This is a genomic window from Natrinema sp. HArc-T2 (genome assembly GCF_041821085.1).
Taxonomy (GTDB): domain Archaea; phylum Halobacteriota; class Halobacteria; order Halobacteriales; family Natrialbaceae; genus Natrinema.
The window spans coordinates 613,871-670,575 of sequence record NZ_JBGUAZ010000001.1; the positions used below are offsets into that span (position 1 = coordinate 613,871).

General features: G+C 62.3%; 53 protein-coding genes and 1 tRNA gene (2 of these 54 running past the window's edge). 27 read left to right on the forward strand and 27 right to left on the reverse strand.

Going from position 1 to position 56,705, the window contains the following annotated elements; translation table 11 throughout:
• The 3 genes in view from ACERI1_RS03125 to ACERI1_RS03135 are tightly spaced (at most 1 nt apart) and all read left to right on the forward strand, a layout consistent with a single transcriptional unit that may run on beyond the window.
• Positions 1 to 336: the 3' portion of a transcription factor gene (locus ACERI1_RS03125; RefSeq protein ID WP_373616567.1), read on the forward strand. 189 nt of this gene lie to the left of the window's left edge; 336 of the gene's 525 nt are visible here — the last part of the coding sequence; the start codon falls outside the window, past its left edge; the stop codon is at positions 334 to 336.
• Entirely contained in the window at positions 336 to 1,013 is a 678-nt protein-coding gene (locus ACERI1_RS03130; RefSeq protein WP_373616568.1) for a DUF2110 family protein, read from the forward strand. The genes ACERI1_RS03125 and ACERI1_RS03130 overlap by 1 nt, the downstream gene beginning before the upstream one ends.
• Position 1,014: 1 nt before the next feature.
• Entirely contained in the window at positions 1,015 to 1,791 is a 777-nt protein-coding gene (locus tag ACERI1_RS03135) for a DUF5803 family protein (RefSeq protein WP_373616569.1), read from the forward strand.
• 258 nt (positions 1,792 to 2,049) lie between these two features.
• On the opposite strand, the gene ACERI1_RS03140 is transcribed toward ACERI1_RS03135, so the two are convergent.
• Entirely contained in the window at positions 2,050 to 2,508 is a 459-nt protein-coding gene (locus tag ACERI1_RS03140; protein ID WP_373616570.1) for a chemotaxis protein CheW, read from the reverse strand.
• Between the two features lie 140 nt (positions 2,509 to 2,648).
• Between ACERI1_RS03140 and ACERI1_RS03145 the strand changes: the two genes are divergently transcribed.
• From ACERI1_RS03145 to ACERI1_RS03185, 9 genes are all read left to right on the forward strand, one after another.
• Complete coding sequence (locus ACERI1_RS03145; RefSeq protein WP_373616572.1) at positions 2,649 to 3,428, forward strand: chemotaxis protein CheW; 780 nt, start codon at positions 2,649 to 2,651, stop codon at positions 3,426 to 3,428.
• Between the two features lie 194 nt (positions 3,429 to 3,622).
• Positions 3,623 to 3,985: a chemotaxis protein CheY gene (gene cheY, locus ACERI1_RS03150; RefSeq protein WP_373616573.1), complete on the forward strand. Its 363-nt coding sequence runs from the start codon at positions 3,623 to 3,625 to the stop codon at positions 3,983 to 3,985.
• Positions 3,982 to 5,199 carry a chemotaxis-specific protein-glutamate methyltransferase CheB gene (gene cheB, locus ACERI1_RS03155; protein WP_373616574.1) on the forward strand — a complete coding sequence of 406 codons (1,218 nt, stop codon included), beginning with the start codon at positions 3,982 to 3,984 and terminating at the stop codon, positions 5,197 to 5,199. The genes cheY and cheB overlap by 4 nt, the downstream gene beginning before the upstream one ends.
• Positions 5,192 to 8,482, forward strand: a complete 3,291-nt coding sequence (locus ACERI1_RS03160; protein ID WP_373616575.1) for an Hpt domain-containing protein — start codon at positions 5,192 to 5,194, stop codon at positions 8,480 to 8,482. Before cheB ends, ACERI1_RS03160 begins: the two co-directional genes overlap by 8 nt.
• A gap of 34 nt (positions 8,483 to 8,516) precedes the next feature.
• Positions 8,517 to 9,122: a chemotaxis protein CheC gene (locus ACERI1_RS03165; RefSeq protein ID WP_373616576.1), complete on the forward strand. Its 606-nt coding sequence runs from the start codon at positions 8,517 to 8,519 to the stop codon at positions 9,120 to 9,122.
• A complete protein-coding gene (locus ACERI1_RS03170; protein ID WP_373616577.1) occupies positions 9,119 to 10,387 on the forward strand; it encodes a chemotaxis protein CheC in 1,269 nt (422 codons plus the stop codon). The genes ACERI1_RS03165 and ACERI1_RS03170 overlap by 4 nt, the downstream gene beginning before the upstream one ends.
• Entirely contained in the window at positions 10,384 to 10,899 is a 516-nt protein-coding gene (locus tag ACERI1_RS03175; protein ID WP_373616578.1) for a chemotaxis protein CheD, read from the forward strand. Before ACERI1_RS03170 ends, ACERI1_RS03175 begins: the two co-directional genes overlap by 4 nt.
• A complete protein-coding gene (locus tag ACERI1_RS03180; RefSeq protein ID WP_373616579.1) occupies positions 10,896 to 11,786 on the forward strand; it encodes a protein-glutamate O-methyltransferase CheR in 891 nt (296 codons plus the stop codon). Before ACERI1_RS03175 ends, ACERI1_RS03180 begins: the two co-directional genes overlap by 4 nt.
• A 77-nt stretch (positions 11,787 to 11,863) precedes the next feature.
• Positions 11,864 to 13,042 carry a hypothetical protein gene (locus tag ACERI1_RS03185; RefSeq protein ID WP_373616580.1) on the forward strand — a complete coding sequence of 393 codons (1,179 nt, stop codon included), beginning with the start codon at positions 11,864 to 11,866 and terminating at the stop codon, positions 13,040 to 13,042.
• Positions 13,043 to 13,045: 3 nt separating this feature from the next.
• On the opposite strand, the gene ACERI1_RS03190 is transcribed toward ACERI1_RS03185, so the two are convergent.
• The 9 genes from ACERI1_RS03190 to ACERI1_RS03230 form a co-directional block, all read right to left on the reverse strand.
• Positions 13,046 to 13,777: a hypothetical protein gene (locus ACERI1_RS03190; RefSeq protein ID WP_373616581.1), complete on the reverse strand. Its 732-nt coding sequence runs from the start codon at positions 13,775 to 13,777 to the stop codon at positions 13,046 to 13,048.
• Positions 13,777 to 14,262, reverse strand: a complete 486-nt coding sequence (locus ACERI1_RS03195) for a hypothetical protein (protein ID WP_373616582.1) — start codon at positions 14,260 to 14,262, stop codon at positions 13,777 to 13,779. The genes ACERI1_RS03190 and ACERI1_RS03195 overlap by 1 nt, the downstream gene beginning before the upstream one ends.
• Positions 14,259 to 14,672: a hypothetical protein gene (locus ACERI1_RS03200; RefSeq protein ID WP_373616584.1), complete on the reverse strand. Its 414-nt coding sequence runs from the start codon at positions 14,670 to 14,672 to the stop codon at positions 14,259 to 14,261. The genes ACERI1_RS03195 and ACERI1_RS03200 overlap by 4 nt, the downstream gene beginning before the upstream one ends.
• Positions 14,666 to 15,274, reverse strand: a complete 609-nt coding sequence (locus ACERI1_RS03205; protein WP_373616585.1) for a hypothetical protein — start codon at positions 15,272 to 15,274, stop codon at positions 14,666 to 14,668. The genes ACERI1_RS03200 and ACERI1_RS03205 overlap by 7 nt, the downstream gene beginning before the upstream one ends.
• 28 nt (positions 15,275 to 15,302) lie before the next feature.
• A complete protein-coding gene (locus tag ACERI1_RS03210; protein ID WP_373616586.1) occupies positions 15,303 to 15,824 on the reverse strand; it encodes a hypothetical protein in 522 nt (173 codons plus the stop codon).
• 1 nt (position 15,825) lies between these two features.
• A complete protein-coding gene (locus ACERI1_RS03215) occupies positions 15,826 to 17,907 on the reverse strand; it encodes a type II secretion system F family protein (RefSeq protein WP_373616587.1) in 2,082 nt (693 codons plus the stop codon).
• Positions 17,904 to 21,752, reverse strand: coding sequence for an ATPase, T2SS/T4P/T4SS family (locus ACERI1_RS03220; protein WP_373616588.1), 3,849 nt, complete (start codon positions 21,750 to 21,752; stop codon positions 17,904 to 17,906). Before ACERI1_RS03220 ends, ACERI1_RS03215 begins: the two co-directional genes overlap by 4 nt.
• Positions 21,753 to 22,301: 549 nt before the next feature.
• Positions 22,302 to 22,374 (reverse strand) — tRNA-Arg (locus ACERI1_RS03225).
• 16 nt (positions 22,375 to 22,390) lie between these two features.
• Positions 22,391 to 22,690, reverse strand: a complete 300-nt coding sequence (locus ACERI1_RS03230; protein ID WP_373616589.1) for a twin-arginine translocase TatA/TatE family subunit — start codon at positions 22,688 to 22,690, stop codon at positions 22,391 to 22,393.
• A gap of 300 nt (positions 22,691 to 22,990) precedes the next feature.
• Between ACERI1_RS03230 and ACERI1_RS03235 the strand changes: the two genes are divergently transcribed.
• From ACERI1_RS03235 to ACERI1_RS03245, 3 genes are all read left to right on the forward strand, one after another.
• Positions 22,991 to 23,470 (forward strand): redoxin domain-containing protein, encoded by a 480-nt coding sequence (locus ACERI1_RS03235; RefSeq protein ID WP_373616590.1) that lies wholly within the window; start codon positions 22,991 to 22,993, stop codon positions 23,468 to 23,470.
• A 66-nt stretch (positions 23,471 to 23,536) separates the two neighbouring features.
• Positions 23,537 to 24,352: an HD domain-containing protein gene (locus tag ACERI1_RS03240; RefSeq protein ID WP_373616591.1), complete on the forward strand. Its 816-nt coding sequence runs from the start codon at positions 23,537 to 23,539 to the stop codon at positions 24,350 to 24,352.
• Positions 24,353 to 24,415: 63 nt separating this feature from the next.
• Positions 24,416 to 24,610, forward strand: coding sequence for a XapX domain-containing protein (locus ACERI1_RS03245; RefSeq protein ID WP_373616592.1), 195 nt, complete (start codon positions 24,416 to 24,418; stop codon positions 24,608 to 24,610).
• A gap of 15 nt (positions 24,611 to 24,625) precedes the next feature.
• On the opposite strand, the gene ACERI1_RS03250 is transcribed toward ACERI1_RS03245, so the two are convergent.
• From ACERI1_RS03250 to ACERI1_RS03275, 6 genes are all read right to left on the reverse strand, one after another.
• Positions 24,626 to 24,817: a hypothetical protein gene (locus ACERI1_RS03250; RefSeq protein WP_373616594.1), complete on the reverse strand. Its 192-nt coding sequence runs from the start codon at positions 24,815 to 24,817 to the stop codon at positions 24,626 to 24,628.
• Positions 24,818 to 24,901: 84 nt separating this feature from the next.
• On the reverse strand, positions 24,902 to 26,740 hold the full coding sequence (locus ACERI1_RS03255) for an FAD-binding protein (protein WP_373616595.1): 1,839 nt from the start codon (positions 26,738 to 26,740) through the stop codon (positions 24,902 to 24,904).
• Between the two features lie 2 nt (positions 26,741 to 26,742).
• Positions 26,743 to 27,615: a succinate dehydrogenase/fumarate reductase iron-sulfur subunit gene (locus ACERI1_RS03260; RefSeq protein ID WP_373616596.1), complete on the reverse strand. Its 873-nt coding sequence runs from the start codon at positions 27,613 to 27,615 to the stop codon at positions 26,743 to 26,745.
• A 1-nt stretch (position 27,616) separates the two neighbouring features.
• Entirely contained in the window at positions 27,617 to 27,982 is a 366-nt protein-coding gene (locus ACERI1_RS03265) for a succinate dehydrogenase hydrophobic membrane anchor subunit (protein WP_373616597.1), read from the reverse strand.
• The gene (gene sdhC / locus ACERI1_RS03270; RefSeq protein ID WP_373616598.1) at positions 27,982 to 28,407 is read right to left on the reverse strand and encodes a succinate dehydrogenase, cytochrome b556 subunit; all 426 of its coding nucleotides are present in this window, start codon (positions 28,405 to 28,407) and stop codon (positions 27,982 to 27,984) included. Before sdhC ends, ACERI1_RS03265 begins: the two co-directional genes overlap by 1 nt.
• A 193-nt stretch (positions 28,408 to 28,600) precedes the next feature.
• Positions 28,601 to 29,683, reverse strand: coding sequence for a succinylglutamate desuccinylase/aspartoacylase family protein (locus ACERI1_RS03275; protein WP_373616599.1), 1,083 nt, complete (start codon positions 29,681 to 29,683; stop codon positions 28,601 to 28,603).
• A gap of 207 nt (positions 29,684 to 29,890) precedes the next feature.
• On the opposite strand from ACERI1_RS03275, the gene ACERI1_RS03280 reads away from it, so the two are divergent.
• From ACERI1_RS03280 to katG, 4 genes are all read left to right on the forward strand, one after another.
• Positions 29,891 to 30,646: a GNAT family N-acetyltransferase gene (locus tag ACERI1_RS03280; protein WP_373616600.1), complete on the forward strand. Its 756-nt coding sequence runs from the start codon at positions 29,891 to 29,893 to the stop codon at positions 30,644 to 30,646.
• A gap of 326 nt (positions 30,647 to 30,972) precedes the next feature.
• Positions 30,973 to 32,442 (forward strand): flippase, encoded by a 1,470-nt coding sequence (locus ACERI1_RS03285; RefSeq protein WP_373616601.1) that lies wholly within the window; start codon positions 30,973 to 30,975, stop codon positions 32,440 to 32,442.
• 86 nt (positions 32,443 to 32,528) lie between these two features.
• Positions 32,529 to 33,872 (forward strand): RimK family alpha-L-glutamate ligase, encoded by a 1,344-nt coding sequence (locus ACERI1_RS03290; RefSeq protein WP_373616602.1) that lies wholly within the window; start codon positions 32,529 to 32,531, stop codon positions 33,870 to 33,872.
• Positions 33,873 to 34,346: 474 nt separating this feature from the next.
• Positions 34,347 to 36,488, forward strand: coding sequence for a catalase/peroxidase HPI (gene katG / locus ACERI1_RS03295; RefSeq protein ID WP_373616604.1), 2,142 nt, complete (start codon positions 34,347 to 34,349; stop codon positions 36,486 to 36,488).
• An 83-nt stretch (positions 36,489 to 36,571) separates the two neighbouring features.
• Here the strand turns inward: katG and ACERI1_RS03300 are convergent, their stop codons facing one another.
• Positions 36,572 to 37,873: a hypothetical protein gene (locus ACERI1_RS03300; protein ID WP_373616605.1), complete on the reverse strand. Its 1,302-nt coding sequence runs from the start codon at positions 37,871 to 37,873 to the stop codon at positions 36,572 to 36,574.
• A 267-nt stretch (positions 37,874 to 38,140) separates the two neighbouring features.
• Here ACERI1_RS03300 and ACERI1_RS03305 point away from each other — a divergent pair, with 267 nt between their 5' ends.
• Entirely contained in the window at positions 38,141 to 38,752 is a 612-nt protein-coding gene (locus ACERI1_RS03305) for a DNA-3-methyladenine glycosylase (protein ID WP_373616840.1), read from the forward strand.
• Positions 38,753 to 38,803: 51 nt separating this feature from the next.
• Here ACERI1_RS03305 and ACERI1_RS03310 read toward each other — a convergent pair whose 3' ends face one another.
• Complete coding sequence (locus ACERI1_RS03310) at positions 38,804 to 40,669, reverse strand: L-aspartate oxidase (RefSeq protein ID WP_373616606.1); 1,866 nt, start codon at positions 40,667 to 40,669, stop codon at positions 38,804 to 38,806.
• A 194-nt stretch (positions 40,670 to 40,863) separates the two neighbouring features.
• Complete coding sequence (locus tag ACERI1_RS03315; protein ID WP_373616607.1) at positions 40,864 to 43,428, reverse strand: heavy metal translocating P-type ATPase; 2,565 nt, start codon at positions 43,426 to 43,428, stop codon at positions 40,864 to 40,866.
• A gap of 233 nt (positions 43,429 to 43,661) precedes the next feature.
• Between ACERI1_RS03315 and ACERI1_RS03320 the strand changes: the two genes are divergently transcribed.
• Complete coding sequence (locus ACERI1_RS03320) at positions 43,662 to 43,952, forward strand: hypothetical protein (RefSeq protein ID WP_373616608.1); 291 nt, start codon at positions 43,662 to 43,664, stop codon at positions 43,950 to 43,952.
• A 103-nt stretch (positions 43,953 to 44,055) separates the two neighbouring features.
• Here ACERI1_RS03320 and ACERI1_RS03325 read toward each other — a convergent pair whose 3' ends face one another.
• Both ACERI1_RS03325 and ACERI1_RS03330 read right to left on the reverse strand, forming a co-directional pair.
• Complete coding sequence (locus ACERI1_RS03325) at positions 44,056 to 44,808, reverse strand: helix-turn-helix domain-containing protein (protein WP_373616609.1); 753 nt, start codon at positions 44,806 to 44,808, stop codon at positions 44,056 to 44,058.
• Positions 44,809 to 44,901: 93 nt separating this feature from the next.
• A complete protein-coding gene (locus ACERI1_RS03330) occupies positions 44,902 to 46,044 on the reverse strand; it encodes an acyl-CoA dehydrogenase family protein (RefSeq protein WP_373616610.1) in 1,143 nt (380 codons plus the stop codon).
• 115 nt (positions 46,045 to 46,159) lie between these two features.
• On the opposite strand from ACERI1_RS03330, the gene ACERI1_RS03335 reads away from it, so the two are divergent.
• On the forward strand, positions 46,160 to 48,148 hold the full coding sequence (locus ACERI1_RS03335; RefSeq protein ID WP_373616611.1) for a 3-hydroxyacyl-CoA dehydrogenase NAD-binding domain-containing protein: 1,989 nt from the start codon (positions 46,160 to 46,162) through the stop codon (positions 48,146 to 48,148).
• 195 nt (positions 48,149 to 48,343) lie between these two features.
• Complete coding sequence (locus tag ACERI1_RS03340; protein ID WP_373616613.1) at positions 48,344 to 48,916, forward strand: HalX domain-containing protein; 573 nt, start codon at positions 48,344 to 48,346, stop codon at positions 48,914 to 48,916.
• 143 nt (positions 48,917 to 49,059) lie between these two features.
• Here the strand turns inward: ACERI1_RS03340 and ACERI1_RS03345 are convergent, their stop codons facing one another.
• The 4 genes from ACERI1_RS03345 to ACERI1_RS03360 all read right to left on the reverse strand — a co-directional run bounded on the left by ACERI1_RS03345 (position 49,060) and on the right by ACERI1_RS03360 (position 52,081).
• The gene (locus tag ACERI1_RS03345) at positions 49,060 to 50,211 is read right to left on the reverse strand and encodes an acyl-CoA dehydrogenase family protein (protein ID WP_373616615.1); all 1,152 of its coding nucleotides are present in this window, start codon (positions 50,209 to 50,211) and stop codon (positions 49,060 to 49,062) included.
• Between the two features lie 83 nt (positions 50,212 to 50,294).
• Positions 50,295 to 50,672: a cupin domain-containing protein gene (locus ACERI1_RS03350; RefSeq protein WP_373616616.1), complete on the reverse strand. Its 378-nt coding sequence runs from the start codon at positions 50,670 to 50,672 to the stop codon at positions 50,295 to 50,297.
• 131 nt (positions 50,673 to 50,803) lie between these two features.
• Positions 50,804 to 51,229, reverse strand: coding sequence for a nickel-responsive transcriptional regulator NikR (nikR, locus tag ACERI1_RS03355; protein ID WP_373616617.1), 426 nt, complete (start codon positions 51,227 to 51,229; stop codon positions 50,804 to 50,806).
• A gap of 81 nt (positions 51,230 to 51,310) precedes the next feature.
• A complete protein-coding gene (locus ACERI1_RS03360) occupies positions 51,311 to 52,081 on the reverse strand; it encodes a creatininase family protein (RefSeq protein WP_373616618.1) in 771 nt (256 codons plus the stop codon).
• Between the two features lie 756 nt (positions 52,082 to 52,837).
• On the opposite strand from ACERI1_RS03360, the gene ACERI1_RS03365 reads away from it, so the two are divergent.
• Positions 52,838 to 53,650 carry a hypothetical protein gene (locus ACERI1_RS03365; protein ID WP_373616619.1) on the forward strand — a complete coding sequence of 271 codons (813 nt, stop codon included), beginning with the start codon at positions 52,838 to 52,840 and terminating at the stop codon, positions 53,648 to 53,650.
• 82 nt (positions 53,651 to 53,732) lie between these two features.
• On the opposite strand, the gene ACERI1_RS03370 is transcribed toward ACERI1_RS03365, so the two are convergent.
• Positions 53,733 to 54,263: a hypothetical protein gene (locus ACERI1_RS03370; protein WP_373616621.1), complete on the reverse strand. Its 531-nt coding sequence runs from the start codon at positions 54,261 to 54,263 to the stop codon at positions 53,733 to 53,735.
• A gap of 139 nt (positions 54,264 to 54,402) precedes the next feature.
• Between ACERI1_RS03370 and ACERI1_RS03375 the strand changes: the two genes are divergently transcribed.
• Positions 54,403 to 54,855, forward strand: a complete 453-nt coding sequence (locus tag ACERI1_RS03375; protein ID WP_373616622.1) for a hypothetical protein — start codon at positions 54,403 to 54,405, stop codon at positions 54,853 to 54,855.
• Between the two features lie 302 nt (positions 54,856 to 55,157).
• Positions 55,158 to 55,607: a hypothetical protein gene (locus ACERI1_RS03380; protein ID WP_373616623.1), complete on the forward strand. Its 450-nt coding sequence runs from the start codon at positions 55,158 to 55,160 to the stop codon at positions 55,605 to 55,607.
• Here the strand turns inward: ACERI1_RS03380 and ACERI1_RS03385 are convergent.
• A complete protein-coding gene (locus ACERI1_RS03385) occupies positions 55,592 to 56,260 on the reverse strand; it encodes an O-methyltransferase (RefSeq protein ID WP_373616624.1) in 669 nt (222 codons plus the stop codon). The genes ACERI1_RS03380 and ACERI1_RS03385 overlap by 16 nt on opposite strands.
• A 181-nt stretch (positions 56,261 to 56,441) precedes the next feature.
• On the opposite strand from ACERI1_RS03385, the gene ACERI1_RS03390 reads away from it, so the two are divergent.
• A protein-coding gene (locus ACERI1_RS03390) for a dCTP deaminase (protein WP_373616625.1) crosses the window boundary here: on the forward strand, positions 56,442 to 56,705 show its 5' portion. 177 nt of this gene lie beyond the right edge of the window; 264 of the gene's 441 nt are visible here — the first part of the coding sequence; its start codon is at positions 56,442 to 56,444; its stop codon lies beyond the right edge, outside the window.

The window sequence follows — 56,705 nt, forward strand, 5'->3', positions numbered from 1 at the left end:
CTCGCGACCTATCGACGGCTGCGCGACGAGGACTCGGGGTGGCTGACCTACCTCTGGACCTTCGAGTACGACAACATTCCGGAAAACCTAGAAGAGGAGATGTACCGGCTCCACGACGCCCTAGAAGAGCGCCGGGAGTACGAGCGCAACCACGAGTTCTACCTCTGTGAGATCTGTTCCATCCGCTTCGAGTTCGGCGAGGCGATGGACTTCGGCTTCGAGTGTCCCGAATGTGGCTCGCCGCTTGAATCGATGGAAAACGACCGCCTGGTCAACGCGATGGACGACCGCCTCGATTCGCTCGAGGACGAACTCAACATCGACGCGGACGCCTAATGGTCGTACTCGCAACCAAACTGTACGTCGAAGGTGACGCCCGCGAGCGCTCGCTCGATTCGTTGCGCTCGCTTGTCAACAACGAGGTCGGCGACCTCGACGTCGAATTCGATATCGGTGTGCGCCACGACGACTTCCCGTCGGTGACGATCGAGGGCGACGACGCCACCGTCGCGCGCAACGTCCTCCGCGAGGAGTTCGGCGAGATCGTCCCCGACCTCGAGGCCGGTGAGACCTACGTCGGCACGCTCGAGTCCTGGGACGACGACGGCTTCGTCCTCGATGCAGGACAGGGCGACGGCGTCCGGATTCAGACCGACGAACTCGGGCTCGGCCCGGGATCGGCGACGCAGATCCGCGACCGGTACGGGCTGGTCCAGCACATGCCGTTGCAGTTCGTCTACGGCGACGACGAACCGTCTCGGCTCGCCGAGGAGACACAGGACCGCCTCTACGAGTGGACCCGTGGCGACGGTCGCCTCAACGTCAACAGTGCCACCCGCGCGGAAGTGCGGGCCACGCTCAACCGAGCCGGTCACGCACAGGACTACGTCACCGTCGAGCGACTCGGCTTGCTCGAGCAAAGCGTCGTCTGTACCGAAGACACCGACCCGCCGGGGCTACTCGCGAGCGTCGGCGAGTATCTCCCGGCCGAACTGCGCTGTGTCGTTCCCTAGTATGAATCGCCGGCTCGTGTTCGCGACGGTCGCGGTCGCCCTGCTGTTGATGGGAGCCGGCTGTGCGGCGTTTTCCGGCGGTATCTCAGACGAGCAACTCGACCGCGAACAGAACTACAGCGACGTCCGCGGCGGCGACGCCGACGTCACGATCGCACTCGAGGACGGCGACCTCCTCGGCGGCGGTGAGTACCGAACCGTCTACGACTTAAACGGAACCGAGGAACTCTCGCTGTCCCAGTCGACGATCTACAGCCAGGAGCCGCTGGATATCTACAGCGTTCGCTACTGGTATCCAAACGGGACCGTGGTCAACGGCTCGGACCTCGAGATCGAACAGGGCGGATCGGAGACGACCGTCACCGTCCCCGACGAGAACGGCACGCTCGCGTTCTCGGGCGATGCCGGACGCAAGACGTTCCGGCAGCCAGCGTACGTCACAGGCTCCTACGAGGTGCGACTGCCCGAGAACCACCGCGCGTCGAACTTCCTGTTCGGTGAGATCTCGCCGAACGGATACGAACGCGAGGTCGTCGACGGACAGGTACGCCTCTCCTGGGACGAGATCGACGCGGATCGCGCGATCTCGCTGCGATACTACCTCGCGCGTGACATTCCGCTGTTCCTCGGCCTCGTTGGTGTGGTCGGATTCCTCGGTACCATCGGGATCGGCTACTACTACCGGCAGATCAAGCGACTTCGCGAACAGCGCGAGGAGTTCGGCATCGATCTCGACGACGATTCCGACGGCGGAGGCGGACCGCCAGGACTGCTGTAGTCGGCGTCCCGACACCGTCCGTGGTCTGGGACACCCTTACACTGCCCGGCAATGGCGATCTGAGTTACGTCTTCCCGACTGCCACCGCCTGCGAGCCCCTCGAGATCGACCGACGTGGTGAGTCTAGTCGTTTACAGCAGAGACAGGTTCCGACGCGTTGAGCGGTCAGCGATCGAATCGGCCTCATACGGACTCCCGTCAGTCAGTGGGACCGCAGAGCGGTCGCGGTCCCACGGTCGCTCGTGACTGCAGCCCGGCTCAGCCGTGCATCGTTCGCTCGTCGAGCCAGACGACTTCCCTGTCTGCGATCTCGATGCGGCCTTTGACGTATGTTGTGTTCACCTGTGGTGGCTCAACCGCGCCGAGTCGGATGTCGCTGGTCGTCCCCACGTCGTCGATGAGCCAGCCGTAATACCGTCCGTCGTCGTCAGTGGTATCGAAAGCCAGTAGTTTCGGTGCATCGATACGGGCCGTGGTGTGAAACGAGGCTCCGAACACCCGCGGGAGATCGACCACTCTGATCCGCTCGCCGGCAGCGGTGATCGCCCCCGCGTTCCACGGATCATCGGCGTCTGCGAGTGCGGAGTCGTCCGCGATCCCGAGAACTGAGGCGACCGACTCGGCGCTGACACAGTAGCGTCGGTCCTCGAGGTCGAACGTGAGGACGGTCACCTGTTCGTCGGCGGTTGCCCCATCGTGGTTCGGTGCCGGTTCCATTTGCTTTGAACACAGTCGACGGAGAAAATGAACGCTCCGAATCGTTCAACCAGCTGGTAACGACGGCGATATATAAACCAACTGAACACACACGTCGGAGTCAACGTTTTATTGGTGGGCTCTGATACACGAACAGGACGATGGCCCCGGATCTCTCAGACAAGCTTCTCGGAATCGATATCGATGGCGCCGACAGCTCCCGCGAGTCGGGCGGCGCCGACGGCGAGGACGAGGACTTCGTTCAGTTCGTCTTCGTCACCGTCGGTGAGTACCGATTCGCCCTGCCGGTCGACGTGGTCAGAACGGTCACGGAACCGCCCACGGAGGTGACTCGAGTACCACGAACGCCGCCTGCGATCGAGGGGCTGATGGACCTTCGCGGTGAGATTACGGCAGTCATCGACCCGCGGGTGCACTTCCCAACCCCCGAGGTCGAAACGGACCGTGAGCGACTGGTCGTATTCGACCGCCCGAGCGACCAGCAGTCGGCTGCGATCCGCGTCGACGACGTGCTCGGCGTCGAAGTCGTCTCCGAGAGCAACGTAATCGATGACGACAGTGTCGCCGACAGTCCCCTCTCCGGCGATGCCCTCGAGCATCCCCTAGTCGTCGCACTCGTCACGCAGGAACACGACCGATCCCAGTCTGACGAGACGACGGACGTGACGTCGGGTGGCTCCGATGACGGCGCTGGCGTCTTCGAGACTGGCATCGGTGACGCGACGGCGCTGTCGTCGGCTGATGACGCAGGTGGTGGGTTCGGCGGCTCGATTGGCGAGACGTTCGAGATCGAATCGGCAGAAGACGCCAGCGACGAACCCGATGTAAACGGGATCGATGACGGGACACAGGAGGTCGTCGTCGAGGCGACCGCACTTATTGATACTGAACGATTGCTGTTGGCGTCTGGCCAGCGGTGAGTCACTGGTACCGAACTGTATAGTCAGTGTGACACTCGGAGTAACAGATAGTAAATGCGCCGCCGCGACCGGACGCACTCGATACCGCGTTCGGAGCGGACGGTCCGGGCCGTCGACGAGGTTTATCACAACTGATAATGGGGAGACAGCATTTATGGTAGTTGTATTGCTACGAGAATTTGGTGTACTACTGAATGTCGACAGGGGTGCTCATCGTGGACGACTCTCATTTTATGCGAAACTTATTACGCCAGATTCTGGAACAAGAGTACCGCATCGTCGGAGAGGCGTCCAACGGGGCAGAAGCCGTCAAAATGTACAAAGAACGCGACCCCGACGTCGTCATGATGGACATCGTGATGCCCAAGTGCAACGGCATCAAGGCGACCGCGGCGATCAAGAAGATCGATCCGGACGCCCGTGTCATCATGTGTACGAGCGTCGGACAGCGTGAGAAGATGAAGCTCGCCGTGAAGGCTGGTGCGGACGGCTACGTGACGAAACCGTTCGAAGAACCCAGCGTCAGAAAGGCCCTCTCAGACGTCGTCGCTGCATGACGAGAGTACTCGTTGTCGACGACTCGAGGTTCATGCGGACAGTCATCGGCAACGCACTCGGCGAGGCTGGCTACGAGATCGAAACGGCAGCCAACGGCACGGAGGGCGTCGAACTCGCCGGGACGTTCGATCCAGACGTCATCACGATGGACGTCGAGATGCCCGAGTTAGGCGGCATCGACGCCGTTGAACGGATCATGACGACGAATCCGGCCCCGATTCTCATGCTCAGCGCCCACACCGAACGCGGGGCCGAGGCGACACTCGATGCCTTAGAGCGCGGTGCTGTCGACTTTCTGCACAAACCCGATGGCTCCGACTCGCGGACTATCGTCCAGCTCTCCGACGAGGTCGTCACGAAAGTCGACGAGCTCGCCGACGCGAACGTCTCGACGGTGGCGCTCGCGCGGGCGACTGCGACGGCCCACGCGACCCGCTCGAGACTCGCCGGCAATCAAGGGCAGGGCACCGCCACCGGAAACGCCGTCGCCGGCGGCAGTGCCGACGTGCAGGTACACGACGATCACGGGACGGGGACAGTCGGCCCGAACGCACGCCCCGGAATCGAGCCGTCGTCGGAGGCCGACGAGAACACAGCGTCGCTTCCCACCGAGCGGACGACCGCGCCGACGATCGTCCTCGGTGCGTCGACCGGCGGCCCGAAGATCGTCGAACGCCTGTTCGAGCAACTGCCGGTCGACCTCGAGGCGAAAGTGCTGGTCGTCCAGCATATGCCCCCCGGATTCACGGATCGCTTCGCCGATCGGCTCGACACACACAGCGCGTACGACGTCTTCGAGGCGTCCGACGGCGAGTGGCTCGAGCCCGGCGACGTCGCAGTCGCACCGGGTGACTCCCATCTCGAGGTTGCCACCGCGGTCGACGGCTGTCTGCGCTTGCGGCTCAGCGACGGCGAGCGAGTCCACGGCGTGCGACCGTCGATCGACGTGACGATGGAAAGCGCCGCCGAGGAGGTCACAAGCGGGCTCTGTGGTGTCGTGCTGACCGGGATGGGTTTCGATGGCGCGGCCGGTATCGAGGCGATCAAAGCCGCCGGGGGCGACACGATCGCACAGGATAAGGCCACGAGCCCGGTCTTTGGCATCCCCTGTCAGGCAATCAAAACCGGCTGTGTCGACACGGTCGAACCCGCAGACGGGATCGTCGATGCCATCGTCGACGCGCTCACGACGGACGGTGAGAACGATGACTGATTATCTGACAGACTTCGTGCAGGAAAGCGAAGAACGGATTACGGAACTGAACAACGCCTTGCTGACCCTTGAGCGCGATCCCGACGACGAGGATGCGATGGACAACATCTTCCGGATCGCCCACACGCTCAAGGGCAACTGCGGGGCGATGGGCCTGGAGTCGGCCAGCGACCTCGCCCACGCGATCGAGGACGTCCTCGACGCCGTCCGCGGTGACGACCTCGAGGTGTCCCCGGGGCTGATGGACGACATCTTCGACGCCGTCGACGAACTCGAGACGATGGTCGACGAGGTCGCCGCAGACGGCGAGATCGAGACCGATCCGTCAGCGACGATCGACGCGCTTCGGAGCCGCCTCGACGGCGCGGACGACGAGGCCGAGACGGGACTCACCGTCCCCTCGGACGACGAGATCGACGCGGTGTGTTCTCGGTTCGATCCGCCGGCTGACGACACCTACGATGTCTACCTCGCCCGGCTCGCGATCGCCGAGCGCGAGGGAGTCAACAACGGAACGCTAGTCGTCGAGGCGTTGATCGACGCCTTCGATCTGATCGGTACTGCTCCACCCCGGTCTCGGATCGACGCCGACGAGTACGGCGACCGCTTCGATGCCGTCTTCGCCACCGCCGTCGGCGAAGCCGCGATCGCCTCCGGGCTCGAGCCGGTCGACGAGGTCGCCGACTTCGAAATCGTCGACGTGACCGACCGGTTCGAGACCCCCGACGAGCCGGCCCAACCCGAAGCTGACGCCGGCCAGGGCGACGATATTTCCGCAGCAGAGGCCCAGGAACTCGAGGTCGACGAACTCCTCGACGAGTTCGACGAGTTCGACAATCTGGACGAACAGGTCGAGAACATCGACGACGACGACCTCGCGGCCTTCGACGACATGGGCGAAGCCGGCTCGTTCGATGACCTGCTCGACGACGAAGCCCTCACGGACGAACCGCTGGCCGACGACGGCACCGAGGCTGACGACGGTTCGGATGCCGAATCGACCGCGTCAACGGTAGACGAGGGCGATACGGAGACGGACGCCGAGGCCGACGACGTCGACGACGCCAGTGCGGTCTTCAACGAACTCAAAGACGAAGTCGAGATGGTCGGCTTCGACGAACTGCAGGACGAACTCGACGAACTTGAGTTCGACGAGTTCGACGACGAGGAAGAAGTCGGCATGGACGAACTCCTCGGCGAGGACGCCGACGACGAGTCGTTTCTCGAAGCCGAGGGTGCATCCGAGAGCGCGGTCGACGACGTGCTGGTTGATGCAGAATCCGACGACGTCGCCGACACCGATGCCGGCGGAGCCACCGACCATTTCGATGTCGATACGCTGGTCGACACCGACAGCGACGACCGTCACTCGTCGGACGAAGACGAGGCCGATCTCGAGCCGATCGACGGAGAAGACGAAGCCCCCATCGTCGACGATGGGGCGACAGCGACAGCCGACACGGACGAAGCGTCGGTCGCTGACGAGACGGCCAGCGAGGCCGCTCTCGAAGACGAGCCGTCAACCGAGACGATCGGCGACGAGGAGTCGACCGACGACGGTGACGAACCAGCGGTCGCCGATGAGGCTAATGTCGACGCAGACGACACCGGTTTCGAAGCTGCTGACGGGTTCGAGACTGCCACCGAGGCAGGCGACGATGACATCGACACCACCGACACTGGCTTCGAACCCGCCGACGGACTCGATCCCACCGAAGCAGACAATGACGGCGACGCTGTCGCCGACGAGTCGTTCGGGACGGACATCGATGACGCGTTCGAACCAGCGGATGCAGATACCGACGCGTTCGAGCCATCGACACCTGTCGATGACACGTTCGAGTCGACGAGCGACGAGTCGGATCCGTTCGAGTCGACGACTGCATCGTTCGACGACGACGACGTGTTCGCCGGGACCGAGGCGTTCGACAGCGCCGATGCTGGATTCGACGCGACGACCGACTCGGTGACGAGCGACGACTCGAGCGCGCAGTCGACGGCGTCGTTCGGTAGCGATGCGACCGATTCGAACGCCGGCGCGACCGATGACGGCGTTGTGCGGATCGTCGACGAACCCGACCTCGAGATTCCGGATATCGAGATCCCCGAGCGAGACGACGAGCAGGACGCAGACGACGAGGGAGACGAGATTCAGTCAGTTCGCGTCGACATCGAACAGATCGATACGCTCCTGACGCTCGTCGAAGGGCTGGTAACGAGCCGCGTTCGCCTCCGGCACGCCGCCGAGTCCGACAGCGATGACGGCGCGCTCAAGACGGAACTCGATGCGCTGTCTGATCTGACCGGCGACCTCCAGGAGACGGTGATGGACATCCGGCTGGTCCCCCTCGAGACGGTGACGAACCGCTTGCCACGGGTCGTCCGCGACATCGCACGCGACCAGGACAAGCAGGTCGCCTTCGAGATGACCGGCGAAGATGTCGAACTCGACCGGAGTATCCTCGATCGCATCGGCGACCCGCTGATCCATCTGGTTCGCAACGCCGTCGACCACGGGATCGAATCGCCTGACGCACGCGAGGCGGCCGGCAAACCCCCGGAAGGGGCCGTCGAGGTCCACGCCGAGCGCGAACGCGACCGCGTGACGATCACGGTCGAAGACGACGGGAGTGGCCTCGATCCCGACCGACTGCGGTCGGAAGCGGTCGACGCCGACGTGCTCACAGAAGACGAGGCAGCCGCGATGGCCGACGAGGAGGTCTACGACCTCATCTTCCATCCCGGCCTCTCGACGGCCGACGAGGTGACCGACGTCAGCGGTCGCGGCGTCGGCATGGACGTCGTCAAGCGGACGGTCGAGGACCTCGAGGGGACGGTCTCGATCGACAGCGAGGCGGATGCGGGGACGACCGTCACGATGACGCTCCCCGTGACCGTCGCGATCGACGAGATCCTGTTCGTCGAGAGCGGCGGCGAGGAGTTCGGCGTCCCGACCAAGGCCGTTCGCGACGTCGAATCCGCCAGAGCGATCGAAACCGTCGACGGCGAGGCCGTCCTCCCCGGCGAGGTCGGCGACTACCCGGTCGTCTCGCTGGCTGACGTCCTCGAGACGCCAGAGTCCGGTGTGGACGACGAGGGGATGGTCGTCCGCATCCGTGATGAGGTCCGCGAGGTCGCCTTACACTGCGACGAGATCCGCGGCCAACAGGAGGTCGTCGTCAAGCCGTTCGAAGGCTTCATGAGCGGCGTCCCGGGGATCAGCGGTGCGACGGTTCGGGGACGGGGAGAGGTAGTCAGTATTCTGGACGTGACGACACTATGAACGAACGCGAACATCCAACCCTACGGAGGAACCCATGACGATGATGGTCGACATTCGAAAGCTGAGCTTCATAAACGAGATGGCGAAAGTCGGAACGAACGGCGTCGCCGACAACATGAGTAAACTGACCGGCGAGGACGCCCAGATGGAGGTGACCAAGACGAACTTCATCGACGTTGACGACATCGAGTCCCAACTCGAGGGTGGGAAACGACTCGGCGTCCGCGTCCGACTGCTCGACGAACCGCACGGACACATCCTCATCCTCTTCCCCGAGACGAGCGCGAAGAAGATCACGGCGATCATGCTGCGTGACGTCGTCGACGATATGAACGACGTCTCCGGCAAGATGGCCAGAAGCGCCGTCGAGGAGATGGGCAACATGATGGCCAGCGGCTTCATCGACGGCTGGGCCGATGTCCTCGGTCGTGCGATCGACATCGCCGCGCCACAGCTCGTCTACGCACCCGCGGGTGACATCGTCACCCGGACAGCAAGTCTCGGCGGCGACGATCTCGCGCTGTTTTTCGATTCGGATCTGGCAGTCCCCAGCTACCAGATCGAAGCTGAGATCTACGCCTTCCCCGACTTGGAGGAATTCGTCGAAATGGTCAACGGTATCGACGTCCAAACCGCATGAAACTCGACGTCAACGCACTTGGAACGTTCTACCGGATGGCTCGAGAGGGGGCCGGCCTCGCGGCGGGGCGGCTCACACATATGCTCGGCGTCGAAACGCAGCTGGGCGTGACCAAACTCAACTTCATGCGTGGCGAAGAGATTCGCCACGATTTCGAAGACGGGTCCGAAAAGGTCGGCGTCCGGGTCAAACTGACCGGCGCGATCGAGGGGTACTCGATCGTCGTCTTCGAGCGCGAGAGCGCACTCCGGGTCGTCGAAACGCTGCTCTCGGAAGCGGGGCCGGACGCCGATGTCGACGCCGATGTCGGCGACATCGACGAGTTCGACGAGATGACCGAAAGCGCCGCGACCGAGGTCGGCCACATCATGAACAGCGGCTTCATCGACGGCTGGGCCGACGTCCTCGAGGCGGTCATCGATGTCTCGACGCCGGAGTTCGTCGAAGGGCAGACCGCCGAGCCGTTTTTCGGCGACATCGACGAGGCACCGTCCGACGACGATCTCGCCTTGCTCTTCCAGAGCCGGATCGAGACCGTCGGCACCGAGGTCGGCTTCAACCACTACCTCTTGCCGAAACGCGAGTCGATGTCGCGGCTCCTAGAGCGGCTTCGAACCAGCGACGGGATCGAATACGACAAACTCGAAGGCTTCGACCGGATGGCCGAACGAGGGGCCGAAGAGGTCGCCGAGACCGCGACGACGCTGACCGGGATCGACACTAGCGTCGAGATCCGTCGGCTCAACTTCGTCTCGCTCGAGGCGATCCCCGAGCAGGTAGCGAACGAGAAACTCGTTGGCGCTGCCTTCGAGTTCGACGGGATGCCGAGTGGCTATCTGCTCTTCTTGTTCGACGAGGAGTCGGCCCACGAGATCGTCGACGCGATGGTTCCCATGGAGGTCGACGAGGACGGCTTCGGCGAGATGGGGACCAGCGCGATCAAGGAACTGGGCAACATCATGGCCAGTGGCTTCCTCGACGGCTGGGCGAACGTCCTCGATACGACGATCGACCACTCGACGCCGGAGTTCATCCACGATATCGGCGCTGCGGCTGTCGATCCCGTCATCATCCAGCTCGGCGAAAACCAGGACTTTGCGTTCGTCTTCGACACGATCGTCGTCGCCGACGGTCGCGAGTTCGACTGTCAGGTGTACGCAATCCCCGACGAGTCGGATTTAGAACGGGCACTGAACAATCTCGAGGTCGATCGGATCGAGGAGACGCCGACGACGGCGGAGTTCCAGGAAGTCGATAACACATGAAGACCTACGGCACCGAACCAGGGGCACCGACGCCAGTCCAGGTCGGCATCTCGGAGCTGGCTATCAGCGACGGCGACGACACGCTCAAGTCCTACGGACTGGGGTCGTGTCTGGCGATCGCGCTCTACGATCCCAAATCGGGGATCGGTGGCTTGGCCCACGCCATGTTACCCGACGGCGATGCCGCGGACAACAGCGACCGCAAACCCGGCAAATACGCCGATACGGCGATCCGCGCCCTGCTTCGCCGGATGGTCGAGCAGGGTGCTCACTACACCGACGTCGAGGCGAAAATCGCTGGCGGCAGCGACATGTTCGAGTTCGAGAGCTTCGGCGAGGGCGTCGGCCAGCGAAACGTCGCCGCCGCGAAAGCCGAACTCGAGAAACTCGGCGTCCCCCTCGAGGCCGAAGATACCGGCGGTGACCACGGGCGAACCGTCGAGTTCACGCCGGGAACGGGAACGCTCATCGTCAAGACCTCGAACGGCGATAACGGAGTGACGGAGCTGTGATCGACGGCGCAGGTGATGCCAGTCTCGACGCCGACAGCACCGGCGACGACGGCGCGTTCACAGACATCCTCACGTTCGTCGAGGACGAACTGGCCTTCGCGACGAGCCACTACAACGACAGCTATCTCGACCGGCGGGTGTCTTCACGGATGCGTCGCACCCAATGTGAGACCTACGAGGCATACTTCGAGAAACTGCGAGCCAATTCCGACGAACAGAAGGCATTGCTCGAGGCACTGAGCATCAACGTCACGGGCTTCTTTCGCAACCCCGATGTCTGGTCGGGCATTCGAACGATCCTCCGGCGCCTCTCCGAGACGAACGGCACCGTTCGGGTCTGGAGTGCCGCCTGTGCCGACGGTCGGGAACCGTACTCGCTGTCGATGCTCGCCCACGACGACCCCCAGATCGACGACTCGTCGATCGCGGTTCTCGGAACCGATATTAGTGAACCGGCCCTCGAGACGGCCCGCAAGGGTGTCTACGAGGAGTCCCGGACCGTCGACCTAGACGACCAACTCTCCTTTCTCGACGACTACCATCGCTACGTCGACGTCGACGAGCGGACCTTCCGAATCAGCAACGAAATCAAACGAAACGTCCGCTTCCGCCGACACGACCTGATCAATGACGGCCCGAAGTCGGGGTTCGACCTCGTCGTCTGTCGCAACCTGTTTATCTACATCGACAACGCGTACAAAGAATCGATGCTCGAGACGATTGCGCGCTCGCTTCGACCTGATGGCTATCTCGTCATCGGGAAAGCCGAGACGATTCCACCGACGCTCAAGTCTGCGTTTACCGTCTGTGAGGCCCGCTTGCGCATTTACCAGCGGGACGGCGAGGCGACCCACGCCGGCTGGCCCGATCACCGCTCGAATTCCTGACGAACCCCACCGTTGTTTGTTCGGAAACTGGAAGCCAACCGGGCGTTACATGTCTGCTCACGGAATAGGTCCACCGAATGCCTTCCCTCGACCTTCGCTCGTTCGTTGCCCGCGCCGCGACGCTGGTCGATTCCTCGCCGCCGGCAACTAAACAGGAAACCCGCAACTGGCTCGTCGAGCCCTTCCTCGAGACGCTTGGCTGGAGCGTTCGTGCCGACTCGTGTCTGACCGACCATGTCGTCGACGACACCCCGCTCGAGTACGTCCTGACCGTCGAGTCCGTTCCTGCCCTGTTCGTCGCCGTCGAATCCGCCAGCGAGTCGCTCGATGGGTCGCGAGCGAACGCCCTCCAGTCGGCGATGGCGTGGTCCGGCGTCGACCGCGCGATCTACACGAACGGTCGCAAGTACCTCCTGCTGGCCGGCTCGAGCGAGGTCGACTACTGCGCGCTCGAACTCACCGATTTCGACGCCAACCAATCGGTGATCGAACGCTACTCACGTATGGCGCTCGGCCAGCGTCTCGGACGCCACACACGGGCTCACGTCGCCCGGCAACTCGCCGTCGAACGACCGACACTCGGCGAGTCGATCACCGACAGACTCGCCGACACCATCGACGAAAGCGACCCCTATACCGACGAACTCGAGGCGGCAGTCGACAGCCTGCTCGATCGACTCATCGTCGCGTTCGCTGGCGAGTCCCTCGAGACAACCGAGACGACGGCAGACATCTCGATACGATTCAGCGAGTCAGCGGGCACCGACGATAGTACGTCGGCTGTGACGGAGCCGGACGGTCGCGCGCCCCCCAACAAGCGAGCTGACGACGCGGCTCGAACAGGTGACAGTGACGACAGCGACGTATCCATCGCAGATGAGAGCGAATACGAAGCTGAGGCAGCGGCCGAAAACGGCGAATACGTCGCCCGGTTTTTCAACGACCGTGGCTCGATCGGGGCGATCGGTCACTCGACGTCGACGGGAGCCCTCGTCGAAGCCGCCGAGTACCTCTTCGAGCATGGCCTCTCCGGCGTCGAAGTGCCCTGGTCTCCGACGGAACTCGATGAAACAGTCTTGAATGCCGACCCCGCCCACGCTGATGGCTCTCCGATGGGCGCTCCGGCACAACTCTCGAACGGTCTCTGTCTCGAAACGGTCGGTGACATCGACGACCGTGCCGCTCGAGTGGAGGCGCTGGCCGAACGGGCGGGACTGCGAGCGATGCTGACGGGTGACTGGGACGAGAAGCAATAGCGTTCAGTAGTCGATGTCGACCGTCACGACGGTCACGGCCACCTGATCCGCATCGCACGTCCATTCACCATCGCCGTCCTCACCGATGGAGTTCCACGCTTGGTCGTACTTCGTCGTCAAGTTGTCGACATTGACCGTCACGTTGTCGACATCGTAGACCGTTCGGTTGCGTTCGGTCCGTGTTATCGTGACACCGAGCGTGCCGTCGCTCTGTATCGAACGACTCTCTGAGTTGATTTTCACGAGCGAGACGAGCGCCGTGTCCGAGTTACACGTGAGTGCCGGTTCCTCGAGAAAGACGCTGTTGCCGCTCTCAGTGGCTCGTATCAGGCCACCGCCTTCGTATGCGATTACGCCCGACTCCGTTTCATACGTGAACGTGCCGAGATCGTGCGACCCGTTGAGAGAGGTGCCATTGACCGTGATATTAACCATCGTCCCGCTATTGTCGGTCGTGATCGTCCCGCCCCGCAAAGAGAGTTCCCCGTATCGTTCCGTGACCCCATCGTATCTGAGCACGTCGTCGAAGTTCGCTGCGAGTGACTGCATCGCCCGTTGGGCGTTGTGAGACTGTTCGCCCTCTTGATACCCCTGCATCGCCATCATCCCGGTCGTCGACATCAGGATGACGGATCCGAGGATCATCGCGAAGACCAGCATGAACGCGAGTACGTCCGAGACACCACGCTCGTCGCCGTTTGGCGTCGGGTCGATACCAGCACGAGCACCCCCCATTAGTTTTCACCCGTGATCGTTATTTCAGTGCCGTCGTAACTGATCTCGATTCGTCCCCCGTGGACTGACTCCCCGCTATCGATGGCCGTCTCGTTCTTGATCGGCACGTATGCCTCCGCATCCGTCCCGTCAGCAGTCAGGTGGAGACAGGCGGTCGACCCGTCGAGCAGCGGAGCCTCCGCACACGTAGAACTGTCGAGCAGCGTCACGGTATACCTCGCGTTCCCGGCCTGCCGGGGTTGATCAGTTGTCACTGTCATCTGATCGCTCGAGGCCTCGATCGCCTGATCGACGACGCCGATGTCGTGTGCGATCCGTTCACCGATCGTCTCGAGCGAGGCCTCGGTGTTGCGATCCCGTTCCGTCTCGAGCATCGTACTGGCGCTGATCAAGAGCATGGCGACGAGGATGGTCGTGATCCCGAGCGCCAGGACGTGTGTGATACTGATCGAGACGCCGCGCTCTCGAGTTTTCGTTTCGATCATGCTGGACAGTCCTCAGTACCGTTGATCGTCAGATTTTCTTTCGTGTATGTTCCGTCGGCTGAATCGTATTCAATTGTTATATTGAACGCACTCGAGTTTATACGGTTAGAGCTAATAGAAACGATTGAAGATTCTGAGTTAACTGTTGTATTTTGATAGGAAGTGCTGAATTTTGAGAGGTTCTTTTCACTGGCATTCCCCGGGTCTTGATCAATCAGACACCCGATACCGTGTTTGATCTCTTGTTCAGTCACGCTCGCATCGCTCACACCCTGTCCAGTCGTGACAGACGAGAGCGTCTCGGTGTAGAGGACGCCGTTGAAAACGACGACAATCCCGAGGATAATAAATGCCAGCGAGAGCGCACCGATAAGGATCACCTGTCCGCGCGTTCGGTCGTCGCTTACCATACGATCACCCTGATTTCGACCACGTTGTAAACCGGACTCTCCGTATTCTGTTCTGGAATCACAGGATTATCAACCGCTGGGAGGCGTTCCTTAGAGCTACCCGTCGTGTTTTCTACATTATATAGCGTGACAGTATAACTCGCCGTCACGGCGCCCGACGGCGGGCTCCCCTGATACAAGAGCGTCTTGTGATCGCGTTCGGCAGTACCGTTTTCGTAGTGTGCTTCAACGTTGTAATTCTGCCCGTTCTCAGCGAATCGTTCTTCCAATATGTAACCAAGCGTGAAGTTGCCTTTGAAATTCTTCGCCGTGTACGTCACGTTGCCATCTACTTTTGGACCCGACGCGTTTTCGAATTCACCGTTGGTAGTGTTCCAGTGACGGATCATATGCGAGAGCCCCTCACTTTCGTTGTTCGCAGCGACGACTAACGCATCCTGGGCCTCCTGTTGGACCTGTGCCTGGACCGTCCGGTCGTTTAACCCACCCGTCGTCGGCGTGATCACTGCCGATTGGAGTGCAAACAGGACTGCCATCAGGACAACCATCGCTCCGATGAGTCCCTCGAGCGTGTAGGCCTGTCCCCGATCACCACCGGACATCGCTGTGGAGTCTGCTCGAGACATATGATCACCATACCCTCACGATAAGTCTGCATGCGGGATCACAGCTGCCGTGATCAGTGGTGATGATTCGGGCCGAACTGGCCGCCGACTGGTTGTCGTAGATATCGCCGCCGGACCACTCGTCTGAAGGTGTAAGGATAGTCCCATTCTCGAGACGCACGACGGTCACGTTCACATTATCCGTTTGGCGAAGCCCAAGCTCAGCTGTCAGGTCATCTTTCGTGTATGTTTTGTTGAATTCATCCGCACTGATATTGTTGGCCGTTTCCGTCGATGTATTATTGATCATGTGACTCGCGATCCGATCTGCCTGTGCCGTCTCTGCACCACTGATTGACGAGTCAAACGGCATCATGATCGTCGGCAGAAACGAGAAGACGAACGCGATCGCCAGCAGGAAAATCCCGATTCCGACGGCGAAGTCTTGGGTGGTCTGCCCACGGTCGGTCGATCCGCTCGAGACGGTATCCGACCGCTGACGTTTCGTCTGACACCGACGCCGCTCGTTCGGTCGTTTCCACGTCATGTTAGGCCACCAGTGTCCAGCCGATGAGTGCGACCGAGGACAGCCCGATAACGTATTTCAACCCACTCAGCAGGTCGGCATCCCGAATGTAGCCACAGATGAATCCGGACATGATCGCCTGAAGCGTCACCGCGTGGAAGAACAACACCGACAGCATGTCGACATCGATGTTCTCGCTCAAGTTCGCTCCGCTCATCGCTCCTCCACCCGCTCCACTGGCACTGCTCGCACCGCTCGCACTGGCTCCACCACCACCGGAATTCAGTCCGGCCATCGTGTCGATGAACTGTGTTTTGAGAATCGCAATCACTGCCAGCACCGTCATAAATGTCATAATAATGATTACGATCTGCATGCGCGTGCGCGATTTGCGCTCGCGCTCGATGTCGTCGTGGTTCTCACTTGCACGTGCAGCCGTCCGAAGCACGTCCGAGATCTGATTTGAAGCCTCCTGGGCCTCAGTGATGAGCCGCGTCGTCCGCGCGAGGCGTGGGATGTGATACTTGTTGTTGAACTCGATGAGCGCCTCCGTCAGGTTCATCCCGTAGTTGACCTTCGTATACATCATCTCGAACTCACGAGCGAGCTTTCCGCTCGTGGTATCTGAGACGGCCTTGAGCGACTCGAGCAGCGTCAAGCCAGTGTCGTTCGAACTCGAGAGCTTCCGCAGGTCCTCCGAGAGTTTGTTGACGACCGCGTTTCGATGGCGAACGTTCCACTCGCGAAAGATCGCAAGCGGCACCGTCGTGATATATAACGGCAAGTAGAGGTAGATGACTGTCCCCCAGATCGGTTTCTCGAGGAGCTGTCCCCACGACGTCGGTGCCGATCCGGTCACCATTGCCGTCACGACGATGAGCACCGAGATGGGGCCGGTCACGACGAGCGTGATCAATGGATGGTCACGGAAGAAGAGGTGGGGTTTCCGCAGCACCTCGAGTGTCTCGTGGGTCCCCTCGCGGTTTTTGATCCGATCGAACACGCGGTGCTCGCCGGTGAACTGCTCGACGAGTCCGAGGCTCAACAGCCCGTCGTTTTGTCCAGTTTCGGTCCGCTGGTCGGTCGCTCCCATCGAAAGGTAGCCGTCACCGGGTTCGTCGTGTTTGACCGTCGAGACGAGGACGAGAAAGCCGACCCCGATCATCGGAATCAGCGCGTAGACGACCATATAGAGCATCTGGTCCGTCACGCTGGCGTTCGGGATCATCTTCATCACGACCATGATGATGATGAGCAACAGCGGGAACAGCGACAGCGTCATGTACATCTCACCGAATAGCTCGAGCGTCTCGAGGGTGAGCTCCTGTTCCTGCTTTGCCGTGCGCATGTGCTTTTCTTTCTTGTCCTCGAGGAAGCTCTCCATGTCACCACCACTGTTGACGATCGAGAGCATGTCCGTCAGGAACTGTGAGAGGTCGTCGCTGGGCGTCTCGAGGGCCTGTTTCCGGATCGCCGTCCGGTAGTCGATGTCGAAGTACTCGGTCTCTTTGACAATGCTCTGAAACTCCTTTGCGACCTCGCCGTAGGTGTCGTCGGCCTGGGCCATCGCCTCGATGATCTCGAGTTGGTTCAGACCGCCGACCGACAGCGCATACATGAACGACACCGAGTCGGTCAGCAGCATGTTGATCTCGCGTTTGCGGGTCGAGGCGCGCGAGTAGGGTATCGAGACCATCAAGCCGAACCCGATCGCGAATCCGATCGAACCGAACAGTAGTCCGCTGAAGAAGACGACCGCCGGCACGCGAAGCATCTCGATGATCGTAAGCAGCAGGCCGTTGCCGACCGGCATACCGATGAGCGGTTCGTTCGAGAGGAAGCCGAGCGCGAAGAGACCGTAGCCAAGCAACAGTCCGATCAGCCAAAGGCTCAGCCCGCTGATCGTTCCGATACCAAGCGATCGAGAGAGGTACAGTTCGACCGTATCGGTCATCCGCGCCTGGGAGAGTTTCGTCTCGACGTCAGCGACGAACTCGCTGTCGTCGCTGAACAGGCGATCGTACAGCGGATAGAAGCGATCTCCCAGCGCATCGGAACTCGCCGACATCCCAGAGCCGCCACTGCTGTCGGTTTTCAAACTCATGCGTCTCCGTCCTCGTCGGTGTCGTCGTCAGTCTCGTCTTCGGGCTCGAAGATCCCCGTGTTGCTGTCGGCCAGTGCGTCGTCGGTGTCCGTGCTGTCGTCTTTGAAAATCGATCCGTCGTCGCTCGTCTCGCTGCTGTCGAACAGCGACCCGTCGTCGCCGTCGTCTGTATCTGCCTCGCCATCGCTGAAGATCGAATCAGTCTCGTCGCCGAATATCGACGTGTTATCGTCTCCGTCGGCATCAACTGGTGTCGACCGGTCGGCTGACGTATCAGCCTCAGCTGACCGTGTCCCACCGGCAGGGTCCGTTGAGTCAGCCGCGTCCGCCTGACCCCTGGGCGGATCCGACGTGTCGCCCTCGATGTCAATCGTCGGTGACTCCGGCTCGGGTTCCGTCGTCTCGTCCCCATCCATCGCCGGTTCGTCGGTGATGTCGATCGTCGGTGGCTTCGGTTCGGCCTCATCGCTCGAGGCCGCATCCGACTCGTCGTTGTGCTGTGTGCCGGAGTCGCTGTCCGAACCCTCATCGGACGACTCCGGATCGAAGATCGAATCGAGATCGTCCTCCGGAAACATCGACTCGAATCCGGAGGCGTTCGCGTGACCAGCCGCCTCTTCGCTGTCGCTTGCTTGATCGCCGTCCGTGTCGTCGAGTTCGTCTATCGTCTCACCCATGTCGTCGAACAGTCCGACCAGATCCTCGCCGTCGGCGTCGCCAGTGTCATCTTCCGGAGAGGTTGTCGACTCGGGTTGTGCCTCGTCGGTTTCGTCGGTCGGTTCCGCGGACTGACTCGCAGCAGTCGAGCCTTCGACCGACATCGGTTGGCTCTCGTCGGTTGGCAGTTCCGTCTCGACGCCACGGTCGCTGTCAGTCGCCTCGAGAGCTGTCTCTGGCGATGCAGGTGACTCGCTGTTCGAGTCGGTAGCCGGTTCGGCTTCATCGGCGATTGGTGCCGGCTCGAGTGCGCTTGGGCCATCGTCGGCTTCGGCGGCAGTTTCAGCGCCGGCTGCATCGGCTGTCGAATCAGCAGTGGCCGCCGTATCGTCGTTGCGCTCTTCGTCGGATCCGATGGCGAACCCGGTGTCTTCGCTGAGCCACGCCGGTTCGTCGCCGATGCCCTCGTCACCGACGGCGAACGCTGTCGAGTCATCGCCGAGTTCCCACTCGTCCTCGTCGACGTCGTCGTCGACGGCACCGGCGAAGTCGAACTCGTCGATGTCAGCGCGATCGACATCGATGGAACTCTCTTCCTCAACGTCGCCGAGTGCGCTCGCGAGACCGCTTGGTACCTGTCCCCGGTACTCCTCGAACAGCGACTCCTCGGCCCGCTCTAAGATGTCCATCGAGAGGTTGTACGTCTCGTTCGTCGCCTCCGGACGTGGGACGAGCTCTTCTTTCTCCTGATCGACGTCGATCAGAACGCTTTCCATCTCACGGAGGTCCTCGAGACTGTCCTCGAGTTGGCCGTTCGCGATCAGTGTGAGAATGGTGTCGGGATCGTTGATGAACGCTTGCACTGTCGCGGCGACCTGCGCGTACGTGTTCAGCCCGTTCTTGATGAGATACGCGAGGATGACCTCTCGTTTGAACAGTTCCTCCTTGAGTTTCTCGTTGCTCCAGCCGCGGTCGAACTGGATCTCCTCTAAGGTGTTCGAGTCCCCCATCTTGAGGTACTCGTCGGTCTCGGCTTGCCACTGGTAGACGTCCTGAACGTTGATCTCGTCGTGTTCGGCATCGTAGTGGTTGATCTCGGTCAGTGACTTGTTCCGGCGGACCTTTCGGCCCTGCACCCGCGTCTGAGTCTGGATGGAGACCAGATCCAGCGCGGTGAACATCGTCTTCGAGACGTTGATCGGGTCCGTCGTGAACCGCTTGAGGACTTCGTCGACGGAGTCGGCGTGGAACGTCGTGTAGGTGGTGTGACCCGTCGACATGACCTGGAACAGCGTCCGACCTTCCTCACCACGGATCTCACCCATGACGATGTAGTCGGGGCGCTGTCGCAGTGCGGCTTCCAGCAGGTCGAACTCGTCGACGTCACCCTGCTCGTCGTCGGCAAACGAGGGTCGAGTGACGCTTGCGATCCAATTTCGCTGGGGGAGTTCGACCTCGCGGGTGTCCTCGATCGAGACGATCTTCGCACTCGAGGGAATAAACAGCGACACCGCGTTTAGCGAGGTCGTCTTCCCGGACGCAGTACCGCCGGCGAAGATCAGGCTCTTGTGATTTTCGATGGCGAGCCACAGAAACGCCATCTCGTCCAGACTGAAGGTGTTCCAGTTGATGAGGTCGATCGGAGTAAACGGAACGTCCTTGAACTGTCGGATGGTGTAGTTGGTCCCGTGGTCGGAGACTTCCTTGCCAAGCGTTAGCTGGGCACGCGAGCCGTCAGGCAGCGTTGCGTCGACCTGCGGAAGCCGCTTGCTGATCCCCTTTCCGGAGCGCTGGGCGAGTTTGACGACGAAGTCGTCGAGTTCGTCTTCGCCGTGGTAGACGTTCGAGATGATCTGTTCGTACTCGGAGTGATAGACGAACACCGGCGAGTTGTAGCCGTCGACGGAGATGTCCTCGACGTTGATGTCGTGTTTGATGCCGTCGATGCGCTCGTAGCCGATGAAGTCGCGTTTGAGCAAATAAAGTAGCTTCTCAACCTGATACTCGCTTAGCGTGTCCGGATCGTCCGCGAGAATCGCTGGCTCGGGGCGTACCTCGATCCCCTCGAGCTGACGCGGGCCATCTTCGGCGTCAGCCTCGTCGTCCTCATCGTCGAGCAGTCCCTGCAGCGTCTCGAGAATTCCTTTCGACGTGTCATCCGATGTGGCCTCGAAGAGATCGTATCGCTCGAGAAGGCGTCGGGCTTCGTCCTCTATAACCGTTCGTCGGCCATCCTCCGTGGCTTTCTCCTTGATGCCCTCTTCGGCGTACTTGATCGCCGTCCTGAGCTTGCCCGAGAGGAACTCCTTAAGTTCCTCCTCGATCTCGTTCTGGTACGGCTCGACCATGTAGTACTTCTTTTCGTTCTCTTTCTCCGAATGGAAGATCACGACGAAAGCATAGGGTTTGTTCACCCAGTAGCGCTCGACCTCGCGAAAGTGGGTCTTTTTCTCCATCGGGACGGCCTTCTCGAGGTCGTAGCGGTTCGAGACAGTGGTGTTGTCCGCAGCCGTCGAGAAGAACTCGTCCTCGTCGATGTCTTCTTGGATGTTGACCGTCCGCTCTTCGACGATGTCGTCGAGCTCGAGGGCGGCGTCGTTTCCGGCTGCAAGCCGTTGCTCGAGCGTGTCGGGATCGAAGCCGAGTGACTCCTCCTTGTCGTGGCGAACGATGTGGCCGTTGCTATCGCGTGGACGACTCCCGTCGTCGTTGTAGTAGTATTCCCACTTGTAGTGTTCCCACGTCCAGGTGTCCTTGACGACCGGCGTCGTCTCTGGATCGACGTACTCGAGGAAGCTGTCCCAGAGCGTGTCCGCGTTGTCGCCGGCGATCGGCACGACGTGGTCTGCGAGGTCGTCCGGATGATGGCCCAGATACGTTTCCGGATCGAACTCGACTTGGTTCCAGTCGTCTCTGCTGGGAACCGTCGTCTCGATTTCCTCGTCGGTATCGAGCCCGAGCTGGTCGTCCGCATCGGCTGGTTCGGGCTCGTCCGGATAGAGGACGGATACCTCGTCACCATACCCGTACTCGTTCATGAACTCCTCCCACGTGTACTCCCCGACACGGACGGCCGAGTTCGTGCTCGGCCCTGCTTCGTGGGATTGTGCTTCTTCCGACGCAGAATCGGACGCCTCCCCCTCAGAAAAGTCCCCGGCATCCGATTGGTCGGCTTCGTCAATAGCCATTACATTCATACTGAAGTTCACCCCTCAAAAAATTCATCCGCCCATTACCATTTCTGATAATTTTCTCCGACTGTTTTTGACTGACCGGCCCCTGCTTGCTGGCAATCTCTTCAATTCATAAGTCTGACTCTTCGTCTCATCGCGGCCCGGTCGGTTTGATGACCACTGGTACTGTCCCACGGTATCCATTCTCATTGGAACGATCGTCTAGCAGCAACTTCGCTTCGAACCGACGGGATCGTGGTGGTTTCAGACGGGCTGCTGTTCCGCTGGCCCGACCCGAACGCAGGCGGTCACGGGCACACCGGATCCACTGCAGGCAGCCGTCTGACGGCGGTCCGTCTCAGTTCGAGGAGGGCAACTGGGCAGCAATTACGGTGAGACACACTCGAGAGACCGTAGGCGTAGCGGCCCGCTCGCCACTATGTGGCTCGCTGCACGGGCGCGACGGGATTCGAACCGTAATCAGACGTGCTCGCGATGCTGCGCGCGCCTGGTAGGGTTTCGAATCTCCGTGCTCGTCCGCTCCTCACGTCCGTTCGTCGCGGACGGGCGTGGCGGGATTCGAACCCACGATCAGAAGGTTAGGAACCTCCTGCCCTCTCCGCTAGGCCACACGCCCCGGCGTAAAAGAATCGTCAGTTGGGTTCTGTCTCGACGTCCGTCTCTTCCTCGCTGGTTACCGGCTCCGTGTCGACGAACTCGTCGTCGTCACCGCCAGCACTCTCGTCGTAGTCTCCGGACTCGCGCATTTCCTCGAGTTCCGATTCGACCTTTTCGCGCCCTTTCTGGAATTCACCCATGGCTTCACCGGTCGACCGTGCCAGCTTCGGGATCTTGTTGGCTCCGAACAGCAAGATGGCAAGGAGCAGGATGACGCCCAGCTCCATCGGCCCGAATCCGCCGGGGATGAACAGCGGTGTTAGTTCGGCTTGCATTTCTACGCACAGCTTGTCCACTGGCAATTATAACCTTTTTGGACCACTTAGGTAATCAAGCGGCCACGACAGTCCGTCTACGAACGAGATTCGCCGAAAAATGAATCGACACAGCTCGAGTATACTCTCGTCTCATACGGTCTGCTGTCACGATGTCCCGGTGGGACCGCAGTGCGGGCCGCGGTCCCACCGGCACTGACTGACAGGAGTCCGTATCAGCGACGGGACCGCTGACTGCCGTCCGTCGAAACCGTTCCGCGAACGAAACTGTCTTTCCCGCGTGGTTGCAACGGACTGACGATGGTAACGACCGGAGACGCCGCACCCGATTTCACCGCACCGCTTGCGAACGGCGACATCGAGGAGTTCACCCTCTCGGAACGGCTGGAAGACGACGCGCCGATCGTCCTGGCTTTCTTCCCCGGCGCGTTCACGAGTGTTTGTACGACCGAGATGTGTACGTTCCAGGATCGGCTGGCCACCTTCAACGACCTCGACGCCAGCGTCTACGGTGTCAGCCGGGACTCGCCGTTTACGCTCAACGAGTTCCGTGCACAGAACGACCTCGAGTTCGGCCTGCTCAGCGACTACAACAAGGAGGTCGTCGACGACTACGACATCGAGATGGACTTCGCCGATCTGGGCGTCTACGGCGTCGCCAAGCGCTCGGTGTTCGTCGTCGACGGCGACGGCGAGGTCGTCTACTCGTGGGTTAGCGACGACCCCGGCGTCGAGCCCGACTACGACGAGGTCGAGGCAGCAGTCGAGAACTGCTCCTAACGACCACCTGCGGACCAGCCTGCCACCCGTCGCAGAACTTTTTTAGTCCGCACCCGAGAGATCAGTATGAGCGATTCTGCCGCCGACGAGGATTCCCGCCGTGTTTACTCTCCCGACGACGACCACGCGTTCCCCGATGAGAAGCTCAACCGAGTCCTCGAGTACATCAAGGCCGACGAAGAGATCGCAGCGTACCTCGAGGCACAGAACATCAACGCGGTCGATCGGATGCGATACAACGACCACGGGACGAAACACATCGAGATCGTCCGCAACCGGGCGCTGTGTCTGTACGACCTGCTCAAGGTCGGCAACGTCGATTTCAACGGGGCTCGCCAGCAGGGACTGGCCGAGGAAGACGAATCTGTCATCATCGCGCTCGCGGCGACGCTCCACGATGTCGGCCACGTCGTCCACCGCGACAGCCACGCCTACTACTCGATCCCGCTGGCGGCAGACATCCTCGAGCGGGTCCTCCCCGAATTCTACGATGTCGCCGAGACCGTCCGAATGAAAGGCGAAATCCTCCACGCCATTCTCTGCCATCACACCGCCGAGACGCCGCTGACGACCGAAGCCGGCGTTATTCGCGTCGCCGACGCCCTCGATATGGAACACGGTCGCTCTCGCATTCCCTACGAGTCCGGCGGTCGTGGGATCAACACCCTCTCGAGTCAGGCGATCAGTCGCGTGTCGCTCCAGCAGGGCGATACGACGCCCGTCATGGTCGAGATCGAGATGACCAACGCCGCCGGCGTCTATCAGGTCGACAACCTACTCAAAGCCAAACTGAAAGATTCCGGCCTCGCAGATCAGATCCGGATCGTCGCCGTCAACACGAACGAAAATCGCGAGCAGTTGGTCGAACGGATCGAGCTCTAGCGGACTCGAATTCGGCTCGATGAACCGCTACACTGACTTACAGCCAGCCGTATAGGAAACGCAATGTCGACGCAGCTTACGGTTTTGGCGCTTCTGACCGGGTTGGTCACCGGTGGACTGTTTCGATTTCTCAATATCCCGATCCCTGCACCGCCGGAGCTTCCCGGTCTCATGGGTATCGTCGGGATCTATCTCGGATACAGGGTGGTCGAGTATTTCGGCGTCGGTGTCGATCTCCTCGAGACGCTCGGCCTGTAGCTCCAGAAGGCCCGGTTACGCTGACCGGACGCTCACCGAGAGCCGCATCGCAGCCCAGATCAACAACAGAATCGCCGCGGGTGCGAACACAGTGGCGACGAACGGCAGCAGGGTCGGTGGGAGGTAGCTATAGAGGAGAACGCCAGTCCCGACGAGCAACAAGACGAGAACCACGGGGGCTCGCCGGTCGGTTCGATCGTCGTCCATAGCGAGGACATGGTACGACGGACCTATAAACCGTTCTACTCGAGGCGTCGATCGCGCTGAAAAATCGGAATCTGAATCGCGAGGTTAGTAGCTTCGCACTTTCGGCTCGTAGGTCTTGTTCTCTCCCTCGAGGATGACCGGGCGATAGAAGATCGAGGGTTTGCCGTCGTCCCAGGAGACGAGCGTGTGTTTGAGCCACTCCTCGTCTTTGCGTTCCTGGTGTTCCTTGCGCCAGTGAGCGCCACGGAACTCGTCACGGACGAGCGCACCGAGTGCGATCGTCTCGGCGACGTCGATCAGGTTCCGTGTTTCGATGGTCTGCTGGAGGTCCGTGTTGAACGTCCGCGACGGGTCGTCGACGTAGACGTCCTGATACTCTTGGCGGCACTCGCGGATGATCTCCAGCGCCTTCTTGACGCCCTCCTCGGTCCGGAAGACGTTGACGTAGTCGGTCATCGCCTGCTGGAGCTTCGCGCGGATCTCGGAGTGTTGGATGCCGTCGTCTTTGTCCATCAGTCCGTCGACGCGCTCGCGGGCCGTCTCGACGTGTCGCTCGAGGACGCCCTCTGCATCGACGGAGACACCGCCGTCGGCGGCGACGCCGCCGCTCGTCTCGAGTCCCGCTGCGCCGGGGGCAACCGGGAACTCGGTGTCGGTTTCGTCCTCGACGTCGTCGCCGTAGCCGGTCTTGATCTCGGCCTCGCCGAGGTCGCCGCCGGCAGCGTGGTAGCCAGCGCGCCGACCGAAGACGATCAGTTCCGGCAGGGCGTTGCCGCCCAGTCGGTTGCCGCCGTGGACGGAGACACAGGCACACTCACCGGCAGCGTAGAGGCCATCGATACAGGTCTGGCCGTTCTCGTTGACCTCGATGCCGCCCATCGCGTAGTGCTGGCCGGGTTTGACCGGCATCGGCTCGATGAGACCGTCGACACCCTCGAAGTCCTCCGCGAGGTGCAGAATGTTCTCGAGGCGGTCCATGATGCGCTCTTCGCCGAGGTGGCGCATGTCGAGGTGGACGTACTCGTCGTCGACGCCACGGCCCTCGTTGACCTCCGTGAGCTCTGCTCGAGCGACGACGTCGCGGCTGGCGAGTTCGCCGGAGTTGTTCGCGTAGCCGTGCTCGAACATGAAGCGTTCGCCCTCGTTGTTGTAGAGGATGCCACCTTCGCCACGGACACCCTCGGAGATGAGGACACCCGTCGACGGCAGCGACGTCGGGTGGAACTGGATGAACTCCATGTCCTCGAGGGGGACGCCCGCACGATAGGCCATCGCCTGTCCGTCGCCGGTACAGGAGACGGCGTTGGTCGTGTGGTCGAACGCCTGGCCGGGGCCACCGGTCGCGAGGACGACGCCCTCGTTGGCCTTGAAGCCCTCAATCGTACCGGATTGAACGTCGTAGGCGACGACGCCGTGACACTCGCGGTCGTTGGGGTCGTCTTCGTCGGTCGTCGCCAGATCCATGACGTACCACTCGTCGTAGACCTGAATGCCGCGTTTGACGACCTGTTCGTACATCGTGTGCAGCAGGTGATGGCCGGTCTCGGCACCAGCGTAGGTCGTCCGCGGGTACGAGAGGCCACCGAACGGTCGCTGTGAGACAGTGCCGTCTTCCTCGCGGGAGAACGGCATCCCCCAGTGCTCGAGGTTGATGGTCTCTTCGGGGGCGTCCTGGGCGAGGGTCTCGACCGCCGGCGCGTCGCCGAGGTAGTCCGACCCCTTCATCGTGTCGTAGGCGTGGAGTTCCCAGTCGTCGCCTTCCTGTAAGGCGGCGTTGATGCCACCTTCCGCAGCGCCAGTGTGGCTGCGGACGGGGTGGAGCTTCGTGACCATCGCCACGTCGGCTCCCGCTTCGTGCGCTGCGACCGCGGCTCGGAGGCCGGCACCGCCGGCGCCGACCACGATAACGTCGTGTTCGTACATGATTACCAGAACTTCAGGTTTTTCTTGACTGCTTCCCGCTTGAGCTCCTGAATGTGCTCGGTGAGCGGAATGTCTTTCGGACACACTTCGGTACAGGAGAACTGGGTCTGGCACCGCCAGACGCCGTGTTCCTGTTCTAAGATGCGGAGTCGGTGTTCTTTGATATCCGCTTCCTCGCGGTCGTCCATCGCGAACTTGTAGGCCTTGTTGATCGCCGCAGGGCCAAGATACTCGTTGTCGCCGGCTGCGATGTTACACGAGGACATACAGGATGCACACCAGATACAGCGCGTGGACATCTTGACCTTCTCGCGGTTTTCACGCGACTGGCGCTGTTCTTCGAGTTCGCTCGCGTCGGGCGTGTCTTCGCTCTTGAAGTACGGCTCGACGGCGTGCATCTGGTCGTAGAAGTGGTCCATATCGACGACCAGGTCCTTGACGACCTCCTGATGTGGCAGCGGCTCGATGCGGATCGGCTGCTCTAAGTCGGAGATCTGGGTCTTACAGCCCAGTCGCTGCTTGCCGTTGACGAAGAAGGCGTCGGAACCACAGACCGCCTGCCGACAGGAGTGTCGGAACGTCAGCGACGAATCGTACTCGTCGCGGGCGTACATGACCGCGTCGAGGACGGTCATCCCCTTCTCGAAGGGAACGTGGAAGTCGTCGAATCGGGGTTCCTGTTTTGCCGCGACCTCGGGGTCGTAGCGGAACACCTTGATGTGGACCGTCTCTCCATCGATTTCGGCCTGGCTTTCGTCACGCTCGTCGACCATGCCGCCGCCTTTTTGCTTCTCGGCTGCCGGAGACTCCGCGCCTTTCATCTCCGGGTCTTCCGGTGCTTCTTGCGTGTCGGGTTCGGCTTGTTGCGTGCTCATGTTAGATCATTTCCCCCATCACGAGTGCGACGTAGGTCCCCTGTGCGACGAGTGCGAGCCCGGCAAGGGTCAGCACCGCCAGGATGACCTTCTTCTGGGTGCCCTTGAGGCCCTGGTTGACCAGCGCGTTGTAGACGCCGTTGACGCCGTGGAACGCGGCGGTGACCAGGAACAGGACCATCGTCAGGAGGTAGCCGATGTTCTCCATTCGGGCCTGAGTACCCATGAAGGTTACCTCGTACGCGTGGTTGACGAAGTGCAGAAGGAAGAAGTGGAAGGCGAGGACGACGACGAGAAACGCCGCCGTGATTCGCTGGAAGAACCAGCCGGTCCCGCCGGGCGTAAACGAGGAGTATCGTTCTGCCATTAGAGACTCACCCCCGTCAGGAAGGTCGGGACGCTGGCGACGGTGATCGCACCCGTCAGCACCAACGAGGCGTAGAAACTCTTGTCCTGTGCCTCGAGTCCGACGCCCAGATCGACCATCAGCAGGCGGAGGCCGTTCAAGATGTGGAAGACGGCCACCGCGAGCAGGCCGATCTCGAGCAGCCGGATGAGGAACAGGCTCTCGAGTCCCTGCAGCGTCGTGGTGTAGACGTCCGTTTCGCTCATGATTGCCGCTTCGTTACCGGCTGCGCCGAGAGAAGTGCTCAGCACGGAAATGTGGGTAAACAGGTAGCCGATCAGGATCCATCCGGTGAACTTGTGGAAGATCCATGCCCACATCCCGGCCGAGAACTCCTTCCAGCGCCCGAAGTCCTCGACGAGACCGCGATTGTAAGACTGACTCATACGCTCATGTGGTCCGTTAGACCGCGGGGGTATAGAAGTTACTTTTATCTTGTCAGCCACCGCCTCAGTGCATCACTGACGTGACAGAACTGAAACTCGTTTTTGACTGGTCACCGAATCGGTTCGGGTCAGTACGACCGCCGCGTTACCCGTGGTGTGTGTGAGCGCTGTCCCAAAGCGCTCAGCCGCGATCTCAGAGTTCCGACCGAGACCGCTCGGTCGTCCGCTCTCGCTCGAGCGCGGTGAGCGTATCCGGCGAGAGGCCGACCAGATGGCAGAGCGGATTCCCCGGGTAGACGACGGGGTTCTCGAGGACGCCGACGATGAGGCCGGTAAACGGCGCTTCGACGGTGACGATGTCTTCTTCTTCTTTGAACGGGTTGGTGATGGCACAGATCACTTCGCCTTCCTCGACGAGCGCACCGCGACCGCGTTTCATGTCGACGATACCGCCGGCGTCGGCGCGGAGCCAGGTCTTCTCGTCGTCGGTGTCGATGACGGTCCGCCAGCCGGGCCAGTGGACCGACGACTCCCGGTGGAGGCCGAACTCGGCGAGCACGCTCGCGACGCCGGTGAGCGCGCGATCGATCAGCCGGCGCTGGAAGCGGTGGGCTTCGCCCATCTCGACGGTGATCGTGGGGATACCGGCTTCGCTGGCTTCGCGGCGCAGCGTTCCGGACGGGCCCTCGCCCGCGATGATAACGTTCGAACTGAACGCGTTGGCGAGTCTGGAAACGTCCGGTCGCTCCATGTTGCCCCGAACGTGGAGCATGTTCGTCCGCCCGCGTGTCGACGTGTGGAAGTCGACGCCGAGGTCACAGGGTTCGATGAAGTTCGTGAAGATCTGGTGGGCCATCCGTCTGGCGCTGGTCGACCCCTCGCGGCCGGGGAACGACCGGTTTAAGTCCCGGTCGTAGATCGGCAGATACCGTTCCTGTGCGATGAAGCCGGGGACGTTCATCACGGGCAGACAGACCAGCGTCCCGTGGAGGATCGAGTGATCCCAGTCGTGGGCGACCTCGCGGACGACTTCGATGCCGTTGAGTTCGTCGCCGTGGGCCGCCGCCGAGAGAAAGACCGTCGGCCCTGGGTGTTCGCCGTTGATCACCGTGACGGGAATCCTGACCGGATCCCCGAGATACGTTTCGCTGATCCCATACCGGATGTTCGCCGACTCGCCGGGATCGACGCGCCCGCCGTTGTACGTAAACGGCTCGTTCGTCACGTCGGTTTCGTGTCCGTCGTCGGGCGGTTCGGTCGCCGTATCGTCGCTCATAGAAAGTTCTCCGGGGGCATCACCGTGAATCTTCCCCCTTGGCTATCGCTCGAGGAGACTGTGTATCGTCTCTGAAAGTCGTCGTTGACTGGTTCTCGGGCCGTTTCGTGTCACTTTCGCGGCGAACGCCGAGTTCGTTCGAACAACGGATAGCAGAATCTGGGGTTGTGGGCATACGTTTTGTATCATGCCGTGCTATGGTCACCCATGGAAATTCGAGAGGCGACCGAATCGGATGCCGAAGCGATTCGCACCATCGCACACGACTCGCTCAACTCTACGTACACGGCGTTTCTCGCCGAAGAGACGATCGACGATGCGATCGAGCAATGGTACGGTAATTCGTTCGTCGACGATCTCGACGACGACCGCGTGGTCTTTCTGGTCGTCGAAGACGATGACGACGAGATCGTCGCCTTCTCCCAGAGCGAACTGATCGGCCAACAGACACACACCGGCCATCTCCTCTGGTTGCACGTCCATCCCGACCACCGTGACGGCGGTACCGGCGTCCGACTCCTCGTTCGAACCCGCGAGACGCTGCTCGAGAAGGGCGCCGACGAGATCCAGTGTTTCGTGCTCGAGGACAACGAGGTCGGCAACGAGTTCTACCGCACTCACGGCTTCGAGCAGGCCGGCCAGCGCGAGATCGAGATCGGCTCGGAGACGTTCACGGAGAACGTCTACGTCGAAAGCGACCTCGAGGGCGACGGCGAGTGGGGTGCGATCGACGAGGTCACGGTCGACGGTGAGACGGTCTACGTGAGCTACGGTGAAGCGGCCCGTGGTTCGAAGGCACCGTTTTACACGGCCTACCGGACCGAAGACCGGGACGAACGCTACGCCTGGCTCTGTGGGAACTGTGACTCGATCGATAACGCGATGGACGCGATGGGACGGATCGAGTGTAACAACTGCGGGAACCGGCGGAAAGCGACCCGGTGGGACTCCGCACACCTCTAGACAACGTCGAATTCGGTTCTCACCGTCGTTCGTGCGATGGCTACTCGGTGCCGTGACCGACCGTAACGAGTGTCTATCCGGTCCGTACGGTTGCCTTTCAGCTGTTTGAATCGCGTTACCACCTGCTTCGCTCTCAATCGGTTCGGAAGGCGGCCTGGGACGGATTCCGTGCCGAAACACCAACTGTCACTGCTGTTGTGATGACTGCCTGCCGTCTGTTGTCCCCGCATTACAATTGGTCGACCCGTCGATGCGAGGTGTACGTGGGTCACTCTCGGCTGCACCGCCGGATGACTATGGGTGTCTCGTCGGGGTGAGTACGTCGAATGAACAGGGAAGATCACATCGTTCACGGCTTCAAGGCAACGCTCGTTGCGCGCGCGGTCTACATGCTTTCAAGCGCGCTTCTAATGTTCGTACTGGCGCGGTTCCTCCTCGATCCGAACGGATACGGCACGCTGTACTGGGCGATCGGGGTGCTGGCCATTATCCAGCTCTTTGCCGATCTCGGTCTCTCGCGATCCGTCGCTCGGTATCTCTCCGAGTATCGCGAGACGGATCCGGGACAGGTGCCGTATCTCCTCAAGACGACGGTCGCGGCTAAACTCGTCTTGATCACGTTCATCGCGTACGTGCTGTTGCTCTACCACGAGTGGATCGCGACCGCGCTCGGCGAACCGGAGGCGATCCCCTTTCTCGCCGCGGGCGTCCTCTATCTCGTCGCTTTTTCGTTTAGTACCTTCTCGCAAGTGGCGTTTCAGGGCTTCAACCACCTCGGCTACAGCGCCATCGTGCAGGCGATCAGCGGCGCGGGACGGCTGATATTTGCTGTCGCGTTCGTCCTCGCTGGCCTCGGCGCGCTCGGTGCGTTTTTCGGATACATCGTCGGCTACGCACTCGCCGGCGTCATCGGCATTGGGATCCTCTACTACGGGTTCTACAGACAGTACGATCCAGCCGACGAGTACGAGGAGGGGCTCTCGAGACGGCTGCTCGAGTACAGCGTGCCGCTGACAGCAACCCAGAGTGCGAACGTCATCGACAAGCAGATCGACATCGTCCTGGTCGGACTCTTCCTCAACCCGGCTGCAGTCGCGTTCTACACACTTGCAAAGCAAATTTCGGATTTCGTCCTCGCACCCGCCGCGTCGCTTGGCTTTACCATCTCGCCGAACTTCGGCGAACAGAAGGCCGCGGGCGAACTCGAGAAGGCCAGACGGATCTACGAGACCTCGCTGACGAACGTGTTGTTGCTCTACATTCCGGCAGCGGTCGGGCTCGCGATCGTCGCGGGGCCGTTCCTGACAATGGTCTTCGGGACCGATTACGCGGCGGCGGTGCCGGTGTTGCAGGTGCTTGCAGGCTTCGTCGTGTTGCAGGCGATCACGAACCTGACCAGTGACAGTTTGGATTATCTGGGGCGTGCTCGAGCGCGTGCCATCGCCAAAGGCGCAACGGCGGTCGCTAATTTCGGGCTGAACATCCTGTTGATTCCGTGGATCGGCGTCGTCGGTGCGGCGATCGCGACGGTCGCGACACATACGGTGTACGTGGCGGTGAACCTCTATGTCGTCCACACCGAACTCGATTTGAACGTCGTCCGGCTTGCCCGCACGACGGGCCTGATCTGTGCGATTACTGGCGTGATGGCGGTCGCCGTCTTGCTCGTGACGCCGCTTGTCTCGAGTCTGTTCATGTTGGGTGGTGCGATCGCCATCGGTGCGATCACCTGGGCGCTGCTCGCGGTGGTCAGCGGGCTGGTCGATCCGGGACAGGTGCGGTCAGTGATTAGTTAATAGTCATGTCTGCTACGATAGCGCGTGGCCCTGTGTGAGTCGCCTGAACTGCCAATACTTATCCGACGGGTGGGAGTCTAGCCTGTATGACCGGTGCAGATCCCGTAACTGTCGGGGTATTGAGTCTTCATACGAGCAAGGAAACGAAAGCAATTCTCAACGCCGTCGAGGATCTCGGACACGACACTGAGTGGCTTCGCGCGGAAAACACGTCGATCAGCGTCACCGACGGCAGTCCCGTTCTCGATCCCGAGGTCGACGTGATCGCAAACCGGATGTTGCTCTCGAATACCGAACAGCCCGCCGAGGAACTGGGTCTCGCGAACACGTTCTCCCAGCTGGTGCCGACGCTCAACGAGCCGGATTCGGTGCTGACCGCGATCCACAAGCTCTCGACGGCGACCGCACTCGCGGGGAACGACGTCCGGACGCCCGATGTCACACTTGCGCTAAGCGGCGATCAATTGAATGCCGCACGGAGTCGGTACGGTGAGGAGGCGGTCTACAAGACGGCGATCGGCACCCACGGCGGCGGGACGTGGAAGGTCGGCCCCGACGATCCGATCAATGCCAAGGTCGGCAACCGGTATGCGTTCCTGCAGGAACTGGTCGATCAGGAAGACGTCCGCCACCGCGATCTGCGCGTCTACGTCGTCGGCGGCGAGGTCGTCGCCGCGATGTATCGCTACGCGCCGGACAACGATTGGCGAACCAACGTCGCACTCGGCGGCTCCGTCGAAAACGCGACCGACGACCTCCCCGAGGAGGCTGCCGAGATGGCCCAGCGCGCAGCTGACATCGTCGATCTCGACTACGCCGGTGTCGACCTCGTCGAGGGCGACGACGGCTGGTACGTCCTCGAGGTAAACCCCACCGCCGGCTTCAAGGGGCTCTACGAGGCGACACAGGTCAGCCCCGCACCCTACATCGCCAAACTGGCGATCGAACGTGCCGGCGGCGAGGTCGACGACGGTCGCGTGCGAGACCTCTCGAACGTTCTCGACGACTCCCGGCCGACGGCCCAGCCGACGGAAGCGATCGCACAGGACACCGAACCAGCCGTGATCGGCTACACCGAGGAGGTCGTCCTCTCTGGCACGAGCGGGTCGAAATCGGTACTGGCCAAATCCGACACCGGCGCGACGCGGACGAGCATCGACACGAGCCTCGCCGCCGACATCGGTGCCGGACCGATCAAATCCATCACCCGGATCCGCTCCGGCAGCAGCAAGCAGGCCAAGAGCCGACCGGTTGTCGACGTCGTCGTCGGCGTCGGCGGTAACCAACACACCGTCACGGCAAGCGTCGAGGATCGCGGTCACATGGACTATCCCGTCCTGCTTGGTCGAGATATCCTCGAAAACTATCAAGTAGATGTTAGCCGACGCATCGACAGCGACGTGGCCGATACCCCCGAAGAAGAAGAGTAACAACGAGCCCTCGATAGCTTCCTGCCGATTGGGCGGAACTCGATTTTTTGCCGACTGTTGTCTGTTCGGCACACAAACTCTTCCTTGATCCGATGTCGTCATCGGTATGAACCATGTCTCCACGACGACAGTCCAAACCATGGATTCGGTGATCTGGAAGTGCTTGCTCTCGCGACCAAGGAAACCCGAGCGCTATCGCTGCTCAACTCCGTCGAACCAAGCAAGACTCCAGAACGCTCTATTGCCGACTCGGGCGGCCCGCTGCTGATAGCTAGCGACTGTCTTTTCAGACACAGGCCTATGTGGCCCTGGGAACTCCAGTACGCAGCGACAGGTCACAGCTGGAGTGTGGCTACATGGCGTACGCTTACCACTGATAAAAAATCACGAATGAGTAAGATTGCTTTTCGTACTCAGAATACTTCGTTGCAGAAGTAGGAAATCTTAATAGGCGAAATCAACAAACACCTACTGATGACTGGGTCTGACCAAGACTGGTGGCCAAATCAGTTGAACTTGGAGATTCTCGATCAGAACGCTCAGCAAGTCGATCCGCGGGGCGAGGAGTTCGACTACGCTGAGGAGTTCGAGAAACTCGACTTCGAGGCCGTCAAAGCGGACATCGAAGACGTATTGACGACATCGCAGGAGTGGTGGCCGGCTGACTACGGTCACTACGGACCGCTAATCATTCGGATGGCGTGGCACAGCGCCGGTACGTACCGTACCACCGACGGTCGTGGTGGCGCATCCGGCGGTCGCCAGCGTCTCGCGCCGCTCAACAGTTGGCCCGACAACGCGAACTTAGACAAGGCACGTCGACTGCTCTGGCCTGTCAAGCAGAAGTACGGCCGCAAGCTCTCGTGGGGCGACCTGATCGTCCTAGCCGGGAACGTCGCCCTCGAGTCGATGGGATTCGAGACGTTCGGCTTCGCCGGCGGTCGTGAAGACGACTTTATGCCCGACAAGGCCGTCGACTGGGGTCCCGAAGACGAGATGGAGGCTTCCGATCGCTTCGACAACGAGGGCGAACTCGAGGATCCCCTCGGCGCGACCGTCATGGGGCTGATCTACGTGAACCCGGAGGGACCGGACGGCGAGCCGGACCCCGAAGCGTCGGCGGCGAACATTCGCGAGTCGTTCGCCCGAATGGCGATGAACGACGAGGAAACGGCCGCGCTCATTGCCGGCGGCCACACGTTCGGGAAGGTCCACGGTGCCGACGACCCCGACGAGCACGTCGGCCCCGAGCCCGAAGCAGCCCCGATCGAAGAGCAGGGGCTGGGCTGGAAGAGCGATCATGGCTCCGGGAAGGGAGCCGACACGATCACCAGCGGGATCGAGGGCCCGTGGAACACCACGCCGACCCAGTGGGACATGGGCTACATCGACACGCTCCTCGAGTACAACTGGTGGCCCGAGAAGGGTCCCGGCGGTGCCTGGCAGTGGACCACGCAGAACGGCGAACTCGACGAGGCTGCACCCGGCGTCGAGGACCCGTCGGAGAAAGAAGACGTGATGATGCTCACGACGGACATCGCGCTGAAACAAGATCCGGACTACCGCGAGATCCTCGAGCGCTTCCAGGAGAATCCACGTGAGTTCCAGAAGACCTTCGCGAAGGCGTGGTACAAGCTGATTCACCGTGACATGGGCCCGGCAGAGCGGTTCCTCGGACCGGAAGTGCCAGACGAGGAGCTGATCTGGCAGGACCCGCTCCCCGACGCAGACTACGAGCTGATCGGCGAGGACGAAATCGCCGACCTCAAAGCGGAGCTCCTCGAGTCGGACCTCTCGATCTCTCAACTGGTCAAGACCGCCTGGGCGGCGGCGTCGACGTACCGCGACAGCGACAAGCGCGGCGGCGCGAACGGGGCCCGGATTCGCCTCGAACCCCAGCGGAGTTGGGAAGTCAACGAGCCCGACGAGCTCGAGACGGTGCTGGAAACCCTCGAAGGGATTCAGGCGGCGTTCAACGACTCGCGAGCCGACGGCGTGCGAGTCTCGCTCGCCGACCTGATCGTGCTTGGCGGCAACGCAGCGATCGAGCAGGCGGCGGCAGATGCCGGCTACGACGTGGAGGTCCCGTTCGAGCCGGGCCGGACCGACGCCACGTCCGAACAGACCGACGTCGAGTCCTTCGAGGCGCTCAAACCGGAAGCAGACGGGTTCCGGAACTACCTCAGTGACGAGGCTGACCGCAAGGCCGAAGCGTTGCTGGTCGACAAAGCAGACCTCCTGGACCTGACAGCCGACGAAATGACGGTCCTGGTCGGCGGGATGCGCACGCTGGGTGCGACCTACCAGGACTCGGACCTCGGCGTCTTCACTGACCAGTCGGAGACGCTGACCAACGACTTCTTCGAGACCGTCCTCGGCATGGACTACGAGTGGGAACCGGTCTCGGACGACAGAGAGGTCTTCGAACTGCGCGACCGCGAAACCGGTGAGGTCGAGTGGAAGGGCTCGCGCGTCGACCTCGTCTTCGGGTCGAACTCCCGACTTCGTGCCATCACGGAAGTCTACGGCGCCGAAGACGGCGAGGAGCAATTCGTGCAGGACTTCGTGGACACATGGAGCAAGGTCATGAAGCTCGACCGCTTCGACCTCGAGTAACCGAGCCGCAGCGATCGTCCGGCGGACGGTTGCAGTGACGGTGGCCGTTCCGCGGCGGGATCGCTATCCGTCGTCCGTGCCGGTCACTCGCTGTGGATAACGACTTCGTCGTCCGTGATCTCTTTTATCCGTGACGCGTCGACTGGATAGTCCTCGTCACCGTGACCGCCCCAGTCGAGGCGCGCTTTGAGTCGGTCCGTGAGACCTGGTTCCGGGTCGACGTACGCCGTCTGCCCTTCGACCTCGGCGACCATGCCGATCTGTTGCCCCGAATCGTCGATCACGTCTTTGCCCTGCTCGTCCTGTGAGAGCGAGATCGACGCCGGTTCGCTTGCCTCGTCCGCCGTTCCCGTGTCGGTTCCGGCGTCGACCGTTGGGCCGGTAGATTCGGCCTCCATTCCGCCGGCCGGTTCGGCCTCGACCCCGCCGACTTCCATCTCGCCGTACTCCTCGACCTCGATGATCTCGCCTTCGATCACCTCGCTGGCGACAACCTCGGACTCGAGCAGTTCAGTCTCCTCGAGCGTGTATCGCATCTGTACCTGCTCGTCCAGTTCCTCTTCGACCGTGCGGCGCTCGATCAGTTCGCTTCGGACCGTGTCACCCTCGGTCCGCTGGCTCTGGATCACTTCCCGTTCGATCACTTGATCGGTCGTCACGTCCGAGCGGACGACGTCGCTCTCGAGGATTGATCGCTGGACGCTCTCGAGTTCGATGTCCGTCTCGACCGCCTCGATCTCGTCGTGCTCGAGTTCCTCGTCCTGTTCGATATCGACGTCGACGACGCGGCTCTCGACGATGTAGCGTTCGATCTCCTCGATGGTTTCGAGGTAAGTCTCGTCGACGATCAGCTCGATGACGTCGTCGTCGATGAACTCGGTCTCGACGATCTCGCGACCGAGCAGCTCGGAGTCGACGATCTCCCGCTCGACCAGTTCGGTGTCGACCACTTCGCTCTCGATCGTGTCCCGTTCGACGATCTCCTGTTCGATTACCTGCGTCTCGACGATTTCGGTCGTCACCGTCTCGCCGCGTCGGAGCGAGTCCTCGAATTCGTCCCGGCCCAGATCGGCCCGCTCGAACGCCTGCTCGCGCTCGACGATCTCGAAAAAGCCCAGCCCCTCGCCGGCCGGTTCCTCCTCGTGATAGACGAACACGAGGTCCTCATCATCCAACGTGTTGCTGAACTCGTCCCACGAGTGCTCCTCGTGGTCCTCTCCGAGTTCGTCACGGCGGGCAAACGAGTAGCCGTGGCCCTCGCGGTCCCGAACCGAAACCGGAACAGCATCGCGGGCCTCGGCCCACTCTCTGACCCGCTCGGAATCGGTTGTCATGTGTCGTTGTTCGGCCGTATCTGTCTCGGTCGAAGATGTGTCGTCTACCATCTCTTTTGGCGATGGAACCAACCTGTACTTCAGTCATCAGGGTCATCCCATCAATTTACTGTCTCGTTTCTCGGGACCCCTTTCACGGCCTGAATTGTCGGGTGTGTAATAGCGTATTATCGGATCAGTCCAGTAATATCGACCGTATTCTTCAGAGGATAAGGTCTAATTATGGTTGTCTTGCCCACCAACCGTGTCTTCTCTATGTCAGTTATTAGTCAGTCGGGCAACACGCTTTTGCTCGCTCGAGCCTACCACCCAGCGACGATGGCCGACACCGACGCTGCTGCTCGTGACATCCCTGTGTCCGTTCTTCGGGACGACCCCGTAATGGCCGACGTGATTGATCGTCGCGAGCCACATCCGCTCGAGCCGGTAGAAAACGAGTTCGAACGCCTCTGCGTCTCGATTATCAACCAGCAGCTTTCGACGGCCAGCGCCGCGGCCGTCCGTGAGCGTGTCTTCGACGCCCTCGACGGGGTCGTCACTCCAGAGTCAGTACTCAGCGCGTCTCGAGACGCGCTCCGCGAGGCCGGCCTCTCGCGGACGAAAGTCGACTACGTTGGCAACGCCGCTCGCACGTTTCGAGAGCGCGACCTTACACGTGCCGGACTCGTCGACCACACCAACGAGGAAGTGATCGCCGAACTCACCGAGGTCACAGGGATCGGCGAGTGGACCGCCAATATGTACTTGATTTTCGTCCTGCAGCGACCCGATGTCTTACCGCTCGGTGACCTCGCAATTCGACGGGGGATCGAGGGGTTATACAACGACGGTGCGGAGTTGACGCGAGCCGAGATGCGTGAAATAGCCGAGCCGTGGCGACCCTATCGGAGCACCGCGACGCGGTACATCTGGGCCGAGTACGAGGCCTGACGGCGGTCCGGACGACCACGTCCTCCGGTCGGACTGCTCGTCTCGAGTCGCTCACTCGAGGTGGTGATAGTCGAGTTCGTATCCTTCCTTGAGGGCCTCGCGGACCGGCTCGCTCGGTTCGGCGACCCCTCGGCGTTGGATCGAGAGCCCGCTCTCGTCGGCGACGACGATGAGGTTCTGTCGCCAGTCCGGAACCGTCTCTGGGCAATCGGTCCGGTAGTGTGCGCCGCGGGACTCGGTTCGCTCGAGGGCCGTGCGGAGCAACACCTCGGCGACGATGAGGCTCATCGAGAGATCGACGGCGTACTCGAACGACCGGGAGGTGCGGTCGCCGTCGACCCGAAGGTCGGTCGTTCGGGCGCGCAGGTCCGCGAGTCGGTCCAGTCCCTCGCGCAGACCCGCCTCGTCGCGGAGGATGCCGGCGTGATTCCACAGTATCTCACCGAGGTCCTCGAGCAGCGTCTCGGGCGTGACGTCACCGTCCGAGGCGGTCAGATCCGCGAGCGCGGCAAACTCGCGTTCGGCCAGGGCTCGCTGGCCGTCGGTGATCGAGGGGGCGTGGTCGTCCGCAGTGATCTGCTCGCTGACGTGCTCGCCCACGAGTTTGCCGATCGTGACGGTTTCGGCCAGCGAGTTGCCGCCGAGGCGGTTTGCCCCGTGGACGCCCGCGACGGCCTCACCGACGGCGTACAGTCCGTCGACGCCGGTCTCACCCGTTTGGAAGTCGATGTCGACACCACCCATCGTGTAGTGGGCCGTCGGCCCGACTTCCATCGGTTCTTCGGTGATATCGACGCCGAGGTCCCCGAATCGTTCGACCATCGTCGGCAGTCGCTCGCTGATGTACTCGGGATCACGATGGGAGATATCGAGATAGACGCCACCGTGTTCGGTCCCCCGCCCCTCGCGGACCTCCTGGGCGATCGCTCGTGCGACCACGTCTCTGGCGTCGAGTTCCATCTGGTCCGGCGAGTACTGTTCCATGAAGCGCTCGCCCTCGTTGTTGTAGAGTCGGCCACCTTCCCCGCGGACGGCCTCCGTCACGAGTCGACCGTCCCACTCGTCGCCGTAGCGTTCCCCGACCATCCCAGTGGGATGGAACTGGACGAACTCGGTGTCGAGGAGTCGGGCGCCCGCCTCGAGCGCCAGCGCTTGGGCGTCTCCGTTGTTCTCGTCGTCTCTCGAGGAGTGGCGTCGATAGGCCGCCGAGAAGCCACCCGCCGCCAGCACGACGTGGTTCGTCCGGAACAGCAGTCCCTCGCCGGTCTCCATGTCGAACCCGACCGCGCCGTCGACGCGGGTGCCATTCGAGAGCAGCCGCGTGATCATCACGTTCTCGCGGTAGGGAATCTCGAGGCTCTGTGCCCGGTCGATCAGCGTCTCGAGCATGACTTCGCCCGTTCGATCGCCGACGAAACAGGTCCGGCGGTACGACTGCGCGCCGAAGTAGCGCTGATTGATCTTTCCGTCGTCGGTTCGGGCGAACGACATCCCCCACTCGTCGAGTTCCCGGATCCGGTCGGGCATGTGTTTGGCCGTCAACTCGACGGCTGCCGGGTCGTTCAGGTGGTGCCCTTCGTTCAACGTGTCCGCTGCGTGGATCGGCCAGTCGTCCTCGGGATCGAGCGAGCCGAGTGCGGCGTTGATCCCGCCGGCTGCCCACGTCGTGTGAGCGTCGCCGTAGTCTCGCTTGCCGACGACGAGCGGCTCGAGACCCGATTCGGCCAGTTCGATGGCGACTCGAGCCCCGGCAGCACCCGCCCCGATGACGAGCACCGGTGTCGTGACGACGTCGTACGCGTCCTCGCGGTCACGACCATCGGCTTCGTCCCCGCCCTGCGTCGGCAGCCGTCCGTCGACGCCACCGGCATCGCCGGTCGTCGGTACACCCTGGTCAGCAGGCGGTATTTTTGTCATCAAAACAAGATATGGGCTGGTCGAATATAGCTCGCACACCAAACTACGCAACCAGACGAAAACGGGTAGAACGAGCCCACATTCACGGATTGAGTACGCACTGTGATCGAGGCGCTCCAGGCAGGTATGGCCGATCAGGTGGTGGCGTGGTTCGACGCGTCACCGTCACCGAGCGATCGTGACAGCAGACCGGCTTACTCCTCGAGCTGGGGCCGGTCGACGTCTTCCGGCAGATCCGGTTCGACGTTCGCGAGCCGCATCGCATTGCCGGTCACGCCGAGGCTCATTCCCATGTCACCGATGACGACCGCGTGGATCACCGTCACGATGCCGATTGGCGCGCCGGCGGCCAGAACTGCCTTCACGGCCAGGCTCGCCCAGATGTTCTGGCGGATGACGCCGTTTGCCGTGTTCGAGAGCCGATAGAGGTACGGCAGCCGCGTCAGATCGTCACCCATCAGCGCCACGTCGGCCGTCTCGAGGGCCGTGTCGGTTCCCGCCGCACCCATCGCGATGCCGACGCTCGCGGTGGCGAGCGCGGGCGCGTCGTTGATCCCGTCGCCGATCATGGCGACGTGACTGCCTGTATCGTCGCTGTCGCCGTTGCCCTCCGCCTCGAGTCGTCGGATCCACTCGAGTTTCTCGTCGGGGAGCAACTCGGCGTGGTACTCGTCGATGCCGACCTCCTCGGCGATCGCGCGAGCGGTGCCCTCGTTGTCGCCGGTGAGCATCACGACGCGGACACCGTGTTCCTGCAGTCGCGAGACGGCCCACGCGGCTTCGGGCCGCACCCGGTCCGCGACGGCGACGACACCCAGCGGGCCGTCCTCGGTGCCGACGACCACGACAGTCTTGCCCTCGGCCTCGAGTTCGGGAACGACGTCGCGCAACACGTCGAGACAGCCCTCGCGGTCGCAGTCGGGTCGCGAGCCAGCCTCGAGCGCCGTCCCGCCGTCGGTCGTGATGTGGGCGTGCTCTAAGTCAGCCAGTCCCTCGAACAGCCCGGGTTTGCCGACGAAGTGGGTCTCTTCGTCGATCTCGGCGCGGATCCCTTTCCCGGTCAGGGCTTCGAAGTTCGAGACGGCTGGCTCGTCGGGGTCGACTCCCTGCTCTTTGGCGTAGCCGACGATCGCTCGCGCGAGCGGGTGTTCGCTCCGGCGTTCGGCTGCGCTCGCCCGGCGGAGCACGTCTTCCTCGTCGGCGCCCTCGAGCGGGATCACGTCCGTCACCGACAGGTCGCCGGTGGTGAGCGTTCCCGTTTTGTCGACTGCGAGGACCTCGCTCTCGGCGACCGACTCGAGGTAGCGCCCGCCCTTGATCAGGACGCCGTTGCGCGCGGCGCTGGTGATCCCCGAGACGACGCTGACTGGCGTCGAGATGACGAACGCGCAGGGACAGGCGATGACCAGCAGCGTCAGCCCGCGCAGGAACCAAGTGTTCCACGACGCGCCGACCACCAGCGGCGGGCCGGCGGCGACCGCGATCGCGAGCGCAACGACGATCGGCGTGTAAACGCTCGCGAAGCGGTCGACGAACTGTTCGCGCTTGGTCTGCTCGCGCTCGGCGTCCTCGACGAGTTCGACGATCCGGGCGATCGTCGAGTCGCCCGCCGCGTGCTCGACATCGACCTCGAGATAGCCCGACTCCGCGATGGTGCCGGCGAAGACCTCGTCGCCCGCCGTCTTGTCTGCGGGAACGCTCTCGCCCGTGATCGGAGACTCGTCGACCGCGCTCTCGCCCTCGAGCACGGTGCCGTCGGCGGGGATCTTCTCGCCCGGTCGGACGACAACGCGGTCGCCGACCGCGAGGTCGTCGGCGGGGATCGTCTCCTCGGAGCCGTCCTCGCGTTTGACGGTCGCGGTGTCCGGCGAGAGGTCCATCAGTTCCCGCAGCGAGTCCCGTGCGCGATCCATCGAGTACGTCTCGAGCAACTCGGCAATGTTGAACAGGACGGCGAGCATGGCTCCCTCGAAGGGATGGTGGGCCGCGACCGCGGCGATGATGCCGACGGTCATCAGGAAGTCGATATCGAGGCTTCGGTTGCGCGCAGAGTAGTAGCCGTTCCGGAAGATCGGTATACCGGCGACGGTCGCGGTCGCGATAAAGAGCAGCGTCGAGAGCTGGTAGCTCCGGCCCGCAACTGCGAACAGGGTCGGATCGAGCCCGGAGAGGACGAACTCGAGGGCCATCCCGACGGCCACGACGACGGCACCGACGCCCGTGATGGCAGCCCGTCGACTCTTCCAGACCGGCTCGGCGTCCGCCATCGGCTCGCCGTCGCTGTCGAGCGGCGTCGCGTCGTAGCCGGCAGACTCGATCGCGTCGGTGATCGACTCGGGGTCTGTCCCCTCCTCGACTCCGACGGTCACGCGGCCCGACGTGGGTCGGGTCTCGATCTCGCCGACGCCGTCGGTCCCCTCGAGAGCGGTCTCGACTTTGGTCGCACACGAGGCACAGTCCATGTCGGGGACCGACACGGTCAGCTCGTCGGCGCTGCGGCTGCCGTCGCCGACGATCTCGTAGCCAGCCGCCCGAACCCGCTCGCGGATCTCGCCGTCGCTCGTTTCTGTCGGATCGTATGCGACGACGAGCCGACCGCTGGTCACGCGTGCGTCCAGCTCGTCGATCCCCTCGAGCCGGTCGACGCTATTGGTCACCTTGCCGGCACACGACGAACAGTCCATCTCCGGGACGCGAAGCTCGAGGGTGCGCCTCGAAGCCGGCTCCGCGCCCGCATCCGGCGGCGAATCGTCACTCATTACCTGCGTGTACTCACTCGTCACGCATACGGGTTATTCGGCGTGCGCCAACTCTGCTGCCGGCTGGGGTAGCGTGGCCGCTGTCGCGTTCTGCTCCCTGCCGTTAGGAATACGGCTCTTTATTGGATGCGTCTGATTAGCGACGGGCACTAATGTTTGCGAATATCGACCTTGGGCCGCAGTGTCCCGTTTGTAAGTCTGAAATGTGGGAGTTCACTACTGCGACGGACTTTATGGGGGTCGACAACGAGCAACTGGCAGCGGATGTGACTGCCGAGGCGGAATGCTTCGATTGTGACTCGCTATTTGAAGTGTCGGTCGCAGCCGACGAAGAGGGCTGCCTACAGACATCTGACGGCGAGTCAGTGAGTCCACCACAGGGGTTCGGGTGGGGAACAGTGCGATCGCAGATCATCGCCACACACGTCCTCCACGTGTGGGGCGATATCAACGACAGTTTCGGCGACCAGTATTGCCAAACGTACGACTTTCAGGACATCCGGATCATCGAAGACAATTCCTGACCCTCTCGAGGTGCGTTTCTCACGACTGTGCGTTTGGCTTGATTCAGCAGTAGATCGTCGCGGAGTCGTCCGAACGCCGAGCAACCAGTCACACTCGAAGCGATCACCGACCGACTGCGAGCGTCTCGTCCCACTCGAGCGAGTCGTCGGCGACGAACGCGGTCGCGAGGCTCGCCTCGGCCCGCCGGAGCCGGTAGGAGAGCGTCGACCGCGGCACGTCCAGTTTCTCTGCGAGTTCCGAGAGGTCGGTTCGGCGGGGTGTCTCGTAGTAGCCGTATTCGACAGCGGCCTGCAGCGCCGCCCGCTGTTCGGCTGGCAGCGACGCGTCCGCGTCGTCTTCCTCGCGACCCGGGTCGAGATCGGTCAACCGCAACATCTCCATACCGGCACACTCGCCGACTTCGTCACCGAGCGCGTCGAAGAAGTCACCGACTGGCGCGTCGCTCCCGAGGACGATCCGCCAGCGATAGCGCCGGCCCTCCCGGTAGGTCTCGAAGAGCAGCCCCTCGCCGAGATACTCGAGCGCGAGATGGGGGACCGACGTACAGATGTCGGTGCGATCCCAGTAGGTGTAGACGACGAGCTCGTCGCTCGAGCGATCGAGCAGTTGCGTCTCGCAGTCGGCCCCACAGTCGTCCCGAACCAGACAGTCCGCACAGTAGGTCGGCTCGCGGTAGGCCGCCTCGAGGGCCTCGATGCCCGCTTGCGTGCCGGTCGCGTGATCGACCCGCCAGAGGCTCTCGGGCGTGACGTGACACGCGAGCGACCGCACCGTCGTCTCCGGGTTTGCTTCGAGGACGTCCGCCACCGGGTTCGTGCCGGGATCGTACTCGAGGGCGAAGACGAACTCTCTCATTGCACTGCACTAGGGGCCGACGTGACAAAGGGCTGCTGGCGAGGGATGGCAGTGGCTGAGAGCGCGGCTCGAGCGACGTGGGCCGGTCCGATTTTACTCGAGTAGCTCCCGCGCGATGATGTTCTTCTGGATCTCGGTGGTGCCCTCGTAGATCTGGGTGATCTTCGAGTCGCGGTAGAATCGTTCGACGGGGAAGTCGTTGACGTAGCCGGCCCCACCGTGGATCTGGACGGCCTCGTCGGCGACGTCGACGGCGATGCGGGAGGCGTACTCCTTGGCCATCGAGGCGAGCTTGGTGATGTCGTTGCCCTGGTCGACGTTCCAGGCGGCCTTGTACGTCAGGTTGCGCGCGGCTTCGGTCTGCGTGGCCATGTCGGCGAGTTTGTGCTGGATGGCCTGGAACTCCGAGATCGACTTGCCGAACTGCTCGCGGTCCTGAGCGTACTCGAGGGATGCCTCGAGCGCCCCCTTCGCGATGCCGAGTCCCTGTGCGGCGACGCCGGTGCGGGTCTCGTCGAAAAAGTACATCTGCTGCATGAAGGCGGCGTCGCGGGTGCCGATGAGGTTTTCTTCGGGGACGCGGACGTCGTCGAGGATGAGTTCGGCGGTATCGGAGGCGCGAATGCCCATCTTGCCGGTAATCTTGTCGGCGGAAAAGCCGTCGCGGTCGGCTTCGACGACGAGTTGGCTGAACCCGTTGTAGCGACCCTCGGCGTCGGGGTTGGTCTCACAGAGGACGACGAAGAAGTCGCCGACGGAGCCGTTGGTGATCCACATCTTGTTCCCGTTGATCACCCACTCGTCGCCGTCCTTCTCGGCGCGGGTCGACACCGAGGACACGTCCGAACCGGTGTCGGGTTCCGAAATCGCCGCGCCGGAGATCTTCTCGCCTGCTGCGACTGGCTCCAAGAACCGTTCTTTCTGGTCTTCGGTCCCGAACTCACGGATGGCCTCGGTCCCGAAGGAACTAGCCGTAATCGAGAGCGCGATGCCCGGGTCGTGGGCGAACAACTCTTCGATGATGAGCACCGACTCGAGCATCGAGTAGCCAGCGCCGCCGTATTCCATGGGGATCGAGGCACCGACTAGCCCCATCTCGGCGGCTTTATCGACGATCTCGTGTGGGAACGCCTCCTCAGTGTCGTACTGCTCGGCGTTGGGGACGATCTCGTTCTCGGCGAAGCGGCGGACTTCGTCGCGGATCTGCTGGTGTTCTTCGGTGAGCCCGAATTCCATGGCAACGTGTTGCAAACGGAGGGGTAAAGAGCTTTGTAACCCGTAGTAAACGCAAACATAGTTTATATCTTCTGTGAGGGAAACGTTGAAACACCTCCACATAGGACGTTTGGGCATGGAACTCGAGGATATCAACACTATCGCAGTTCTGGGAGCCGGAAACATGGGCCACGGCATCACCGAGGTCGCCGCCATCGCAGGCTACGACGTGCGGATGCGCGACATCAACGACGAGTTCGTCCAGAACGGCTACGAGCAGCTCGAGTGGTCGCTGGGCAAGCTCGCCGAAAACGACCAGCTCACCGAAGAAGAGGCCGACGCAGCCCTAGAGCGCGTCACGCCGCTGGTCGACATGGAGGAAGCTGTCGCCGACGCCGACGTCGTCATCGAGGCCGTCCCCGAACAGATGGAGATCAAAACGGACGTATACACCGACCTCGAGGCGGTCGCTCCCGATCGGACGATCTTCGCGACGAACACCTCGAGTCTCTCGATTACGGACCTCTCGGAGGTCACCGACCGGCCCGAGCAGTTCTGTGGGATGCACTTTTTCAATCCGCCGATCCGGATGGATCTCGTCGAGGTCATCTCCGGGGCACACACTGCGGACGAGACGCTCGACGTCGTCGAGGCCCTCGCCGAAGACTTCGGAAAGACCCCCGTACGCGTCCGGAAGGACGTTCCCGGGTTCATCGTCAACCGGATTCTCGTGCCCCTGATGAACGAGGCCGCGTGGCTGGTCGAGGACGACGTCGCCACGATCGAAGAAGTCGACGCGACGACGAAGTTCGACATCGGGCTGCCGATGGGGAGTTTCGAACTCGCCGACTACGTCGGTATCGACGTCGGCTACCACGTCCTCGAGTACATGCACGAAGTCGCGGGCGAGCGCTACGAACCGTGCCCGCTGCTGGAAGCGAAAGTCGACGACGAGGCGTTCGGACAGAAGTCTGGCGTGGGCTTCTACGACTACGAGGACGGCGACGGCGCGGACGTTCCGATGGACGATGAGCTGTTCAACGAGACCGTCAAGGAGCGCCTGCTCGCCGTCGTCGCGAACGAAGTCGCCTATCTCGTCGGTGCGGACGTCGCGTCGCCCACGGAGATCGACACCGCGGTCAAACTCGGTGGCCGCTGGCCGAAAGGGCCCGCGAAGTTCGCCGACGAGTACGGCGTCGACGCGCTCGCCGACGCACTCGAGGACGCTTACGAGGAAACCGACCACCCACGATACGAGCCCGTCGACCACCTCGCCACCGTCGCCGAAGCGGGTGGCTTCTACGACGACGCGGGCGCGGGCGAACCGGACGGAACGCCGGCGTTCGACACGCTCGAGCTGACCTACCCCAGAGAACGGGTCGCACAGATCGAACTCGACCGACCCCAGCAGATGAACTCCATCAGCCTCGAGCTGATCGAGGAACTCGACACCGCGCTCGATCACATCGAGGACGACGACAGCGTTCGCGCACTTCTGCTGACGGGGGCCGGCTCGAAGGCGTTCTCCGCGGGCGCGGACTTCATGAGCATCGCCGGCGGGGGAATCGACCCCTACAACATCGTCGAGCTCTCGAAGTACGGTCAGGAGACGTTCGGTCGCCTCGAAGAGATCGAGATTCCGACTATCGCCGCCATCGACGGCTACTGTCTCGGCGGCGGAATGGAACTCGTGACGTGTGCCGACATCCGGCTCGCGACCACGCGCTCGGAGTTCGGCCAGCCCGAGTTCGATCTCGGCTTGCTCCCTGGCTGGGGTGGTACCCAACGGCTCCAGCGCATCGTCGGCATGGGCCGTGCAAAGGAGATCATCTTCACTGCAGAGCGGTTCCCCGCCGAGGAGATGGCCGAGTTCGGCTTCGTCAACGAAGTCGTCGACCCCGGCGAGTTCGAAACGACCGCACACGACTATGCCGAGAAGCTCGCTGGTGGCCCACCGCTCGCGATGCGCTATACGAAACGCGCGATGCACAAGGGCTGGGACAACCACGAGGCCGGGCTCGAGATCGAATCGATGGGCTTCGGACACGTCGTCAACTCCGAGGACGTTCACGAGGGAATCAACGCCTTCTTCGGCGACGGCGACCCCGAGTTTGAGGGTAAGTAACGTCGATGCTGGTGGTCATCGTCGGATGTTGAGACTACCAGCGCCTGTACCGGTCAATTCCGATCCGGCGTGACCTGCCACTCACGGCGGTCGGATCGTTTAAGCAGCCGTGAAAGTGGTCGCGAGATTTATCACCCAGAGGTACCATTGGTGACGCGTGGCTGTAATGGATGAAAAGAACGGAGGGGGTTTCCAATGACTGACGGGACTGAGGTGCTCGTCGTCGACGACGAGTCTCGTTTGGCCGACCTGTTCGCCGCCTGGCTCGAACAGGACTGGGCGGTCGAGACGGCCTACGATGGCGAGGAAGCACTCGCGAAGATGGCAGGCACCGTCGAAATCGTCCTGCTCGACCGGCGGATGCCCGGACTCTCCGGCGACGAAGTCCTCGAGCAAATCCGCGACCAGGGATACGATTCGCGGGTCGTCATGGTAACGGCGGTCGATCCGGACTTCGATATCATCGAAATGGGCTTCGACGACTATCTCGTCAAGCCGGTCTCGAAAGACGAACTCCTCGAGATGGTCGACGACGTCGTCGGTCGCTCGGACTACGAGGCGGATATTCAGGAGTACTACGCACTCGTCTCGAAGAAAGCGCTGCTGGAGTCGGAAAAAACGGACCGCGAACTCGCGACCAACGCGGAGTACCAAGATCTCTGTGACCGCGTCGACGACCTCAAAGGTCGCGTCGACGAAACGGTCGCCGAGATGACCACGCACGACGAGTTCGTCGGCGCGTTTCAGGACCTCCAGTCCGACGAGTAGCCGTCAGTTTCGAACTCGAACCCGGCCCCACCGTCCCCACCGTCCCCGCTTTCGGCTGCGGTGCCCGCCTATCCGTCTCCGGGAGCCACTGCTCTCCGGATCCAGAACACCATCTCCACCGCCGGAAGTGCGAGTACGACCGATCAGGGCTGCTGTCGGTAGATCAGGTTGCGCTGGATTTCGTTTGCGCCCTCGTAGATGACCGGGACCCGCGCGTCGCGGTAGACGCGGGCGATCCGCCGCTCGTCCAAGATGGAGCGCCCGCCGTGGAACTGCATGGCCTGCTCGGCGACATCGACGGTCGTTTCGGTCGTTTTCGTCTTTGCCATCGCCGCCCAGTAGCCCGCATCGTCCCTGTTCGCGACGTTCTCGCAGGCATGCCAGGTGAGCGTTCGGGCGCTCTCGAACTCGAGGAGCATATCCGCGAGGCCGTGCTGGACCGACTGGAAGTCACTGATCGTCCGACCGAACTCCTCGCGGTCGTGGGTAAACTCCCAGGCCTCCTCGATGGCGGCTGCGGCGAGGCCGAGCCCGTGGCCGGCGACGGCGATGCGACCGTGATTGAAAAAGTCCGCGAGCAGCATGAAGCCGGCACCCTCCGCACCGATCAGGTTGTCCGCTGGAATCCGGCAGTCGTCGAACTCGATGTGGGCCTGCTTGGAGGCGCGCATGGCCATCTTTTCAGGGATGTGCTCGGCATCGTAGCCGTCCGTGTCGGTCGGGACGATAAACAGCGAGTGGTTCCCATAGGGGTTGTCCTCGTTGTTGCCGGTACGGGCATAGACGGTGATCCAGTCCGCCTCGACGCCGTTGCCGACCCAGTACTTCTCACCGTTGATGACGTATTCGTCGCCGTCCCGTTCTGCCCGCGTCTGCATCCCCGCGAGATCACTCCCAGTTTCAGGCTCCGAGACTGCCAGTCCCGAGCGCTGCTCCCCCTCCGCGACCGGTCGAATGTACTCCTCGCACTGCTCGTCGGTGCCGTGCTCGTAGGTAATCTCACAGCCGAAACTCGCCAACTGCAGCGTCAGCGCGATTCCCGCGTCGGCCCGGTAGAACTCCTCCGTGAGCGCGAGCAACTGCGCCAGATCGAATCCGCGCCCGCCCCACTCCTCGGGAATGTCCTGTGCCACGAGGCCGGCGTCCCGACCCGCCTCGAGGATCTCCTCAGGATAGTTGCCGGCCTGAAAGTACTCCTGGGCGTTCGGTTCGATGTGGTCGCGTGCGAACTCGCGGGCTTCGGCTTTGATCTCGCGTGCGTGGTCCGGGACGAGCTGCTCATCGAGTAGGTCCATGTCGTGTTGAATGACACCACGGTGCAAATAGCCGGCGGCGAACAGTGCAATCCGTCTCAGTCACTGCCAACGGGACAGTACCGCTAGCCGGCGAACCCCGATAGGAGCCACTCGTCGTCGGCTCCCTCGTCGTCCGCGATACTCGGGGCGCTGACGAGCACGAACGCGCTCTCGCGGTCGCCGTTTCGGATCTGGCGCGTCGATTCGGGCGGGATCCAGAGCGCGTCGCCGGCCTCCATATCGACCGGGTCGTCGTCGACGACGACCGTCGCCGACCCCTCGATGAGCACGTAGATTTCCTCGTGGTCGTTGGTCGTGTGGTCGTGGGGTTTGCTCTTCCAGTCCGGATCACAGCGAGCGATCGTTACCCCGACCTGCTCGGTCTCGAGTGGGTCGCTGAGAAAGTGCATCGCGCTCGAAACCTGCTCGACATCCTCGTAGTTGACCTTCCGGTATGTCATATGCCCTCATTCGAGAGGGCGACAGTAAAACTATACTGTCGGAGACCAGTCCGTGAGGATCCGATCGCGTTTCCTCTGCGATCCGTGTGCGTCCCGTAGTGTCCGGCAGTATACGCGTTCAGTGCACGGCGCTACTCCTGTGTGAGCGGGTCGAAGCTGTCGACCGGGATGACCGAGTAGTCGACGGTCAGCGCGTCTTTGGTCGCCCGGATCTTCCCGACGAACGCCGAAATGTCCTCGAGTTCGCCCTCGAGGACGAACAGTTCCATACAGTAGTGATTGCCGACGTGGCTGTGGAAGTTCGACGCGACGAGGTCCTCGTGTTCGTGGCGCAGATGCATCATCCGCTCTTCGACGCTCGTCGTCTCGTAATCGAACAACACGGTGACGATCCCCATCAGATCGCGGTCCTCGAGTCGGGTGTCTTCGAACTCGCCCAGCAGGTTCCGCGAGGCTTCCCTGACGACTTCGCTCCGACCGGTGTAGCCGTGCTCGTCGGCGAACTGATCGAGTCGTTCTAAGAGTTCGTCCGGCATCGAGACGCTGACGACTGCCATATAATAAACTGTCCGCCATGATCTATTAAGGATTATCATCACGGAATAGGTCAATACTGCTGACTCGAGCTGACAATCGTCCTACACGTGGTCTGCAGGAAGCAGCTCCTCGAACTCCTGTTCTGCGAGCCACTCACAGAGCTGTACGAGCTGATCGCTCGCTGCCTCGAACAGCTGTGCGCCTTTTTCCGCCGTCGCGTCCGTCTGATCGCCGAACACGCCGTTGTCGCTGTTGTCGATCGCATCGTAGAACGTTTGCGAGCCGTGTTTGACCGTTCCGGCGTCCTCGACGCTCGGGATGCCGGTGTCCCGGGCTTCCTCGAGGCGGTCGTCGTGGACTAGCTCCGGCTCGAGGTACTTGATCATCGCCGTCTCTTTCGGTCCGCCGTGGGGTCCGTTCTGGTCGAAGCAGTCGTCGACCAACTCCGGAATCGACTCGTCCCACATCCACTCGATCGCGTAAGCGACCTCCTCTTGACGAAGGCGTGCGCCGACCTCTCGGAGATGCTGGACGTTGCCGCCGTGGGCGTTGACGTAGATCACGCGGTCGATCCCGTGGGTGGTGAGGTTTCGCGTCAGCGACTCCATGTACTGACGAAACGCCGGCGGGTCGACCCACATCGTTCCGTGGAACTGCCGGTGGTGGCCGCTGACGCCGACGTTGATCGTCGGCGTACAGAGATACCCCGTCCGGTCGGCGACCTCCCGGGCGAACGCTTCCGCGATCAGGTGGTCGGTTGCCTCCGGCAGATGCGGGCCGTGCTGTTCGGTCGAGCCGAGCGGCACGAGCGCGAGCGATTCCGATTCGAAATACGTCTCGAGGTCCGGCCACGCTTCGTCGGCGAGATACATACGTACTCTCTCGTGTGTGGAGCATCAATAGCGTAGTGTGAAAGACCAGCACATGAACGCACGTTGCCCGGAAACGAGAAAGAGCGCCGAGAGTAGCGTCGAAGCGACGGCTGGCCGAACCGAGGAACCAACACGTGGAAACCCGTCGCTGACGAGGTTCGTCGGTAATTCCATATTACCGAAATCGGCGTCCTAGCGTGAAAGAACGAGCGTGCTATCGGTCCCGTTCCGCCGACATCGTTGATTTTCCAGCAGTATAGGGTGTTTATTCAATTTATTTGGTTAGGTACTATACGAACCCTCATCCAGGTTGCCGATTCATGACGGGATCGAACTCGGGCGAATCGACGTGCCGTGATCCGTGTCTCGAGTCCGGAACGCCAGTGTGCGATCGCGGTCGTCCCCATCTGCTCGACACACGACCGATCGCGCTCTATGCGTGAAATCGGACACGTTCGGTCGCCCGATGAGGGAGAGACGTTTCAGTCACGATCGGTCAGTTTCTCCCCATGCTCTCGACTCGGTCACAACACGTGTTTATCGCCTGCCTGCGTGCGAATCGCTTCGTGATCGATTACACTCGTTGCTGGGGGTCAGACCCGAACCCGTATCGATACGTCACGGTACGGCGAGCGCGCAATTCGCCGTAACACACACTTCAATCATTGCGACCGCGTGGAACGTGACTTGTTAGTTTCACTACTGATTGATAGGCACTCAATTACAAAAGACGGGCGGACCGACGAGAGTTAGTACATGGTACTCCGATATCCCGCTCAAGCACAGGTTCCCGAGTGGTTACAAGACCCGATCGCGGAGCTCGTCACGTTCCTTCCACGTCTCGTTGGCGCGCTGGTGATCCTCGCCATCGGCTGGATCGTCGGCCGAGTGGCCGCGGGCGCCGTCCGCCGGCTCGCCGATGGCGTCGAACTCGACCGAATGGTCCTCGAGACGCCGCTCGGACGCATCCTCGGCGGCACAGAACAAGCCGTCTCGAGTGCGTTCGGGACGCTGGCGAAGTGGTTCGTCTACGCGCTTGCGATTCTCGCGGCTGCGAACGCGCTCGCGATCGCGACGCTGTCGGAGTGGATCTCGACGGCGGTGTCGTACCTGCCGGCTTTCATCGCCGGGCTGGCGGTCATCGTCCTCGGATTCGTCGTCGCGGACTTCATCGGCGATGCCATCGAACGGACCCGCGCGGCGACCCAGACGGCCTACACCACCTGGTTCGCCACCGGTGCGCGGATGTTCCTTTACTTCACGGCCATCGTCATCGGTCTCGATACGATGGGAATCGACGTGGGCATCCTCTACGTGTTCGCGCGAGCGCTCGCGTGGGGGCTCGGCGCGGCCATTGCCATCGGCGCTGGCGTCGCGTTCGGCTGGGGCGGCAAGGACTACGTCGCCGACAACATCGACCGCTGGATGAGTCGGACGAGCGAGGTCGCACCCGGCGAAAGCGAGTCCGCCGGGAGCCAGTCTCGCGCCGGCGACCGAACCGGCAGCAGTCCGAGCACCGATCGCGAACCGGGATCCGAGCCCGGTCCCGGACCGACCGACGACGACTAACCGCACGGCCCGCCTGTGGTCGCTCTCGACACGACGCGGCACCTGGTGAGGCCAGCTACACGCTCGACCGGGGCGGCGACGCTCAGTCGGCTTCAATCTCGCTCGTGGCTCGAGCCGCCGGATCGTCGGCCTCGTCGCGCGGAAAGAGTGGCTTGACCGGCACGATCACGTGGGCGCGGACGAGGTTCCCGTCGTTCAGTCGCCATTTCCTGAGATGCACGATCGAGCGGGAGCCGCTGTAGCCGTCCTCGATCCGCTCGCAGACCGCATCGAACGCCGCCTCGTCGAACAGGTCGTCCGAGACGTGATCAGTCACGATCGCGACACTCCCGCGCCGAGCGTAGACATCGAGGCGCCCTTCGAATACGTGCTCGACGTCCTCGATCCAGCCGTGGATCTCTCCGACCGTCGGCCGATCCGGTGCCGTCGGAAAGGTGATCGATGCCTGATACTGGTCGGGACGTTCCCGGACGTGTCGCTGCCAGAGTCGCCCTAGATGCTGTACGACTCCGGGTCCGGGCACCCGCGACGCGATATCGGTCGCTCGGCCGACCGCAGACGACACGCGCCGTCGAAGGTAGGTGATGGGATCGGCTCGATCGCGTTCCCTCATTCGTTCTCACCTTCGAGTTGCGGGCATCGGTAATACGTCCTTTGTTGTCGAAAACGATAGTTCAACAAGAAAGTCACGCGAGCGTGTGTATTGTCGCTTCGCGAGGGTTTTGTACAATCCGTTACTACCGCGGGACAGCATGCATCGAACAGGGCACACCCACTCGGTTTCCCGCCTCGTCGGATCCGTCGGGATCGTCGCCATCGGCGTCGCGGGTAACACTGGCTTTGACACCCCGCTCCGAACGATTCCAGCCCTCCTCTTGATCGCACTTGGTGTCGCTGGCGTCACGAGCACTGCACGGGAAGCTGGAACGGCACGGCTCCGATGGATGGCGAAACGATGGTGGGTGCTTGCCTTCGCGACCTTCCTCCCCTATGCGCTGGCGACTGCTCCCGACAGCGAAGCGGCGGCCGCCGTCGGTGACGCGTTCGCCGGCCCGGTCGCGGGGCTCGTCCTCGAGTCGGTCGCCGGTGCGATGGCCCTCTGTGCCGTGTCGATGTCGGTCCTGTACGCCTTCGCCCGGTACGGGATCCATCCGGGACGGCCAACGCCCGAAGAGCGCGTCCTCGCCGACGGCGGCGACGATTGAGACGGTCTGCTGTCCTGATGTCCCGGCGCACCCGTAGGACGGGTGGCGGGTGCGCCGGAACCCACTGACAGGGGTCCGTATGAGCTGTCGACCGGTTCCCGAAATCCCATGGCAGGTCGCGGGTGCGCCAGCACTGACTGCTATAGTAGCCACTGAAAGTCAATGTACACCTGATCGCACGAGGGTTGTGCGATCGGTGTGTAAATCGTTTCAGTTGTTACTATAGAGGTCCGTACGAGCACGCATCGGCTGCAGTCAGCCAACAGCTATATATTCCGGCACCGACTCAACCCGGCAAAGCGGTGCACGACGTGATTCCGACACTACCCGATTCGGATCGAACCCTGCTCGCCGCCTCGCTCGCCTGTTTCGCCGTCGCCGGCGTCGCGACCACCGCCACCGACGGCGTCGAACTAACGATCGGAGCGACTGCGCTCGCCATCGTCGGCGTCTACGGCGTCGCTCGCTACGCCCAGTCGGTCACACGACGGACGCTCGCACATACAGCACTGGGCCTGTGGCTGTCGTTCATCGGAATCGCCGGCACACACGCCGTCGGCCTCGAGACAATCGGCACCGTCGCGCCTGGACCTGCCGCGGTGACGGTCGTCGCGCTCACCGCGGTTACGTGGGCGACGCTGCTCGCTGCCGCCGGCGCAACGATCTTTCTCGGCTTTCGAGAGTACGGCTCGCCGGCCCCGGCGGACGAACAGGTTCTCGACAGCGACGCCTCTGATTACTCGACGCGGTAACTCACCGCGATCCCTTCACCAAGCGGGAGAATCATCGTCTCGAACGCCGGATCGGTCCGGACCGTCTCGAGGTACTCGATAATTCCCTGCGTGTGTTCGTTCGTCTCCGCAGGTGGGGCCCCGTCGGCCCACTCGAGCAGGTCGTCGAAGTCGATAACCCCAGCCGTGATCGCGTTGTCGGCGATGACGACGCCGCCGACCGGAACTGTCGCACGGACGGCCTCGAACGCATCGGCGTACTTGTGCTTCTGGTGGTCGATCAACACCACGTCGAACGGCCCGTCGTAGCGGTCGATCGCCACCATCGCGTCGCCGTGTTCGTATCGTGCGATCGCGTCGTAGCCGCCCGCGGCCATGTACTCGCGGGCGAGCTCGAGTTCGTCCGCGTCGACTTCGGTGAGGACGATCTCGCCGTCGTCGGGGAGGGCCTCGGCAAGCCAGTAGGCTGAGTAGCCGTATCCAGAGCCGAACTCGAAGACCCGCTCAGCGCCGTTCAGTCGGGCGACGAACCGAAGGAACGCGCCGACCTCGGGGCCGACATGGGGAAAGCCCTCCGCGGCGGCGTATTCGTCCATCTCGCGTAGCGTCTCGTCGGGGTCCGGGCCGACCGCGCGAACGAAGCGGGCGATGTCGTCGGTGAGAACGTCGGTCATACGCGAGCATACTGGCAGCCAGCACAAAGACACTGCCGGACACACGGGCAAACACTGCTCGCGCGCGAGCCGCCGTCGCGATTCTTTCGCTATCCCATCACACTGCCGTCTGCCTGCTCGCCGCGGGTTCGTGGGAGCGACAGTATCCTTTTTGCCACTCGAAATCATCCTTTCGACCGACATGTCTGCCGACCATACCCTCGCCGAGTCAGTCGATAATCTGGTGTACGAACCCGTACAGGTCCACGAGCACGGCATCGACCTGACGGTCGCCGCCGTCTACGAAGTCGCCGCTCCCGGCAGCATCGACTTCGGCGGCGACGAACTCGCAGACGCCGACCTCGAGCCGGTGCCAACCGAGCTCGCGGCGCCCGACGACGAGTACGGCTGGTGGGACCTCGAGGGTGGCCAGTACGTCATTCAGCACAACGAGTTCCTGACGGGG

Excerpts from the sequence above, each read along its gene's own strand:
- ACERI1_RS03335 (WP_373616611.1), top strand. The coding sequence starts at position 46,160 with ATGGAACTCGAGGATATCAACACTATCGCAGTTCTGGGAGCCGGAAAC.
- ACERI1_RS03320 (WP_373616608.1), top strand. The coding sequence starts at position 43,662 with ATGGGGGTCGACAACGAGCAACTGGCAGCGGATGTGACTGCCGAGGCG.
- ACERI1_RS03230 (WP_373616589.1), bottom strand. The coding sequence starts at position 22,690 with ATGCAAGCCGAACTAACACCGCTGTTCATCCCCGGCGGATTCGGGCCG.
- ACERI1_RS03200 (WP_373616584.1), bottom strand. The coding sequence starts at position 14,672 with ATGGTAAGCGACGACCGAACGCGCGGACAGGTGATCCTTATCGGTGCG.
- ACERI1_RS03140 (WP_373616570.1), bottom strand. The coding sequence starts at position 2,508 with ATGGAACCGGCACCGAACCACGATGGGGCAACCGCCGACGAACAGGTG.
- ACERI1_RS03130 (WP_373616568.1), top strand. The coding sequence starts at position 336 with ATGGTCGTACTCGCAACCAAACTGTACGTCGAAGGTGACGCCCGCGAG.
- sdhC (WP_373616598.1), bottom strand. The coding sequence starts at position 28,407 with ATGAGTCAGTCTTACAATCGCGGTCTCGTCGAGGACTTCGGGCGCTGG.
- ACERI1_RS03360 (WP_373616618.1), bottom strand. The coding sequence starts at position 52,081 with ATGTATCTCGCCGACGAAGCGTGGCCGGACCTCGAGACGTATTTCGAA.
- ACERI1_RS03240 (WP_373616591.1), top strand. The coding sequence starts at position 23,537 with ATGAGCGATTCTGCCGCCGACGAGGATTCCCGCCGTGTTTACTCTCCC.
- ACERI1_RS03300 (WP_373616605.1), bottom strand. The coding sequence starts at position 37,873 with ATGGTAGACGACACATCTTCGACCGAGACAGATACGGCCGAACAACGA.
- ACERI1_RS03385 (WP_373616624.1), bottom strand. The coding sequence starts at position 56,260 with ATGACCGACGTTCTCACCGACGACATCGCCCGCTTCGTTCGCGCGGTC.
- ACERI1_RS03340 (WP_373616613.1), top strand. The coding sequence starts at position 48,344 with ATGACTGACGGGACTGAGGTGCTCGTCGTCGACGACGAGTCTCGTTTG.
- ACERI1_RS03260 (WP_373616596.1), bottom strand. The coding sequence starts at position 27,615 with ATGAGCACGCAACAAGCCGAACCCGACACGCAAGAAGCACCGGAAGAC.
- ACERI1_RS03165 (WP_373616576.1), top strand. The coding sequence starts at position 8,517 with ATGACGATGATGGTCGACATTCGAAAGCTGAGCTTCATAAACGAGATG.
- ACERI1_RS03135 (WP_373616569.1), top strand. The coding sequence starts at position 1,015 with ATGAATCGCCGGCTCGTGTTCGCGACGGTCGCGGTCGCCCTGCTGTTG.
- ACERI1_RS03290 (WP_373616602.1), top strand. The coding sequence starts at position 32,529 with ATGACCGGTGCAGATCCCGTAACTGTCGGGGTATTGAGTCTTCATACG.
- ACERI1_RS03185 (WP_373616580.1), top strand. The coding sequence starts at position 11,864 with ATGCCTTCCCTCGACCTTCGCTCGTTCGTTGCCCGCGCCGCGACGCTG.
- ACERI1_RS03365 (WP_373616619.1), top strand. The coding sequence starts at position 52,838 with ATGGTACTCCGATATCCCGCTCAAGCACAGGTTCCCGAGTGGTTACAA.
- ACERI1_RS03285 (WP_373616601.1), top strand. The coding sequence starts at position 30,973 with ATGAACAGGGAAGATCACATCGTTCACGGCTTCAAGGCAACGCTCGTT.
- ACERI1_RS03190 (WP_373616581.1), bottom strand. The coding sequence starts at position 13,777 with ATGGGGGGTGCTCGTGCTGGTATCGACCCGACGCCAAACGGCGACGAG.
- ACERI1_RS03280 (WP_373616600.1), top strand. The coding sequence starts at position 29,891 with ATGGAAATTCGAGAGGCGACCGAATCGGATGCCGAAGCGATTCGCACC.
- ACERI1_RS03305 (WP_373616840.1), top strand. The coding sequence starts at position 38,141 with ATGGCCGACACCGACGCTGCTGCTCGTGACATCCCTGTGTCCGTTCTT.
- ACERI1_RS03330 (WP_373616610.1), bottom strand. The coding sequence starts at position 46,044 with ATGGAATTCGGGCTCACCGAAGAACACCAGCAGATCCGCGACGAAGTC.
- ACERI1_RS03245 (WP_373616592.1), top strand. The coding sequence starts at position 24,416 with ATGTCGACGCAGCTTACGGTTTTGGCGCTTCTGACCGGGTTGGTCACC.
- cheY (WP_373616573.1), top strand. The coding sequence starts at position 3,623 with ATGTCGACAGGGGTGCTCATCGTGGACGACTCTCATTTTATGCGAAAC.
- ACERI1_RS03235 (WP_373616590.1), top strand. The coding sequence starts at position 22,991 with ATGGTAACGACCGGAGACGCCGCACCCGATTTCACCGCACCGCTTGCG.
- ACERI1_RS03250 (WP_373616594.1), bottom strand. The coding sequence starts at position 24,817 with ATGGACGACGATCGAACCGACCGGCGAGCCCCCGTGGTTCTCGTCTTG.
- cheB (WP_373616574.1), top strand. The coding sequence starts at position 3,982 with ATGACGAGAGTACTCGTTGTCGACGACTCGAGGTTCATGCGGACAGTC.
- ACERI1_RS03265 (WP_373616597.1), bottom strand. The coding sequence starts at position 27,982 with ATGGCAGAACGATACTCCTCGTTTACGCCCGGCGGGACCGGCTGGTTC.
- ACERI1_RS03350 (WP_373616616.1), bottom strand. The coding sequence starts at position 50,672 with ATGACATACCGGAAGGTCAACTACGAGGATGTCGAGCAGGTTTCGAGC.
- nikR (WP_373616617.1), bottom strand. The coding sequence starts at position 51,229 with ATGGCAGTCGTCAGCGTCTCGATGCCGGACGAACTCTTAGAACGACTC.
- ACERI1_RS03175 (WP_373616578.1), top strand. The coding sequence starts at position 10,384 with ATGAAGACCTACGGCACCGAACCAGGGGCACCGACGCCAGTCCAGGTC.
- ACERI1_RS03145 (WP_373616572.1), top strand. The coding sequence starts at position 2,649 with ATGGCCCCGGATCTCTCAGACAAGCTTCTCGGAATCGATATCGATGGC.
- ACERI1_RS03325 (WP_373616609.1), bottom strand. The coding sequence starts at position 44,808 with ATGAGAGAGTTCGTCTTCGCCCTCGAGTACGATCCCGGCACGAACCCG.
- ACERI1_RS03195 (WP_373616582.1), bottom strand. The coding sequence starts at position 14,262 with ATGATCGAAACGAAAACTCGAGAGCGCGGCGTCTCGATCAGTATCACA.
- katG (WP_373616604.1), top strand. The coding sequence starts at position 34,347 with ATGACTGGGTCTGACCAAGACTGGTGGCCAAATCAGTTGAACTTGGAG.
- ACERI1_RS03345 (WP_373616615.1), bottom strand. The coding sequence starts at position 50,211 with ATGGACCTACTCGATGAGCAGCTCGTCCCGGACCACGCACGCGAGATC.
- ACERI1_RS03370 (WP_373616621.1), bottom strand. The coding sequence starts at position 54,263 with ATGAGGGAACGCGATCGAGCCGATCCCATCACCTACCTTCGACGGCGC.
- ACERI1_RS03375 (WP_373616622.1), top strand. The coding sequence starts at position 54,403 with ATGCATCGAACAGGGCACACCCACTCGGTTTCCCGCCTCGTCGGATCC.
- ACERI1_RS03220 (WP_373616588.1), bottom strand. The coding sequence starts at position 21,752 with ATGGCTATTGACGAAGCCGACCAATCGGATGCCGGGGACTTTTCTGAG.
- ACERI1_RS03255 (WP_373616595.1), bottom strand. The coding sequence starts at position 26,740 with ATGTACGAACACGACGTTATCGTGGTCGGCGCCGGCGGTGCCGGCCTC.
- ACERI1_RS03275 (WP_373616599.1), bottom strand. The coding sequence starts at position 29,683 with ATGAGCGACGATACGGCGACCGAACCGCCCGACGACGGACACGAAACC.
- ACERI1_RS03205 (WP_373616585.1), bottom strand. The coding sequence starts at position 15,274 with ATGTCCGGTGGTGATCGGGGACAGGCCTACACGCTCGAGGGACTCATC.
- ACERI1_RS03310 (WP_373616606.1), bottom strand. The coding sequence starts at position 40,669 with ATGACAAAAATACCGCCTGCTGACCAGGGTGTACCGACGACCGGCGAT.
- ACERI1_RS03210 (WP_373616586.1), bottom strand. The coding sequence starts at position 15,824 with ATGACGTGGAAACGACCGAACGAGCGGCGTCGGTGTCAGACGAAACGT.
- ACERI1_RS03315 (WP_373616607.1), bottom strand. The coding sequence starts at position 43,428 with ATGAGTGACGATTCGCCGCCGGATGCGGGCGCGGAGCCGGCTTCGAGG.
- ACERI1_RS03160 (WP_373616575.1), top strand. The coding sequence starts at position 5,192 with ATGACTGATTATCTGACAGACTTCGTGCAGGAAAGCGAAGAACGGATT.
- ACERI1_RS03215 (WP_373616587.1), bottom strand. The coding sequence starts at position 17,907 with ATGAGTTTGAAAACCGACAGCAGTGGCGGCTCTGGGATGTCGGCGAGT.
- ACERI1_RS03170 (WP_373616577.1), top strand. The coding sequence starts at position 9,119 with ATGAAACTCGACGTCAACGCACTTGGAACGTTCTACCGGATGGCTCGA.